The organism is Flavobacterium sp. T50_26 (genome assembly GCF_057652995.1).
The window spans coordinates 57,672-115,342 of record NZ_JBYFCC010000005.1; the positions used below are offsets into that span (position 1 = coordinate 57,672).

The window sequence follows — 57,671 nt, forward strand, 5'->3', positions numbered from 1 at the left end:
AGGTGTCTAGATTATGTTAATTATACCTATTAAAGACGGAGAAAATATCGACAGAGCGTTAAAACGCTACAAAAGAAAATTTGATAAAACTGGAACTGTTCGTCAGCTAAGAGCACGTCAGGCTTTTATTAAACCATCTGTTGTTAAAAGAGCACAAGTTCAAAAAGCTCAATACATTCAAACATTGCGAGACAGTGTAGAAATGTAATAGCATTTTTTATAAAAATAAACCGTTAGTTTGAGAAGTTTTGTAACTTTGAGGCTAACGGTTTTTTTATGCAATCCAATAAACAAGCTTTTCGTGATTATCTTCAAATGCAAAAGAATTATTCTTTGCATACCGTAAAGGCTTATTTAAATGATATGGCAGAATTTGAATCATTCAATAAAATTCATTTTGAACAAGATTCTATTGACAAAGTACTTTATACACAAATTAGAAGTTGGATTGTTTCTTTAGTAGACAATAATATTTCTGCTTCATCTGTAAACCGAAAAATTTCTTCCTTAAAAAGTTACTATAAATTTTTGTTGCGAATCAAGCAAATCGAACAAAGTCCATTATTAAAACACAAAGCTTTAAAAACACCAAAAAAAATTCAAATTCCTTTTTCGGAAAAAGAAGTAGATTTGGTTTTAAATCAAATTGTTTATCCGGATGGATTTGAAGGAATTCGTGATAAGTTGATTATTGATTTGTTTTATACAACAGGAATAAGAAGAACTGAATTAATTAATCTAAATTTAAACGGAATAGATTTTTACAATTCAACGTTAAAAGTGTTAGGCAAGAGAAATAAAGAAAGAATTATTCCATTGTTGCCAATCATTACCAATCAATTGCAGAATTATATTCTTCAACGCAATCAGCTTCAAGAAATTAAAGATTCAGACAAATTATTTTTAACACAAAAAGGTGTTAAATTGAATGATACACTTGTGTATCGATTAATAAATATGTACTTTAGTAATGTCTCCGAGAAGGTAAAAAGAAGCCCTCATATTTTGCGGCACACGTTTGCAACGCACTTATTAAATAACGGAGCAGATTTGAATTCGGTTAAAGAATTATTAGGGCATTCGAGTTTGGCCTCAACTCAGGTTTATACACATAGTAGTTTAGCAGAGTTAAAAAAAGTATATGGAAATGCACATCCTCGAAACCAAAAATAATTCTTTACGTTTGTTTAACCTTAAAAATTAGATTATGAAGGTAAATGTTAATGCTGTAAACTTTAATATTGACGGAAAGTTAGTAGATTTCATTCAAGTTCGAATGGATAAATTGGAAAAATATTATGACAAAGTAGTTGTTGCTGATGTTTTTTTAAAGGTAGAATCTACCAGTGAGAAAGAAAATAAAATTGTTGAGATCAAAATTCATGTTCCCGGAGACGATTTTATGGTAAAAAAACAATGTAAAACGTTTGAAGAAGCAGTTGATTCTTCTACAGAAGCATTAGAACGTTTGCTTTTAAAAAGGAAAGAAAAAATCAGAACACACATATAGTATAATTTTTTTTAAAAAATGTTTTGATTGACAAATAAATTCTATACATTTGCAGTCCGTTAGAAATAGCGGACTTTTTTTATTGAGTAACGCCGGTGTAGCTCAGCTGGCTAGAGCAGCTGATTTGTAATCAGCAGGTCGTGGGTTCGAGTCCCTCCATCGGCTCAATTAAAAGATTGATAATGAAATGTTTTGTAAGAATAAGATTCTAAAGCATTTACGTTCATTTAAAAGTTTAAAAATTTTGAGGGGAGATACTCAAGCGGCCAACGAGGGCGGACTGTAAATCCGCTGATTACATCTTCGCAGGTTCGAATCCTGCTCTCCCCACAAATTTTAAATTGAAAAGATTAATTTCTTGCCGGTGTAGCTCAGGGGTAGAGTGCTTCCTTGGTAAGGAAGAGGTCACGGGTTCAATTCCCGTCATTGGCTCAAATTTGTAAGAATTAAACACTATTATATAACTAAGATTAAAAATTAATTAAAATGGCAAAAGAAAATTTTAATCGTTCCAAACCACACTTAAATATAGGTACAATTGGACACGTGGATCACGGTAAAACTACTTTGACAGCTGCTATTACAAAAGTATTGTCTGAGAAAGGTTTCTGTCAAGCAAAATCGTTTGATCAAATTGATAACGCTCCTGAGGAGAAAGAAAGAGGTATTACTATTAATACTTCACACGTAGAGTATGAAACAGCTAACCGTCACTACGCACACGTTGACTGTCCAGGTCACGCGGATTACGTTAAGAACATGGTTACTGGTGCTGCTCAAATGGACGGTGCTATCTTAGTAGTTGCTGCTACAGATGGTCCAATGCCACAAACACGTGAGCACATCCTTTTAGGTCGTCAGGTAGGTATTCCAAGAATCGTTGTATTCATGAACAAAGTGGATATGGTTGATGATGCTGAGCTTTTAGAGCTAGTTGAAATGGAAATCAGAGACTTATTATCTTTCTATGATTATGATGGAGACAATGGTCCGGTTATCCAAGGATCTGCTTTAGGTGGATTAAATGGAGATGCAGCATGGGTTGACAAAATCATGGAATTAATGGATGCTGTTGATGCTTGGATCGAAGAGCCAGTGCGTGATAATGCAAAACCATTCTTGATGCCTGTTGAAGATGTATTTACAATTACTGGTCGTGGAACTGTTGCTACAGGTCGTATCGAAACAGGAGTTGCAAACACTGGAGATCCGGTTGAAATCATCGGTATGGGTGCAGACAAATTGACTTCTACAGTAACTGGAGTTGAAATGTTCCGTAAAATCCTTGATAGAGGTGAAGCTGGAGATAACGTAGGTCTTTTATTGAGAGGTATTGACAAAGCTGATATCCGTAGAGGTATGGTAATTTGTAAGCCAGGTTCAGTAAAACCACACGCTAAATTTAAAGCTGAGGTTTATATTTTGAAAAAAGAAGAAGGTGGTCGTCACACACCATTCCACAACAACTACCGTCCACAGTTCTATGTAAGAACAACTGACGTAACTGGTACTATTTCTTTACCAGCTGGAGTTGAAATGGTAATGCCAGGTGATAACTTAACTATTGATGTAACGTTGTTGAGTCCAATCGCTCTTAACCTAGGTTTACGTTTTGCTATCCGTGAAGGTGGTAGAACAGTAGGTGCTGGTCAGGTTACTGAAATCGTTGAGTAATTCTTAAATATATAAAGCCAGTTCATATTCTTCGGAGTATGACTGGCTTTTAACAAACGGGTGTAGTTCAAGGGTAGAATAGCGGTCTCCAAAACCGTTGATGGGAGTTCGAATCTCTCCATCCGTGCAAAAATCAATTATAATGACAAAAGTTGTTAACTATATAACAGATGCTTTTCAAGAACTTAAAACTAATGTAACTTGGTTACCTTGGTCAGAAGTACAACGTTTAACCATAATTGTAGCAGTTTTTACAATCGTATTTTCTTTAGCTACTTGGGGTGTTGATGAAGTTTTCAGAAAAGCAATATCAGGATTTTTTAATTTGATAAAAGGATAATATCTGTTATGGCTGATAGTAGTTTGAAAAAGTGGTATGTAGTTAGAGCTGTAAGTGGCCAAGAGAATAAGGTTAAAACTTACATCGAAAACGAAATTAATCGTCTTCAATTGGCAGATCATATTGCTCAGGTTTTAGTTCCTACCGAAAAAGTAGTGCAAGTAAGAGATGGCAAAAAAATAGCAAAGGATAAGGTATATTTTCCCGGCTATGTAATGATTGAAGCTAACTTGATTGGTGAAATTCCACACATTATTAAATCTATTACAGGAGTAATTGGTTTTTTAGGTGAAGTAAAAGGTGGAGATCCTGTGCCTTTACGTTTATCTGAGGTAAACAGAATGTTAGGAAAAGTAGATGAATTAGCTGTTACTGCCGATACTCAAAACATACCGTTCAATATTGGTGAAACAATCAAAGTTATTGACGGTCCTTTCAACGGATTCAATGGAACTGTTGAAAAAATTAATGAAGACAAGCGTAAACTTGAAGTAATGGTGAAAATTTTCGGAAGAAAAACACCTTTAGAATTAGGGTTTATGCAAGTAGAAAAAGTATAATTTGTTACATTATTATAAACCGCATCTTGCTTCCAACTGAGATGTGCTAAATTTTTTTAAAAACAATGGCTAAAGAAGTTAGTAAAGTAGTTAAACTACAAGTAAAGGGAGGTGCCGCGAATCCTTCGCCACCGGTCGGACCTGCTTTGGGAGCTGCTGGGGTTAACATCATGGAGTTCTGTAAGCAATTTAATGCGAGAACTCAAGATAAACCCGGCAAAGTTTTACCAGTACAAATTACTGTGTATAAAGACAAATCGTTTGATTTTGTTGTAAAAACTCCACCCGCTGCTATCCAATTATTGGATGCAACAAAGCTAAAGTCAGGTTCAGGTCAACCAAATCGTAAAAAAGTAGCAAGCGTTACTTGGGATCAAATTAGAACAATTGCCGAAGACAAAATGGTAGATTTAAATGCATTTACTATCGAGTCTGCTATGAGTATGATAGCAGGAACAGCTCGTTCTATGGGTATAACAGTATCAGGAGTAGCTCCTTTTTAATTAAAAGAAAGACATGGCAAAATTGACAAAAAAGCAAAAAGAGGCTGCAGCAAAAATTGAAAAAAGCAAATTATATTCTTTAAAAGATGCTTCTGCATTATTAAAAGATGTTGCTTCTGCAAAATTTGATGAGTCTGTTGATATCGCAGTAAAATTAGGAGTTGATCCAAGAAAAGCGAATCAAATGGTAAGAGGTGTGGTAGCATTACCACACGGAACTGGTAAAGATGTTAGAGTTTTAGCACTTGTTACCCCAGATAAAGAAGCGGAAGCTAAAGCTGCTGGTGCAGACCACGTAGGTTTAGACGATTATCTACAAAAAATTAAAGATGGTTGGACAGATGTTGATGTTATCATCACAATGCCTGCTGTTATGGGTAAATTAGGTCCATTAGGTCGTATATTAGGACCTAGAGGTTTAATGCCTAACCCAAAAACAGGTACGGTAACTATGGATGTTGCAAAAGCTGTTCAAGAAGTGAAAGCTGGTAAAATCGACTTTAAAGTAGACAAAACTGGTATCGTTCATGCCGGAATTGGAAGAATTTCTTTCAATGCAGACATGATTGTAGATAATGCTCACGAAATTATTCAAACATTAATCAAAATGAAACCAACTGCAGCTAAAGGTACTTACATCAAGTCTATTCACTTGTCAAGTACTATGAGTCCTGCAATTGCTTTAGATCCTAAAGCAGTTTAATTGGTAGTTAAACAATTATATTATGACTAGAGAAGAAAAATCAAGAGTTATTGAAGATTTAACTGCACAGTTGGCTGATAGTAATGTTGTCTACATTGCAGATATTTCTAACCTTAATGCTGAAACTACTTCAAATCTTAGAAGAGCTTGTTTCAAAGCCGGAATTCAATTAAATGTTGTAAAAAACACTTTGTTGGAAAAAGCAATGGAAGCTTCTGCTAACGATTATGGAGATTTACCTTCAATATTAAAAGGAAATACTTCAATAATGATTGCTGAGAACGGAAACGCTCCTGCAAAAATCATTAAAGAATTCCGTAAAAAATCTGATAAACCTCTTTTAAAAGGAGCATATATTCATCAAGCAGTATTTATTGGTGACAACCAATTAGACGCACTTGTAGCTCTTAAATCAAAAGAAGAAGTTATTGGAGAAATCATCGGTCTTCTACAATCTCCTGCTAAAAATGTTGTATCCGCTCTTAAATCAGGTGGTGGCAAAATTGCAGGAATTGTTAAAACCTTATCGGAAAGATAAGAACCCCGCGAGAACGCACTTAATAAATTATATTTTACAAACTATTTAAATCGATAGAAAAAATGGCAGATTTGAAACAATTCGCAGAACAATTAGTTAACTTAACAGTTAAAGAGGTTAACGAATTAGCAACAATTTTAAAAGATGAGTATGGAATTGAGCCTGCAGCTGCTGCTGTAGTTGCTGGTCCAGCTGCTGGTGGTGGAGACGCTGCTGTAGTAGAAGAACAAACTGAGTTTACAGTAGTATTAAAAGACGCTGGTGCTTCTAAATTAGCTGTAGTTAAAGCTGTTAAAGAATTAACAGGTTTAGGTCTTAAAGAAGCAAAAGATTTAGTTGATGCTGCTCCTTCAAATGTAAAAGAAGGTGTTTCTAAAGATGAGGCTGAAGGTCTTAAAAAATCTTTAGAAGAAGCTGGAGCTGTAGTAGAGCTTAAATAAGCTAACTTAGGTTTTAAGAACTAGGTTTAGGTCTTGGATTAACCTCCAACGACCTAAACCCTTTTTCGTATAATAAAATTAAAACAAGTTTTATTATCATATTAGTTTAATATACGAAAAAATTTTTGATCGATACGAAGAAAAAAATGTAAATGAATTATACCATTTATTTTTAGAGATGTATCGGTTTTAAAAAAGAAAGTATAAGTTAAACAGTGTAATTACACAAAAAATTACTTTTTTTTAATCAAAATTTTGTCCATTGATGATAACAAATCAGACTGAAAGATTGAATTTTGCCTCAACTAAAAATATACCACAATATCCTGATTTTTTGGATATTCAGGTAAAATCTTTTAAGGATTTCTTCCAATTGGAAACGAAATCCGACGAAAGAGGCAACGAAGGTCTATACAACACCTTCATGGAAAATTTTCCAATCACCGATACAAGAAACAATTTCGTACTTGAATTTTTAGATTATTTTGTAGATCCTCCTCGTTATTCTATTTCAGAATGTATCGAAAGAGGTTTAACCTACAGTGTGCCGTTAAAAGCTAGGCTAAAACTTTATTGTACAGATCCTGAACATGAAGACTTTGAAACAATAGTACAAGATGTATATTTAGGTACTATTCCTTATATGACGCCTAGCGGTACTTTTGTAATCAATGGTGCTGAAAGAGTTGTTGTATCGCAGTTACACCGTTCACCTGGTGTTTTCTTTGGACAGTCATTCCATGCCAATGGAACCAAATTATATTCTGCCCGGGTAATTCCTTTTAAAGGATCTTGGATAGAGTTTGCTACCGATATCAACAACGTAATGTATGCGTATATCGATAGAAAGAAAAAATTACCTGTAACCACTTTATTCCGTGCAATCGGTTTTGAAAGAGATAAAGATATTCTTGAAATCTTTGACCTTGCTGAGGAAATTAAAGTATCAAAAACAGGATTAAAAAAATACATCGGACGTAAATTAGCTGCTCGTGTGTTAAACACTTGGCACGAAGATTTCGTTGATGAAGATACAGGAGAAGTAGTTTCTATCGAAAGAAACGAAATCATCTTAGATCGTGATACCATTATCGATAAAGATAATGTGGAAGAAATCATCGATTCTAATGTGAAATCTATTTTGTTACATAAGGAGGATAATAATCAAGCTGATTATGCTATTATCCACAACACGTTACAAAAAGATCCAACCAACTCAGAAAAAGAAGCCGTTGAGCACATCTACCGTCAGTTGCGTAATGCAGAACCGCCTGATGAAGAAACCGCTCGTGGTATCATAGATAAATTATTCTTTTCTGATCAACGTTATAACTTAGGTGAAGTTGGTCGTTACAGAATGAACAAAAAATTAGGTTTGGATATCCCAATGGAAAAACAAGTGTTGACCAAAGAGGATATTATTACTATCGTAAAATATTTGATTGAATTAATCAACTCTAAAGCAGAGATTGATGATATTGATCACTTATCAAACCGTCGTGTTAGAACAGTTGGCGAACAACTTTCTGCACAATTTGGTGTAGGTCTTGCCCGTATGGCTAGAACTATCCGCGAAAGAATGAACGTTAGAGATAACGAGGTGTTTACACCAATCGATTTGATTAATGCTAAAACATTATCATCGGTTATCAACTCTTTCTTCGGAACCAACCAGTTATCTCAATTTATGGATCAAACAAATCCATTGGCTGAGATTACACACAAAAGAAGATTGTCTGCCCTAGGACCAGGTGGTCTTTCGAGAGAGAGAGCCGGATTCGAGGTGCGTGACGTTCACTATACACATTATGGCCGTCTTTGTCCGATTGAAACGCCTGAGGGACCAAACATTGGTTTGATTTCTTCACTTGGTGTTTATGCTAAAGTAAACGGAATGGGATTCATCGAAACACCTTATCGTAAAGTGACGAATGGTGTGGTTGATTTAAAATCTGAACCAATTTACTTAAGTGCAGAAGAAGAAGAAGGCAAAATGATTGCTCAGGCAAACATTGAAATGGATGCTAATGGAAAAATTACTGCCGATAAAGTTATTGCTCGTGAAGAAGGCGATTTCCCGGTAGTTGAACCAAATGTTGTTCATTACACAGACGTTGCTCCAAACCAAATTGCATCGATTTCCGCTTCGTTAATTCCTTTCTTGGAACACGATGATGCGAACCGTGCGTTGATGGGATCAAACATGATGCGTCAGGCCGTACCATTATTACGTCCTGAAGCTCCAATTGTTGGAACCGGTTTAGAAAGACAAGTTGCTTCAGATTCAAGAGTATTAATCAATGCAGAAGGAAATGGAGTAGTAGAGTATGTTGATTCTGAGAAAATTACCATTAAGTATGATCGTACAGATGCAGAACGAATGGTAAGTTTTGACTCAGATGACAAAACATATCAATTAATTAAGTTTCAAAAAACAAATCAAAGTACATGTATTAACCTAAAACCAATCGTAAGAAAAGGAGATAGAGTTACTAAAGGTCAAGTGCTTTGTGAAGGATATGCAACACAAAACGGAGAATTAGCTATCGGTAGAAACCTTAAAGTTGCATTTATGCCATGGAAAGGATACAATTTCGAGGATGCAATTGTAATCTCTGAAAAAGTTGTTCGTGATGATATTTTTACTTCTATCCATATCGATGATTATTCATTGGAAGTTCGTGACACCAAATTAGGTAACGAAGAATTAACCAATGATATTCCAAACGTTTCAGAAGAAGCGACAAAAGATTTGGATGAAAACGGTATGATTAGAATTGGTGCCGAAGTTAAACCTGGCGACATTCTGATCGGAAAGATTACTCCAAAAGGAGAATCAGATCCAACACCTGAAGAAAAATTATTACGTGCCATCTTTGGTGACAAAGCCGGTGATGTAAAAGATGCTTCGTTAAAAGCTTCTCCATCATTACACGGTGTTGTTCTTGACAAAAAATTATTTGCAAGAGCCGTTAAAGATAAGCGTAAGCGTACAAAAGATAAAGATGATTTGGCTTCATTAGAAATGGAGTTCGAAGTAAAATTCAACGAATTAAAAGATAAATTAGTTGATAAATTATTCAACATCGTAAACGGAAAAACATCGCAAGGTGTAATGAACGATTTAGGAGAAGAAGTTTTGCCAAAAGGTAAAAAATATACTCAAAAAATGTTGAATGCTGTTGAAGATTTTGCTCATTTAACAAAAGGTCAATGGGTAGCCGATGACGAAACCAATGTGTTAGTTAACGATTTGATTCACAATTATAAAATCAAATTAAACGATTTACAAGGTGCGTTAAGAAGAGAGAAGTTTACAATTACTGTTGGAGATGAATTACCAGCCGGAATTTTAAAATTAGCTAAAGTTTACATCGCTAAGAAACGTAAATTAAAAGTGGGTGATAAAATGGCAGGTCGTCACGGAAATAAAGGTATTGTTGCTCGTATCGTGAGAGACGAAGACATGCCATTCTTAGAAGACGGAACGCCAGTTGACATCGTATTAAATCCTCTTGGTGTACCATCTCGTATGAACATCGGTCAGATTTATGAAACTGTTTTAGGATGGGCTGGAAAGAATTTGGGAAGAAAGTATGCAACGCCAATTTTTGATGGTGCTACAATCGATCAAATTAATGAATTAACAGACGAAGCAGGAATTCCAAGATTTGGTCATACCTATTTATATGATGGAGGAACCGGAGAACGTTTCCACCAAGCAGCAACAGTTGGAGTAATCTATATGTTGAAATTAGGTCACATGATCGATGATAAGATGCACGCACGTTCTATCGGACCATACTCGCTTATTACGCAACAACCATTGGGTGGTAAAGCTCAATTTGGAGGTCAGCGTTTTGGAGAGATGGAGGTTTGGGCTCTTGAAGCATACGGAGCTTCCAGCACTTTAAGAGAAATATTGACGGTAAAATCAGATGACGTAATCGGTAGAGCAAAAACTTACGAAGCAATCGTTAAGGGCGAGCCAATGCCGGAGCCGGGATTACCAGAATCATTCAACGTTTTAATGCACGAATTGAAAGGTCTTGGTTTAGACATCCGATTAGAAGAATAGTACAAGTTGTCAGTAGGCAGTTGTTAGTGTTCAGTTTGATACTGCTTACTAAAAACTGACCACTGACCACTTTTTTAAATTAGTTTTCAGGATTTATACCCGTAAACCGTTCCGATTTTTTATAGAAACAAATGTTTTTATAATTAGCACTTCAAGAAAGGCTTGAAGTTTAGAGAAGTAATTCGAGGTAGTGTTTATGATCAGAAGTTAGTTTTGACATAAATTAAAATCAATTTTTTAATTGCAAATAAATCAATAGTAAAAACTATGATGAATAATAGAAATAATAATAAAGACAAAAATCCAGTAAAGAGGTTTAATAAAATTACTATCGGATTGGCTTCACCGGAATCTATTTTGGCTGAATCAAGAGGAGAAGTTCTTAAACCTGAAACAATCAATTATAGAACCCACAAACCAGAACGTGATGGTCTTTTCTGCGAAAGAATTTTCGGCCCTGTAAAAGATTATGAATGTGCTTGTGGAAAATATAAAAGAATTCGCTACAAAGGAATCGTATGTGACCGTTGTGGTGTGGAAGTTACTGAGAAAAAAGTACGTCGTGATAGAGTAGGACACATCAATTTGGTTGTGCCAATCGCTCACATTTGGTATTTCCGTTCGCTTCCAAACAAAATTGGATACATTTTAGGTTTACCTTCTAAGAAATTAGATATGATTATCTACTACGAAAGATACGTAGTAATTCAAGCCGGTATTGCCCAAAATGCAGAAGGAGAATCATTATCAAGATTAGACTTTTTAACTGAAGAAGAGTATTTGAATATTTTAGATACACTTCCGATGGAAAACCAATATTTAGATGATAATGATCCTAATAAATTCATCGCCAAAATGGGTGCTGAATGTATTATGGATTTATTAGCTCGTACAAATCTTGACGAATTATCTTATGATTTACGTCACGCAGCGAATAATGAAACATCTAAACAAAGAAAAACTGAGGCGTTAAAACGTCTTCAAGTTGTTGAATCTTTCCGTGAAGCAAATCTAAACAGAGAAAATCGTCCGGAATGGATGATTTTAAAAGTAATTCCGGTTATTCCACCAGAATTACGTCCGTTGGTGCCACTAGATGGTGGTCGTTTTGCAACATCAGATTTAAATGATTTGTATCGTCGTGTAATTATTCGTAATAATCGTTTAAAAAGATTAATGGAGATCAAAGCTCCTGAAGTAATCTTACGTAACGAAAAACGTATGTTGCAAGAAGCGGTTGACTCATTATTTGATAATACACGTAAAGCTTCTGCTGTTAAAACAGAATCAAACAGACCATTAAAATCGCTTTCAGATTCATTGAAAGGTAAACAAGGTCGTTTCCGTCAAAACTTATTAGGAAAACGTGTGGATTATTCTGCTCGTTCTGTAATTGTCGTTGGACCGGAATTGAAATTGTTCGAATGTGGTTTGCCCAAAGATATGGCTGCAGAATTGTATAAACCATTCGTTATTCGAAAATTAATCGAAAGAGGAATCGTTAAAACAGTTAAGTCCGCTAAGAAAATTATCGACAAAAAAGAACCGGTTGTATGGGATATCCTTGAAAATGTAATCAAAGGTCATCCGGTATTACTAAACCGTGCTCCTACGTTACACCGTTTAGGTATTCAAGCATTCCAACCAAAATTAATCGAAGGAAAAGCAATTCAGTTACACCCATTAGTGTGTACGGCTTTTAACGCGGATTTTGATGGTGACCAGATGGCAGTTCACTTGCCTCTTGGACCGGAAGCTATTTTGGAATCTCAACTATTAATGTTGGCTTCTCATAATATCTTGAATCCTGCAAACGGAGCTCCAATTACCGTTCCTTCTCAGGATATGGTCTTGGGTCTATATTATATGACCAAAGAACGTTTGTCTACGCCGGAACACAAAATTTTAGGTGAAGGTTTAACTTTCTATTCTGCCGAAGAAGTAAATATTGCTTTAAACGAAGGAAGATTAGAGCTAAATGCTCGCGTAAGAATTAGAGCGAAAGATTTCAATGAAAATGGTGAATTAGTATTCAAATTAATTCAAACAACTGCCGGTAGAGTATTATTTAATGAAGTAGTACCGGAAGCTGCAGGATATATTAACGAAGTTTTAACCAAAAAATCTTTAAGAGATATTATTGGTAGAATTTTATCGGTAACGAATGTGCCAACAACCGCTGCTTTCTTGGATAACATGAAAGATATGGGGTACAAATTTGCATTCCGTGGAGGGTTATCATTCAGTTTAGGTGATATTATTATTCCTCACCAAAAACAAGAATTGATTGCCGATGCAAGAGAAGAAGTAGATGCAATTACCATGAACTATAACATGGGATTAATTACCAACAACGAAAGATACAATCAAGTTATTGACGTTTGGACCTCTAAAAATGCTTTGTTAACAGAATTAGCAATGAAAAATATCCGTGAAGACCAACAAGGTTTCAACTCGGTATATATGATGCTTGACTCTGGAGCAAGGGGTTCTAAAGAACAAATTCGTCAGTTAACCGGTATGCGTGGTTTGATGGCTAAGCCTAAAAAATCAACTGCTGGTGGTGGTGAAATTATCGAAAACCCGATTCTTTCTAACTTTAAAGAAGGTCTTTCAATTTTAGAATACTTTATTTCTACGCACGGTGCTCGTAAAGGTCTTGCCGATACGGCTTTGAAAACGGCCGATGCCGGATACTTAACAAGAAGATTACATGACGTTTCTCAAGATGTTATCGTAAATACAGAAGATTGTGGTACGTTAAGAGGAATTGAAGTGTCTGCGTTGAAAAAGAATGAAGAAATCGTTGAAACATTAGGCGAAAGAATTTTAGGTCGTGTTGCACTTCAAGATGTAATCAACCCATTGAATTTAGAAGTATTGGTTGAAGGCGGTCAAGAAATTACCGAAGCAATCATGAAAGCTATCGAAGCTTCTCCTTTAGAAAGAGTAGAAGTAAGATCACCATTAACTTGTGAAGCAGCTAAAGGAATCTGTGCAAAATGTTACGGAAGAAACTTAGCAACGGGTCGAATGACTCAAAAAGGTGAAGCAGTTGGTGTAATTGCTGCACAATCGATTGGTGAACCAGGTACACAGTTAACACTTAGAACGTTCCACGTTGGAGGGGTTGCTGGTGGTATGTCTGAGGAATCAAGCATTGTAACGCGTTTCAAAGGTAGATTAGAATTAGACGATTTAAAAACTGTAAAAGGTGAAGATGCTGATGGAAATGCAATTGACATTGTAATTTCTCGTTCAACAGAATTAAAATTAGTTGACGAAAATACAGGAATCGTTTTAAATACACATAATATTCCTTATGGTTCTACCATTTTTGTAAAAGATGGTCAAACTGTAGATAAGGGAACAACAATCTGTAAATGGGATCCATATAACGGAGTTATTATTTCTGAATTTACCGGAAAAATTGCTTATGAAGATTTAGAACAAGGACAATCGTTCCAAGTTGAAATCGATGAGCAAACCGGTTTCCAAGAAAAAGTAATTTCTGAAGGAAGAAACAAAAAATTAATTCCAACTTTATTAATTTATGGTAAAGACGGCGAATTAATTCGTTCATACAATTTACCGGTTGGAGCTCACTTAATGGTAGACGATGGCGAGAAAATTAAAGCAGGTAAAATTTTAGTAAAAATCCCAAGACGTTCGTCAAAAACTGGCGATATCACAGGAGGTCTTCCTAGAATTACCGAACTTTTAGAAGCTCGTAATCCATCAAACCCAGCAGTAGTATCAGAAATTGATGGTGTTGTTTCGTTTGGAAAAATCAAAAGAGGTAACCGTGAAATCATCATCGAATCTAAATTTGGTGAGATTAAAAAATACTTAGTAAAATTATCTAACCAAATTTTGGTTCAAGAAAATGACTTCGTAAAAGCGGGTATGTCTTTATCAGATGGTGCAATTACGCCGGAAGATATCTTAAGAATCCAAGGGCCTTCAGCTGTTCAACAGTATTTGGTTAATGAAATTCAAGAGGTTTACCGTTTACAAGGTGTAAAAATCAATGATAAGCACTTTGAGGTAGTTATCCGTCAAATGATGCGTAAAGTAAGAGTAGAAGATCCGGGAGATACATTATTCTTAGAAGAACAATTAGCTCATACAAAAGATTTCATTATCGAAAATGATAAATTATTCGGTATGAAAGTGGTAGAAGATGCTGGTGATTCTCAGAACTTAAAAGCAGGTCAGATGATAACACCGAGAGAATTGCGTGATGAAAACTCATTGTTAAAACGTGAAGATAAAAACCTTGTAGTGGCTCGTGATGTAATTACAGCTACTGCAACGCCGGTTCTTCAAGGTATTACAAGAGCTTCTCTTCAAACAAAATCGTTTATTTCTGCGGCATCGTTCCAAGAAACAACGAAAGTGTTAAACGAAGCTGCTGTTGCAGGAAAAGTTGATACGTTAGAAGGCTTGAAAGAAAACGTTATTGTAGGACACAGAATCCCTGCCGGAACCGGTATGAGAGAATATGACAACAACATCGTTGGATCAAAAGAAGATTATAACGAATTAATGGCTGCAAAAGAAGAATATAATTATTAATAACATGAGCGATAACAATCAACAACCAGGACAAATCAATATTGAATTGGATGAAAAAATAGCGGAGGGAATTTATTCCAACTTGGCAATTATAAATCATTCAGCATCAGAATTTGTATTGGATTTTGTAACACTAATGCCGGGAGTTCCCAAAGCAAAAGTGAAATCGAGAATTATCCTAACGCCTCAACATGCAAAACGCTTGTTAAAAGCAATAGGAGAAAATATTCATCGATTTGAAGTGGCTCATGGAGAAATAAAAGACTCCGACCAACCACAAGTTCCCTTGAGCTTTGGTCCTACAGGTCAAGCATAATAAGCTTATTAAGAACAAAAACCTCCGAGAAATCGGAGGTTTTTTTGTTTAAATAAATCCAAAAAAGTTAAACCTACGTATATCACCCGTATTTGTTTTTCAATGTATAAAATTACGTTCTGTCAAAAATTTTGTTTTTTTGTAAAAAAAATACCCATTTATAGGTATTTTTTAGCATAGTATTTTATCTTAATTTCGCTACGAAAATTAATTTTCCTTCCCCAAATCTTTAAAAGGCAAATTATATCGATTTAATACTACAAGAGTGCATTTCAACGATTATTTTAACATATCATCGTTAAATATTTAATAGTGAGTAGTAGTGGTGTAATTTTGACAAATAAATTAAGATTTCCAATAAATCAGGACAAGAACAATTGTATAATATTAATTTACAATTAATTAACATTTGTTTAGAATGACTCTAAAATGTGTTTTTCTTGTTTTTATTAAGAATTTAGTAACAATAATTTATTAAAAAATGTTAAATAAACCTACATTTCTCATTTGGACAATAAATGATGTAAACTAACCAAACAAATACCACAAAAGTTATATTGTTTTTAGTATTACTGCTAAGTTAAACTTAGCTGCACAACATTGTTATAATTTTAAATACAGAAATATAAAAATTTTAATACAAGCCCTAAAATATGAAAATGGTAAATAAATTTAATTCGATTCAAAAGTTTTGCTTTTCTTACAAAGCAATTCTAGTCTGTGTTTTCTTGTTTTCTTCACTTGGAGAAGTCTTTGGGCAAAATGGACAGTATGTTATAAGTGGTGGTTTAGGAGGTGCTACAGTAGTTTTGGGTGGACCAACGAATTGGCAATCATCCCCATTTATTTCAGGCAGAAGAGATACACGTGTACAATATCTTTATGAAGCTGACGATTTATTTTCGGCTGGAGATGCTGGTTATAGAACAATAACTTCATTAGCGTTTAAAGTTGATGGCTTTAGTAATCTGTCAACATTACCCAATTTTGAAATGAAAAACATTACTATCAAAATGGGTCACACTATTGCTACTTATGACGGAATTAGTAATTCTGGTCCCAAACCTGTTTGGGGAATCACTATGCCTCCTCAAGGAGAATGTACTTGGGACGGGTCAAGTGTTGAGGAATATTTGACAATTGTTAAAAATCCATTTAACTTGGTAATTAATGAAGAAGGTTGGGTTGAATTAGAACTTGATAATCATTTTGTTTGGGATGGTGTTAATAGTGTAGTTGTAGAAATTTGTAAGTCAGATGATCAAATTAATAGTGCTAGATATTTTTTTGAAGGAATAATTCGAACTCCTGCGAGTAGTCCATCTTCGGTGCAGCCGTACACATTAACACGTAGTTTATACTCGCATGCAAATGGTGGAAGTCTTCATACAGCGGGTTGTGAAATGGAATTCCCTGGGGCGACATTATATAATACTGTAAATTCAGCTTTGAGTTTTTCTCTAAGAAAATCAAGACCAAATATCAGATTTACCTTTCAATGTGCAGGTGCTCCTGAAGGTGGTGATGCAGTTATTTTGGCTGAGAATTATTGTTTAGGCGGAGATGTAACATTACGGGTAGTTAATGATGAAAAGTCATCCGGGCTAAACTATCAATGGGCATCTTCTCCAACAGATTTCGGTTTTGTAGATATACCAGGTGAAACGCAAGCCACATTAGTGGTTGAACGTGCAGAAGTTGATATGTGGTATCAAAGAACAGTTGGATGTAGTGATGATTTGCCTGCTGGATTGCGTTATTCTGCACCTATAAAAGTAAAAGGTATAAATACTTGGGATGGAACGTTTTGGAGTTTTGGAACAGAGCCAACAGTAAATGATCCTGTTAAAATTTCTGGCGATTTTGATACCGCCGTAGATGGAAGCTCAGTACTTGAAGCGTGTAGTTTACAAGTTCTTTCTGGAACATTTACAGTTAAATCGGGAGATATTATTTCACTAAAAGAAAAACTATTTGTTCACGATGATGCTACCGTTATTTTTGAAAATAATGCTAGTTTAATTCAAGAAAATGATGCTGCTATTAACCAAGGAAAAATTAAATATAAAAGAGACACTCAGTTAGTTCGTTTGTTAGATTACACATATTGGTCTTCGCCTGTAAGCGGAATGACTCCTAGTCAATTTTCTTCTAACACTCCAACAAACCGTATTTTTCACTGGAATCATTTAACACAAGGTTGGGCAGGTGGTGCAGCTGTTGTAAATAGTCCCATGATTCCTGGAAAAGGATATATAATTCGTGCTCCAAATGGTTACCCTACTACTGGTGGCAACGTTTTTACTGGTGTTTTTGAAGGGGTTCCTAACAATGGAAATGTTTCTGTTGAAGTACAAGGTAATTTAATGGCTCCTAGTACCAATTGGAATTTGATAGGAAATCCTTATCCGGCTGCCATTGATATTGAAAAGTTTTTAACGGCTAATAGTAGTGTTTTAGATGGTACAATTCGTTTATGGACACATAATACTGCACCAAGTGCAATTCCATCTTATCCCGGTTTTACTACTCAAGCATTAAATTATAGTTCAGACGATTATGCTATTTATAATTTTACAGGCTCAGTAGGCACAAGTAATGCCTTAAATACAGGTGTTAACAATTCAACTCCGGAGCGATTTATAGGAGCTGGACAAAGCTTTATGGTAGAGGGTATCGCCTCAGGTACTGCTTCGTTTAATAACCTAATGCGAAAAGATGTTTCCGGTTATGACAATTCTCAATTTTTTAGAAATTCAACAAATACACAAGCACCGGCAAACGAAAAAAATCGACTTTGGATGGAAGTTGTTCATCAAGACGGAAAGTTTAAAAAAGCAATGGTAGGTTATGTCGAGGGAGCAACGAATGGAGTTGACTGGGGTTACGATTCAAAAATAAAGCTCACTGGGGAACTTTTGTTTTACAGTTTAGTAGAAGATCAAAAACTAGCTATTCAAGGTAAATCGTCACCTTTCAATCAAAATGATGTAGTTCCTTTAGGTTTGTCAACAACACTTTCTGGTGAGTTCATTTTAAACTTGTATCAATTTGATACTTTGTTTGAAAACCAAGAAGTTTATTTACTTGATAAGTACACCAATACCTTTCACAATATAAAAGAAGAAATGTATCTGTTTTCAAGTAGTGCAGGAACTTTTGATGATCGTTTTGAACTTCGATTTACCAACGAAACACTTAGTTTGAACCCGAATTTAAATACAAAAAACAATCTCTTGTGTTATGCAAAAGAAACAGCTATAATGATAAAATCAAATGATATTCAAATAGATGCTGTCGCAGTTTATGATAGTGCAGGTCGTTTGTTATTTGATCAAAATAAAGTAAACACATCCGAAATAACGATTACAGAGATAGCCAAGAATAATCAATTATTGTTGATTCAGGTTGTAACGGATGAAGGAATAAAGTCAATTCACAAAATAATATTTTAAATATAAAAGTAAACGATTCAATTTTTAGCTATGACAAAAAAATACAAATTCTTAAATCAATCAACCAATATTGATAAATTGATACACATGAAAAAGCATATTACTATTACTTTCATGCTAATTCTTTTCTTTTCCTCATTTAACAGCATAAAGGCTCAAGAGACTTTTACACTAGGTGATGGTACAGAGTCATATAATACGTTAGGAGTTTCTCCAATTGCTACGATAAACCGTAACAACAGATCACAGTATATGTATTATGCAGAAGAATTATATAACGCCGGATTTAATATTTCCGGAAATGTAGTTTCATTAGCAATTAATGTTACTGAACTTGGTTTGCCATCAAGTTTGAAACCCGAAAATATTAAAATTAAAATGGGGATGACTACTTCATTTGAAATGGGACCAAACCTAGTTAACAATTTACCTGTTTATTATGAATCATCAGTTGAAAATATAACTCAATTAGGTTGGCACACTTTTGTGTTAGATACTCCATTTGCATGGGATGGTTTTAGAAATATTATTGTTGAGATTTGTAGAAATAATGAAAATTTTGGAACAAGCTTTTCAGTAGAATGCAAGAATTTTCCTTTTGGAGATGTTGTTACAGCTGCAAACTTTACCAATGATGAAACTGCCAATGGTTGCAGTCTTTCAAATGAGAATCTTTTACCTGCATTATTTGCTCTAAGAAGACCTAATATGCAATTTACAATTACTAATCCTTGTGAAACAACTCCATCAGGAGGGCAAACAATAGTAACTGCTGGGCCTTATTGTAATGGTGAAACGTTTACACTTTCAGTTCAAAATGGATCAATCGAATCTGGTTTGTCATACCAATGGCAATCTTCACCAAATGATAACGGACCATGGTCTGATATTCCTGGTGCTACAGATGCCTTCTTGGAAACTTCTCAATCAATAGCAACCTATTACAGAAGAGCAACAACTTGTGATATAGCTTCTTCAACCGTATTTGATTTTCCTCTACTTGTTGGCGGAGAAGGATGTTATTGTACTTCATTAGTCGTAAATGAAAATGCAATTGGTATAACGAGTGTTTCCTTAGAAGGAACAACCAATTCGTCTTCAAGCACACCTGCTTATACAAATTTTACAGGATTGCAAATTGAAGTAGAACGTGAAACTATGGTTTCTCTTTCAGTAAATGTAAATACTATGGGCGGAACAAACTATACGATGGCATGGATCGACTGGAATCAGAATAGTGAATTTGAAGCTAGTGAATCATTTGAATTGGGTTCTGTAACAGGAGGAACTAATGTGAATTCTGGAATAGTAGCTACCTTCGAAGTTCCTGCAGATGCAGCGTTAGGCTCTGCTATCATGAGAGTTAGGACTAAACAATCAAGTTCCTCAGATTATCCATCACCATGCGATTCTATCGAAAATGGTGAAGCAGAAGATTATACTATAGTGGTTACTGAAAATTTAAGCATTGGTGATTTTTCACCGTTAAAAGGAAATGTTATTATAGCTACTAATTCAAATGGTATTCATTTTAAAGGTTCTGAAGAGTCAATTCAAAAAATTGAAATTTACGATTTGAGTGGAAGAGTAGTAATGAGTAAAAATGTTGCCGATGAAATTGAATTTTCTGTAACAGATTTTAATCAAACACAACAACTTTGGATTGTAAAGGTTAGCTTGACAAACGGACAACAAATCGCAAAAAAAATAATTTATTAAAAAAAAATATACCTACTAATAGTTTACTTAAATAATATTACGATGAAATTTAAATTTATTTCTAAAATAGCTTTTTTGATATTGACCTTTCTTGTTACAATAACAAGTTCGGCTCAATGTAATGAACCTTCTGGCATAATAGTCAATAATATTGATGCTGTTTCAGCTACACTTACTTGGACCGCATCAAGTTCTGCACCAGGAATTGGTTATAGTTTTGAAGTTAGAACATCTGGAGCTCCAGGTAGTGGTGTACTTGGTTTAGTAGATAGTGGTTCTTCGTTAGATGATGTTTTAACCTCACAAATCACCGGTTTGTTATCCGATACGATGTATTCTGTGTATATGCGTTACCAATGTAGTGCTGCTCCAGATGTGTTTAGTAGTTGGACAGCTGCAACAGTTTTTTCAACAACTGCTTTAGCGGCTCCAATAGCAGGTGTGCAATCTGGACTTTCTGATACTTTTTTTACAGCTCGTTGGATTGCTGTGCCTGGTGCTACAGGATATAGATTGGATGTGAGTACAGAAAGTGATTTTTCAATTTTGTTACCTGCTTATTCTAATTTATTTGTATCATCGGGCTTAACAACCAAGTTGGTTTCTGGTTTAGATCCTTCTACAGAATATTATTACAGAGTGAGAGCCGAAGGAAATAGTGGAAGCGGACAAGTTACCAGTGATAATTCTAATGTGATTATGGTTACAACTCTAGACGAACCCTCATTTATTGCAGTTTGGTCTGAGGGTGCGTGGTTAAATGATATTTTCCCAACAGCAGATCATGATGTGTTTTTAGATGATGATTTTGTTTCAGATGAAAATAATGAATATATGTTCGAAGTAAAAAGTTTAACCCTAAATGAAGGATATACATATACAATAAAGCCAAATTTTTATCTTTTTGTTTATGAAAATGTTGTCAATAACAGTACGCCTGATTCTTTTGTAGTAGAAAATAATGCAAGTTTGTATTTTGCAGATGATTTTGCTCCTGCAAATGAAGGTGAAATTACAGTCAAAAGAAATAGTTCAAATATTTTTAGATTAGATTACACTATGTGGTCTTCTCCTCTTACGGGTTCACAAACTTTAAAAGATTTCTCTTCTCAAACGGCGGATAATCGTTTTTATGATTACAATACAACAAACAACAACTTTTCTGTAAAAGACCCGTTTTCAACAACGTTTACTGCCGGTAAAGGTTACTTAATTAGAGCACCAAATAATTTTGTTTCTAATAATGGAACAAATTTACCTCAATCATGGACAGGTAGTTTTGTAGGAGTACCAACAAATGGAGAGATATCGGTTGCATTAAGCACGGCAGACCAAGGTTATAATATGGTAGGAAATCCTTACCCAACAGTAATCAGTGCAGATGTATTTTTAGAAGAAAATTTAAGTAATGTTGATGGAACTATTTATTTTTGGAGAAGATTAAATAATCCTACAGGTGCAGGAGATTTAGGCTCTTTTTATGCTTCATATACCGAGTTTGGCGGAGTTGGATCTGATACAAGTGATGCACCAAATAGTTTTATCCAAATAGGACAAGGATTTTTAGTAAAAGCATTATCTTCTGAATTGGTTTTTAATGCAAGTATGAGAGTTCCAGATAATTTTGAAAATCAATTTTTTAGATCATCAAATTTGAATGAAAGCGAAAAGCACCGTATGTGGTTAAGCTTAACAAATGAAAGTGGTGTTTTTAGTAGAATGTTAGTGGGATATGCAGAAGGTGCAACTGATGATAAAGATCGTTTAGATGGTAGTTATATCAATGATTCTGATGTAGCACTAACTTCGTTAATCAACAATGAAGAATATTCAATTCAGGCTAAAGCATTGCCGTTTAAGGTAGAAGACACAATTCCACTTGGTTTTAAAGTTGTAGTTGCTGGAGAATATACCATTTCATTAAGCAAAATGGATGGTTTGTTTGAAGCAGGTCAACTAGTTTATTTAGAAGATACCTTTACATCAACTATTCACAATTTAAGTGCTTCAGATTATATATTCTCTGCAGAGTCAGGTGATTTTAAAAATCGATTTGTATTGCGTTTCACAAATGAAGTATTGAGCATAGATCAGCCTTTGGATGTAAATGCAGTTGCTGTTTTTGTAAGAGATAATACAATCAATATAAACACAGGTAATGTTCAAATGCAATCAGTAATTGTCTTTGATGTTCAAGGAAGAAAGTTGTTATCTCAAGAACAAGTTAATTCATCTGAATTAAACATTAATTCTTTAACTAAGAGTAACAACGTCTTAATTCTTCAAATTAAAGATGAAAATAATAATACAGTAGTGAAAAAATTAGTTTTCTAGTTTTTGCATGAACAAATTGTAAAATCTAAATCATTACATAAATATAATTTAGAAAAAATCAATTTTAATTAATAGAGTTAGAAGCCTCCAGTACAGGAGGCTTTTTTTTATTAGATTTATCCCCATTTCACCTAAAATTTTGAATTAAAAACAATACATTTGAAAAAATTTTTTTTGAAGATGAGTAAAACAAAAAGCGAAGAATGGTTATTCGAAATTTCTCCAAAAAAAGCAGCTTTTGAAATCAATTTTAAAGAGTTGTGGCACTACAGAGATCTTTTGATGTTGTTTGTAAAAAGAGACATTGTAACTTTTTATAAACAAACTGTTTTGGGGCCATTATGGTTTATCATCCAACCTTTGCTAACCTCAGTCATACAATTCATAATTTTTAGTAAAATTGCAGATATACCTTCCGATGGAGTGCCCTATTTTTTATTTGTACTTGCAGGTAATATTTTGTGGTTTTATTTTTCAGATTGTTTAAAAGCTGTTTCAGAAACTTTTACCACTAATCAAAATATTTTTGGAAAAGTATATTTTCCCAGAATAATAATGCCTCTAAAAGTTATTGTTTCAAATTTGGTAAAATTTAGTATTCAATTTGTTTTCTTTATCATTGTTTTGATTTATTACATATATCAAGGTTATGATATAAATCCATCTTTATTAGTGTTAATTACTCCAGTTTTACTATTTATGATTGCTATTTTAGCAATAGGAACTGGTATGCTCATATCTTCATTAACTGTTAAATACAGAGATTTAAATTTTGTAGTTACATTCGGTATCTCACTCTTTATGTATATAACGCCAATCGTTTATCCAACGACGTTAGTTTTAGAAAAAATTAATCCAAAATATCATATATTAGTTTATTTAAATCCATTGACGGGTATTTTAGATTTTTTTAAATATGCTTTTTTAGGATCTGGTTCAATTGATTTGATTTATTTGCTCTATTCTTTAGTATTCGGATTGGTTGTTCTTTTTTTAGGCGTTTTGGTATTTAATAGAACAGAAAAGAGTTTTATTGATGTAATTTAATTTTGAGAATGAATTTAAATGAGTGATATAATATTAAAAGTCGAAAATCTTTCAAAACAATACCGGCTTGGAAAAATAGGAACCGGAACGCTAAGTCACGACCTAAATCGATGGTGGCACACAGTTAGAGGTAAAGAAGATCCCTATTTAAAAGTGGGCGAGGTTAACGATAGAAGTTCCAAAGGAAACAATCAATATGTTTGGGCATTAAAAGACATTAATTTTGAAGTTCAAAAAGGTGACGTTTTAGGAATTATTGGAAAGAATGGTGCAGGAAAATCAACCTTATTAAAAATTCTGTCACGAGTAACTTCTCCAACAGTTGGAAGTGTTAAAACAAAAGGCAGAATTGCAAGTTTGTTAGAAGTAGGAACAGGTTTTCATCCGGAAATGACAGGAAGAGAAAATATATTTCTAAATGGTGCCATTTTAGGAATGACCAAAAAGGAAATAGCATCCAAATTAGATGAAATTATTGAGTTTTCAGGTTGTGAAAGATATATAGATACTCCTGTAAAAAGATATAGTAGCGGAATGACAGTTCGGTTGGCTTTTGCAGTAGCAGCTCACCTTGAACCAGAAATATTAGTTGTTGATGAAGTTTTGGCTGTTGGTGATGCCGAGTTTCAAAAGAAAGCTATCGGTAAAATGCAAGATATTTCCAAAACAGACGGAAGAACCGTATTGTTTGTTAGTCATAATATGGCAGCTGTTAAAAGTCTATGTACAAAAGGAATTGTTTTAGAAAATGGCGGGATAACTTTTAGCGGATCAAGCGATGAATCCATTAATTATTATTTAGAAAATTCATATAAAAAAAGCGAAATAAAATTAAGTGATAGAATAGACAGAAAAGGAAATAGAAAACTAACAGTTAAAGAAATTTATGTAAAAAACAAAGACGGAGTAATTGTTGGTGAAATGCACAGTGGAGAGTATTATAAAATCATTTTTGAGTTTGAAAAGGAAAAGGAAATAGATCCAAAACAATTAACAATTGTTCTTCAATTTAAAAATGAAAATGATGAATTGGTTACAACAATTGCTACTGATGAATTGGGAACTAAGTTTCTTGAAATAAAAAATGAAGGTACTCTTGAAGTAGAAATTCCTCGATTACAGTTCAGAGAGGGAAGATATTCTCTACAGTATATGATTAGTGAAAAATTATCATTTAACACGCCGCATCAAACAATTGATTATTTACAAGATGCTTTTACCTTGACTGTTATTCGTGGTGATTATTGGAGTTCAGGGGTGCTAAACAGACCTAAGGGATTTATTCAAGAAGCAACTATTTCAATCGTAAATGAAAAATAATAATTTGACTTTTTTCATCCAAGCCAGAATGAAATCATCCAGACTTCCTGGAAAAGTTTTATTAAATTTTGATGAACAAGATTCTATTTTATCAATAATTGTTTCAAAATTAAAATTAAATTTCCCCCAAATTCCAATTGTGCTATGCACATCAAATGTAGAAGAAGACGATTTGATTGAAGCGTTTTGTAGCCAAAACCAAATTCAGTGCTTTCGCGGAAGTGAAACAAATGTGTTAAATAGGTTCATAAAAGCGGCTCAAAATTATGAGTCAGAAACTATTATTAGAATTTGTGCAGATAATCCTTTTCTTGATGTGATTTTTTTAAAAGAATTAATCGATTTTTATCAGAATAATCTAAATGCAGATTATTGGAGCTTTAAAAATAGAGAAGGAACGCCGGTTATTAAAACACACTTTGGACTTTTTGCAGAAATAACAACAATTGAGGCTTTAAAAAAAGTGGAAGCTACAACAAATGATAATTTATATTTGGAACACGTTACAAATTTTATCTACACCAATTCTAACTTTAAATGCCTATTTAAAACCTTACCAAATTATTTAATAAATAGAGAAGATTTACGATTTACTATAGATGATAAAGAAGATTTTATAAATTTACAAAAAGTATATTCAATTTATAAACAAAACTCTTTTTCAATTGAAGAGACAATTCAGTTTTTAGATAGTAACAATGACTATCTGGAGAAAATGAAAATTAATATAAAAAAGTATTCCAAATGACCTATATTATTGGTGAAATAGGACAAAATCATAATGGCTCTGTTGATTTGGCAAAATTAATCATCGAACTAATTTCAAGAGAAATTAAAGACGATGTGTTTGGCAATATTCTAAAAGGTATGGACGCCGTGAAACTTACCAAAAGAGATTTGAAACAAGAATTGTCACAATCTCAAATGGATAAAATATATGATTCTCCTCATTCTTTTGGAAAGACCTATGGTGAACATCGCCAAAAACTTGAGCTCACAGACGAGGAGCATTTTGAGGTATATAAATATGCAAAATCAAAAGGGTTAGATTTTGTAGAAACCCTTTGTGCAATTGGTTGTTTGTCTTTGTTGAATTATTTTAGTCCTGATAAATTAAAAGTTGCCAGTCGAGATTTAACAAATTTACCTTTGCTAGCAGCTTTGGCAGAAACAAAAATTCCTATAATTGTTTCAACCGGAATGGCCGGAAAAAAAGAGTTAGATGACGCCATTGAAACAATCACAAGGTATCATTCAAACATATCAATTCTACATTGTGTTTCTCAATATCCAACAGAGCCAAAAAACGTAAATCTTAATACTATAACTTATCTTTTAAAAAACTATAAGGATTTTGTGATAGGTTATTCAGACCATACAATCGGAATTTCAACACCGGTGGCAGCAGTTGCTATGGGTGCCAAAGTCATCGAAAAGCACATTACACTCGACAGAAGAATGAAAGGCACGGATCAAGCTGGTTCGTTAGGTCCTGATGGCGTTCATAGAATGGTGCGTGATATTAGAATTTTAGATCAATCTATGGGAGTAGAAGATATTTTTATTGTGAAAGATACCGAAACAGCAAAAATAAAATTAGAACGTTCTATCGCAACTAAGCGAAATATGCAAGTTGGTGAAATTATCACAGAAAACGACATACATATGCTTTCTCCGGGTGATGGATTTAAATGGTCGGAAAAAAATGAAATTTTAGGAAGAAAATTGATTAGTTCAGTTTCGGAAAACGAAGTTATTTACAAACATTATTTAGATTAAAATGGGAATAGAAATCAAAACAATTGCCTCTACTAATGAATTAGATAAGCGAAACAATTTTCTTGAGTTATATAAAAATGCACCTATTCCGGATAATGAAAAATTATCTAATACAGGCTTGTTTGTTAAGCGTCAAGATTTAACAAAGCAATTGTTTTTAAATGATTTGTACACCAAAATAGTAAACACGCACGGTGTGATTATGGAATTTGGAGTGAGATGGGGACAAAATCTCGTTACTTTAAATAATTTGAGAGGAATACATGAACCCTATAATTACAGTAGAAAAATTATAGGTTTTGATACTTTTCAAGGCTTTGCAGAGGTGGATAAAAAAGATGGTGATCACAGTATTATAAAAAAAGGTGCTTTTTCTGTAACTGAAAATTATGAAGAATACCTAGCTGCTGTTTTAGAATATCATGAAAGTGAATGCCCTTTAGCACATATTAAAAAAAATACGCTTGTTAAAGGAAATGCACCGGTTGTTCTACAGAAATACTTAGATGAACATCCGGAAACAATTATTGCTTTTGCTTATTTTGATTTTGATGTGTATGAACCTACTAAAAAATGCTTAGAAATTATTAAGCCGTACTTAACAAAAGGAGCAATTATTGGTTTTGATGAATTAAATGACCCACAATTTCCCGGTGAAACAGTTGCATTAAGAGAAGTTTTTGGAACTGAAAATATTTCGATTCAACGAAGTAAATACAGCGGAATTCAATCTTTTATGATTTATCAATGAAATTACCAAAACTAATACTAACAGACATTGATGGCGTTTGGACGGATGGCGGAATGTTCTACGACCAAACAGGAAATGAATGGAAAAAATTCAATACTTCTGATAGTGCCGGCGTTTTGTTTTGTAAAAAATTGAATATTCCTGTTGGAATTATAACTGGAGAAACAACAGAAATTGTTAAGCGAAGAGCAGAAAAACTTAAAATAGATTACCTTTTTCAAGGGATAACAACCAAACTTCCGGTTGCCATATCGCTTTGTGAAAAATTAAATATTTCCTTGGATGAAGTTGCCTACATTGGTGATGATTTAGGTGATATTGCATTACTAAAAGCAGTAGGAATAAGTGCTGCTCCAAACAATGCACCAACCTACATAAAAGAAATCGTAAAATTTAGTACTCAAAAAAATGGGGGAGATGGAGCTTTTAGAGAATTTGTAGAAACAATTATCGGACAAGAAAGACTAAAGAATATTTTGCAAGACTTTGAATGAAAAACAGAGAGGATATAAAAAACTACATACTGAGCATTGAACAACAATTTCCTGTTGATTCATGGAAAGTCAATCATCTTGCAATTTGGCCAATTCTCAGAATAAAGTTGTTTTTCTATTTAATTAATGTTGTTGAAGCCGGAAATAAAGTTCAAATTAAAAAAGTAAAAAAACTATCAATTCCTCAAAAACTTAAAGCAAAGCTAAAAAAACTGGATTCCGTTGTTCACTATTTTTTTTGGCTTAGAAAGTTGCCTTCAAAAAAATATTTGTTTGTTGGAGCAGACGCTCATCGGGTAAATTTTAAATCAAAGCGATTTAATCGTTATTTCGACATATTAATTGATAAATATCGAATTGAAAAAGATTCACTATATTTTGAATATGGTCCCGATACTAAAAATCAATTTAATTCTAACTTAATTTATACTTTCAATAAAGCTTTGAAAGGATATCTATTATTAAAAAAAAGCTCTCCAATTAAAACACAATTTTCAGGAAATCAATTTGATGATTTTTTGAATTTCCTTAATCAAGAAAGTTTTAATCAGAATTTCTTACGAACTCACACTAAATTATATTTCGAAAAATGGGCATCTGAAACTTTTTTCCCTAAGGTAAATTTTTTTACAAAAACGCTTGAAAAAATAAAACCTACTCAAATTATGATTTTATGTTACTATATAGAAGATAATTTTGCATTAATTGTAGCAGCAAATCAATTGGGAATAAAGACAATCGAAATGCAGCATGGTCCACAAACAGACATTCATTTAAGTTATGGAAGTTGGACCAAAATTCCATCAGAAGGTTATTCCATGATACCAAACGTTTTTTGGAGTTGGGATGAATACAGTGAAAAGGTGTTGAATAAATGGATTAAAAACAACACCAATTATTCGGTGATCAATATCGGAAATCCTTGGGTTGATTATTGGAAAACGGCAAATTCTGATTATGAATATAAAGATTATATTTTCTACAGTCTTCAACCTAATCCAATTACAATTGAACAATTATTTCCCGAACCAATTTTAAATTTTATAAAAAACCAACCTTATCAATGGTTTATTCGATTGCATCCAAGACAAATGCATGATCTTCAAAACATTAAAAACTACTTAAAAAACCATAATGTTTTACATTTAGTAAATATTGAACAAGCAACAAATGATGCGTTGCCACAACTGCTAATTAAATCGGCCATTCATATTACTCATTCATCCGGTTCAGCTTTGGAAGCTTCATTTTTAAATGTTTTTACTGTTTTGATAAATGAAATTGGTCATTTGTCTTTTCCGGAATTAATTTCTTCACAAAAGGCTGTATATTTGAATCCTGATGATTCTGATTTTCAACAAAAATTGACCATTATAATCCAACAGAAAAAGAATATACCAAGAGATATAAATTTAACTTCTTTTCAAGAAAATTTATTTACATAAGAATGAGCTTCTTTAATCAAATTTTATTAAAAATTAAAAATCGTTTAGATAAAGTAAACACATTAAGTTCTGGAGTAAAAATTCCAAATAAAGCTATTGTTGTAGGTTCTAATTTAAAAGGAAAGATTGAACTTTCTGATGATAGTATTGTAGCGTCTAGTAATTTAAAAGGTAAAATTCATATCGGAGTTAACACTAAAATTACAGACAGTATTTTGAAAGGGGAAATTTTAATTGGCGATAATAACAAAATTCAAGGAGCAACACTTTTGGGAAAAATTAAAACCGGTAATTTCACATCATTATGGGGACCCAACTTAGACATTTATTCTGATCAAGAAGCAGGGGTTGAAATTGGAAATTTTTGTTCCATTGCCCGTAACGTAAGTTTTCAAACCTTTAATCACAATTTTAAAAAACCAACTAGCTACTTTATTGGACAAAATTTTTTTAATGAAAAATGGGAAAACGAAAAAGTTTATAAAGGAGATATTGTTTTAGAGAATGATGTTTGGATTGGTGCTCACTCTGTCATTTTAGGTGGAATAACAATTCAAAATGGGGCAGTAGTAGCAGCTAATAGTGTTGTAACAAAAGATGTTCCTCCCTTTGCAATTGTAGCAGGAAGTCCAGCAAAAATTATAGGTTACCGATTTGAACCACATATGATTAGTACACTTCAAGAGTTAGCCTGGTGGAATTGGTCTTCTGATAAAATTAAAAAAAACAAATCGTTTTTTGAAAATGAATTGACAGAAACTGTATTAAATACTATTATTCATGAATAATGCATTGATTTCAATAATTATTCCAACCTACAACAGAGCACATTTAATTAGTGATACGTTACAAAGTGTTTTATCACAGACTTATGCAAACTGGGAATGTTTAGTTATTGATGATGGTTCTACCGATGAAACAGAAAAAGTGGTTGCTGAATTTTGCAAAAAAGACCAACGATTCAAATTTTATAAAAGACCTGATTCCATGTTAAAAGGAGCAAATTCATGCAGAAACTATGGTTTTGAATTAAGTTCTGGAGAATTCGTCAATTGGTTTGATAGTGATGATATGATGTTGGAAGATTTTTTAGAAAAAAAGATGTATGCATTTACTCCAGACATTCAATTTGTAATAGCTTCGGGTTATTATTGGAATCCTACTGATGATTCCAAAACTATTTTACAAATGGAACAAACAAATAATTTGTATGCCGATTTTGCAATGTGGAAGTTAAAAATTTTGACTCCATCTGTTTTGTTTAGAAAAAGCTTCTTACTAAATAAAGAGTTATTTAATACGGAAATGAAAAGAGGGCAAGAAGCAGAATATTTCACCCGATTATTTTTTGATTGTGTTGCATCCGATTACAAAATAATTCCTGAATTCGGATTTCTTTACCGACAACATGAGGATACAAAATCATCTAAAAATGAACTTTATAATAAAGGTTACAAAGAATCATTGTTCTTTTTTTTATTTGAAAATTTTAAAAGAAGCGAGCAAATAAAATCAACTGAATTATTAGATTTTTTTTATGATAAACTTATAAAATTAACCATTTCAAGTAACGAAAATAATCACAAAGAAGTAACTTTATCAATCATTAATGAGTTTTTTCCAAAATTATTGAAATACGATAAGTTAAAAGCAACAGAATTAATTTTATTGGGACGATTGATGTATTATTTTAAAAAATCGCCACAAGTACTACGAAATAGATGGCTAAAATTCAGATTTAATTGGAATGAATGATTTATTATCCATCATAATACCAACGTATAATCGAGCAAATTTAATTAGTAAAACACTCGAGAGTATTCAAAATCAATCCTATAAAAATTTTGAATGTTTAGTTATTGATGATGGTTCTACAGATGAAACAGAAATAGTTCTTCAAAATTTTATCAAGTCAGACCCCCGTTTTCAATTTCACAAAAGACCTTCCAGTAGAAAAAAAGGACCAAATGCCTGCAGAAATTATGGTTTTGAAAATGCCAATGGAAAGTTCATTTATTTTTTTGATAGCGATGATTTTTTGAAACCTCATGCCTTAGAAACCTACCTCAGTAATTTTACAAGTGAAACAGATGGTGTTCTCGCTCAAGTAGAGAGAGTAAATCGCCAAACCGGAATTTTGCAAGACATAAATACAATTGAATCCAACAATTTAATTGAAGATTATTTTACTTATAAAGTTTGTTATTTTGTGTGCGGAATACTTTGGAAGAAAAGCTTTTTAGAGCAACAAGATGAACTTTTTGATGAAACTATTGGTAATCATGACGAATGGGATTTTAACTTAAGAATGATTTATGCTCATCCCAAAATTGTCAAAGTCAAACAAGCCTTAGTGGTCTATTATCAACATGATGAGTCATTTAAAAATGAAGTTAGAAAAGGAAATGATAAAGCAATAAAATCATCTTTTGAAGCAAGATTTAAGCACTTAGATTTACTTATAAATCAAAATCCAAAGAATAAAAATAAATATACTAATCATATTGCAGATTATTATATAAAAACAGTTAGAAATAAACTTCTTTTTGAGCAATCTAATTGGTTTCAATACTATAAGAAAGCGGTTTTTTTGAAGTTTAAAACAAACTCATTTTTGTCTATTGTTAAATTGACTATTGGGGTTATTTCTTTAAAATTATTAGGAAAAGGATATTCTTTTTTTGAATAAACGTTCACTTTTTTAGTAAAAATGTTAAAAGATAGATTTTCATTTGCAATAAAAAGCTATTTTTACACTTAGCTACTATGAATTTATTGGTGTAATGATAAAAAATAAAAAGATTTTAGTAATTGTTACTGTATTTCCATCTACTACAGAGACGTTCATTTTAAATCAAATTACAGATTTAATAGATAGAGGAAATGATATTACTATTTTCACATATAATAAATCAACTGATCAAATTATTCATAAGCTTTTTACAGATTATAATCTTGAAAGTAAGACCATTACCCATTTTAAAAATCAAAAAAGTAAAGGGGAGGTTTTTAAAGAGGGATTTTATTTTTTTAAAAAGTATAGAAAAAATATAGATTTTAAAAAGATATTCTCATTGTTAAATCCACTTGAATTTAGGGTAAATCTAAGAAAACTAAAAATCTACTATGATTTACCTATTTTATTGTTCAAAGAAAGTTTTGACATCGTCCACTGCCATTTTGGATTTAACGGAAAAAAAATGGCAGATGCCTACAAGATTGGAGTTTGTAGTTATCCAAAAGCAATTTTGTCTTTTCATGGGTCTGATTTAACACCTTCCAAAGTTGAACTTTATAAGAATCTGTATAAAGATGTTTTTAACTATTTCAATGCTTTCACAATAAATTCACTCTATTTACAAGATATTTTGGTAAGAGTAAATCCTGATTTAAAGAATTATTTTTTAATCCCGGAAGGTTTTAAAGTGCAAAATTTAGAATCTTATTTACAAATTGAAAAAAAAGATAGTACTACTTTTGATATTGTTTTTTGTGGTAGATTAATCAACTGGAAAGGTCCGGATAGAGCAATCCGAATGGTAAAAAAAATGATCAATTTAGGTTATTCTAACATTCGTTTGCACATCATAGGAAATGGTGAAATGTTGTCTGATTTACAAATGCTCGCAAGTGAATTTGAAATAGACAAGAATGTTATTTTTCACGGTTCTTTAACTCAGCAAAATGTATTTAAAATCATGGCCAGTTCGTCGGTGTTTCTATTACCAGGAATTGCTGAAAAAAACACTCAACGTTCTGAAGCACAAGGATTGGTTTTGCAAGAAGCTCAATATTTTAAATTGCCAGTAATCACATCAAATGTTGGTGGAATAAAATATGGTATGATACCAAATGAAACCGGGTTTTTAATTGAAAGTGAAAACGAAACAGAATTTGTTGAAAAACTGATTTTACTTTATAAAAATGCTGATTTGAGATTGGAAATGGGAGAAAAAGGGCATCAATTTGTGATGAAAGAATTTGAAAGTAAAGTTGTTGGAGAAAAATTGACTAAGGTTTTTTCTTCTTTTTAGGTAAATTTATTCTCTAAAATGAATCTTTTTTAAGTTGATATTTTTGTTAAATTGTCTCAAGAATATTCTCAGTTTTGTTTTTTCAAAATTCTTGAAGAATTCAAATAGAATAAAGAAAAAATCTGTAATTTTATACTCAAACAATTTAGACATGAATTTCTTGTATTAAACTGATTTTAAGAGTTTTAAGTGTGATATTCTTTTTTCTTGCCAAATTTTTCTGTTTTTGTAATCCCTTTGTCGAACTAAAATTGAATTATTTATTTTAGTTTGATTTCTATTTTTAATTTATTTATTATTATATGTGTGGTTTTCTCGTTGATTTTAATGCTCCATCGGTACTTTTAAAACAAGATTTTATTAGCCTACTTTCTAAATCTAATCATCGAGGACCAAACGACCAAGGCTATTGGAGCAACGAAAGTAACATACAAATGGGGTTTAATCGTTTATCTATTTTAGAACTAACAGAAGCTGGTCATCAACCCATGGATAGTTTTAATAAACGATACACACTCGTTTTTAATGGTGAAATCTATAATCATCTTGAACTACGCAAACAATTAGATTTTCAAAAGTTTAGAGGTTCAAGCGATACAGAAACCATAACAGCTTGTTTAGAAGAATGGGGTATCAACAAAACTATACGTTCTTTAGACGGTATGTTTGCCTTGGTGCTATATGATCACTTAACGTCAGAATTGCACTTGGTGAGAGATTTTGCAGGAATTAAACCACTGTTTTATGGAAAGAAAGGGCGACAAGTTGTGGCCGCTAGTCAATATGATCAAGTTCACCTTCATCCAAGTTTTGTAAATGAAGATGTGAATCCAGAGGTTTTAAAATTGTATTTGCAGCAACATTTTGTTCCTGCACCTTTTGGATTATATGAAAATACATATCAGGTATTTCCTGGTGAGCATATCATTTTTTTTCCAGATGGTTCGTCAAAAAATGAGATGTATTGGGAGTTTCCTGGTTTAGGAAGTGATTTAATTACGAATGAAAAAGAGGCTATGCAGTTAATCGAAGAAACTCTTACTTCATGTGTGCAAAATCAATTACTATCAGATGTTCAGGTTGGAGCTTTTTTGTCAGGAGGTGTAGATTCTCCTTTAATTTGTGCAAAAGCTCTATCTTTTTATCCCGGTCTTCGCATGTTTTCAATAGGGTCTGATAGTAAAATTCATGATGAATCAGCTCGTGCAACTTCTTTTGCAAAAGCTATGAATAGCTCACATTCATTATGGAAGTTAACAGCAAATGAAGTACTTCCTTTTTGGAATGAAGTGATGCTTTCGCTTCACGAACCAATGGCAGATTTTAGTATTGTACCTACTTTTTTAGTGTCAAAATTAGCTCGCAAAGAGGTAACCGTTGCATTAAGTGGTGATGGTGGTGATGAGCTGTTTTTTGGTTATGAACGTTTTTGGAGCGTAGGAAAAAATGCAAACTATCAACAATGGCCACCGCTTTTTAAAAAAGCACTATATGGCACAAATAAATACCTATTAAAAACCAAAAAAATAAATAGCAATTTATTAGCTAGTAGTCAAGCTAATTCGCATGAAAATCTACATTCAAGATTTAACAAACATTTGTTGCAGCAAATTGCACCGGATTTAAAAAGTACTTCTTTGCCATCAGAATGGAAAGTGTATTCCTATCCAAACACAAAGGACGAAAGAGAGTTATTGCACGCAATGCAAAAAGCAGAGTTTTATGGTATGATGCAAAAAACCTTGCGAAAAGTAGATTTAGCAAGTATGCAAAACAGTTTGGAAGTACGAGTGCCTTTTTTACAAAAAAAGATGATAGAAACTAGTTTGAGAATTGATCCTTTTTTAAACGGTGGTCAAGGAAAACAAAAGCAATTGCTCAAAAAAATACTGAGTCAACATTTTCCATCAATTCCTGAAGAAACGCAGAAGAAAGGATTTTCCATACCTTTAACCCAATGGATTAGAGAAGACTTAAAGTCAGAGTTCTGTCAAACCTTGTTAGAAAATGATTTATCCAATTGGGGATTTGAAAAAAAGGCAGTTGAGCTATTACTACAAGACCATTTAAAAGGAAAATTGGATGCAAAATGGCCTTTATTTACTTTATACAGTTTAGTAAAATGTTAAGTGTTATTATACCTATTCATAACGGAGAGAAGTATATTCCCGATTTAGTCAGTCATTTAAAGGAAGTGACCTATAAAAATTTTGAAGCTATTTTTATAGATAATAATTCAACAGATAAATCGGTTTTAGTATTGCAAGAGGCTTTAAAAGATGTGCCTTTTTCATCTAAAATTCTTTCTGAAGAAAAGCAAGGTGCAGGTTCTGCCAGAAATACTGGAATTAAAAATGCTAATGGTACTTATCTAGCTTTTTTAGATTGTGATGACAAGATACATTTATCAAAATGGGAAGAAGATATTTCAATTTTTGAAAGTCATAATGTGGATTTTGTATTTTGTAGAACTCAAAAAAATTATGATGACGGAAGAGTTGTTTATAATCCCATTAAAGGTTTTATTGAAGGAGTAAATAACCCACCAGGTTTAGGATACATTTGGTTGAAACATTATTTTTATCTCCAAGGAACTGGTGCTATCATGATAAAAAAAGAAATAGTGGAGCAATTAGGTGGTTTTCATTCAATTAAAACAGGAGAAGATGCATTTTTGTTTATAAGGTTAGGTTTAAAATATACAGGCTATTTTTATAATAAGATTTATTTTTTTTATACAAGGCATTCAAAATCAACTACATCTAATACCAATGCAATCCAAGATGGCACATTATGGTCTTATTTTAATCTTAGAAAAAATTTATATAATGATGCTGTTGTAAAAAATGATTTAGAAGCTTTTAAAACTGTTCGCAAACAATTAAATTATGACGCTCTACTTTTACATCGTTCAGGAAACAGTTTAAATGAAATTTTAAATGATAAACTTTTAAAAGACTTTAAAGTAGATTTTTTGCTTTTCAATCCTATTAGTTTGTTTTTCAATCGATTATTTACCAAAAATAAATATAATCCTTTCTTACAGGTATGGAAAAGAATAAACTAAAAATCCTATTCACAATTCCTAATTTTGATACTGCCGGTAGCGGAAAGGCTCTTCTTAATTTGGCATTAGGACTCAATAAAAATAAATTTGAAGCACATATTTTGTGTTTAAATGAAAAAGGAGAATTTTTTCAAACAGTTAAAAAATCTGGCATTCCAGTACATGTTTTTGATTATTTGCCAAAAGAAAGACCGTTATGGAAGTTGTTCTTTTCATGTTTTGAGGTAGCAAAAAAAATTAAGAAAATTAACCCTGATGTTGTACATAGTTTTCATTATAATGCTAATTATACAGAAGCCATTTCAGTAAGAATGGCAGGTGTACCATGGGTGTTTACAAAGAAAAACATGAATTGGGGAGGAGCTTCAAAAAATAGTTGGAATTTGCGTTCGTTTTTAGCAAATAAGATAGCTGTTCAAAATACTTCCATGCAAACAGAATTTTACCCCAAAAGTTCAAAAACAGTTCTTATTCCTCGTGGTGTATCATTTGAAAAGTTTAAACCTGAAAAACCTTTAACTGAAATAGGAACTTTAACAGATATATCAACCAAAAAAAGAATTATAATTTGTGTTGCTAATTTAGTTCCTGTAAAAAATATAGAAGTTCTTCTATCCGCTTTTGATAGTTTGTCTTCTGATTTTTCAAATTGGGAAGTTTGGATAGCTGGAGATGACAAAAATGAATATGGTTTATTTCTAAAGGAGTTTGTTCGCGAAAAATGTTTAGAAAATCAAATTAAATTTATTGGTAAAATTGGTGATGTTAGACCTTTTTTAAATCAAGCTGAAATTTTTGTTTTACCAAGCAAGAAAGAAGGATCTCCAGTTGCATTTCTTGAGGCAATGGCAAATGGAAAAGTGGTTTTAGGTTCAAATATTCCCGGAATTAGTGACCAATTGTCGGAATTCAAAGAGTTTCTTTTCGAGTCTGGAAATTCGGTGGAACTGAGCACTAAATTGAAAAACTTAATGTCTCTTAGCCCAGAACAACTTGAAGAAATAGGACAAAAATTTAGTCAATATGTTCAAAAAAATTATGATATCTCAATAGAAATACAAAGACATGAAGAATTATACTTATCACTTTTTAAAAAATAAATAAATGAAAGAGATAAAAACCCCTATAATCCCTTTTAAAACTAATTTTGTAGGAGAAAAAAATGAAATTGATTACAAAGCCATTTGTGTTTTTGCCGCTACAGGTTTTTTTCTTGACACTGATTCTTATTATGTTGGTCAGAAAGCTTTACGACCTTCAACAAAATATACCATAACTTCTGATAATCAAACTGTTTTAACTGAAGAAAAATATTTTGAATGGCATTATAGTCCCAAAGAAAGACCTTTTGAACAAGTTGTAATAGAGTTTGCTGCTCTTTTTGAAACAATTATAAATGAACAAGTTCAGGATAAAAAAGTTATTTTACCTCTCTCCGGAGGATTAGACAGTAGAACACAAGCAGCAGCGTTACATTATTTAAAAAAAGATGTTCAAACGTATAGTTATGAATTTGAAAATGGATTAAATGAAACTTATTTTGCTCAAAAAATAGCTAAAGTATGTAATTTTCCATTTGAAAAATGGATAATTCCTAAAGGTTATTTGTGGAAAGATATTGAGAAAATTGCAACCATAAATCAGTGCTACACAGAGTTTACTCATCCACGTCAAGCGGCTGTTTTAGATAAATTTTCAAAAATGGGTGATATTTTTTGTCTGGGTCATTGGGGCGATGTTCTTTTTGATGATATGAAAGTGGATAATCACCTTGAATTTGATGCACAAGTTGATTTAATGTTTAAAAAAGTGTTAAAAAAAGGAGGTTTAAATTTAGGAAAAAAACTGTGGGAATCATGGAGTTTAGAAGGAGATTTTGAAGCCTATCTAAAAGACAGAATACGGATTTTATTAAATAAAATAAACATTCCAGATAATGCAAATGCACAAATTAGAGCTTTCAAAAGTTTGTATTGGGCTCCGCGATGGACAAGCGTAAATCTTGCTTTTTTTGAATCTGAAAAACCCATTGCATTACCTTATTTTGACAACCGAATGTGTGAATTTATTTGTTCGGTTCCAGAACAATATTTAGCAGGAAGACAAATTCAAATTGCGTATCTAAAAATGCGTAATCCCGCTTTAGCAAAAATAGCTTGGCAGGACCACAGACCTTTTAATTTATACAATTATCGATGGAACAAATCTCCGTGGAATTTACCCTATCGTTTATATAAAAAAATAGATAGAGAGTTTATTACCAAAAACAAAGTGGTTAATAATTATGAAAATCAATTTAAAGGTAGTGATAATGACAGTAATTTAAAGTTTTGGCTTTTTCAAAATAAAGATTTTCAAAATTTTATAGATCCAGTTATAGTACAAAATGTTTATAAACAATTTAAAGAGAAGAATGAATTAAAATATTCTCATCCTCTGAGTACCCTGTTGACATTGTCTTTGTTTTCTAAAATCAAAAATTAAAATAAATATACTAAATTTGGAAAGTGATAACTAAACAAAACAAACTTCAAATAGGATTAGTACTTCCAAATATACCTGCTTATTCTGAAACTTTTTTTAATTCAAAAATAAAAGGTCTTCAGGAAAATGGGTTCGAGGTTATTATATTTTCAAAAGGCAAATTAAAGAGTAAGCATTCGTCTTGCAAAACTGTATTTGCCCCCGATTTTTCAATAAAATTAACTCTTATATCAGAGTTATTTAAAATTTTTAAAAACTGTTTATTCAACTTAAAACCAGTTTTAAAACTATATAAATTGAACAAAAAAGATCAATTTTCATCGAAAAGTGCATATAAAAATGTATTGATAAATAGTTATATTTTACCCTATAAATTAGATTGGTTACACTTTGGTTTTGGTACAATGGCCTTGCAGAGCGAAAACGTGGCAGAAGCAATTGGAGCAAAAATGGCAGTAAGTTTTCGCGGATTTGATTTTTACGTTTATCCTATAAAATTTCAAAATTGTTATAAGCAGCTTTTTTCTAAAAAAGTTAAGTATCATCTGCTTTCTAATGCCATGAAAGAAGAGTTAATTAAGCATGGTATTTTGCCAGAAATGATTCATAAAATAGCACCGGCCATAGATTGTGAATTCTTTAAAAATCAAACCAATTATCAAGAGAGTTCTCAAATACAATTTATAACAGTTAGTCGTTTGCATTGGATAAAAGGATTAGAATATACCTTAGAAGCATTTTCAATCTTAAAAAATAATAATATTCTTTTTCATTACACAATTGTGGGCGATGGTGCAGAAAAAGAAAAGCTTATGTTTATGGTGCAACAATTAGGACTTACAGAATGTGTAAGTTTTATTGGTAACATTTCTCACGATGAGGTGAAAAGTAATTTAGAAAAAAGTAGTTATTACCTTCAATATAGTTTGCAAGAGGGTTTTTGTAATGCAGTTTTAGAAGCACAATCCATGGGACTTTTGTGCATTGTGAGTGACGCTGATGGATTGAAAGAAAATGTTTTAAACAATCAAACTGGTTGGGTTGTTTCCAAAAGAAATCCGTCTTTATTAGCTCAAAAAATAACAGAAGTAATTAATTTAAATGAAAATGAAAAATTAAAAATTAAAGAAAATGCAATGCTAAGAGTGAAAAAAGAGTTTAATTTAGCCAATCAAAATAAATCATTTAAATCATTTTATTTAGATTAATTTTTTAAATGCTATTACAATAGAAATGATAATATGATTTTTAATTTTCTAAAATATACTCAACCAATTTGGTATTTTAATCTGAGGTCTTCAACAGATTTTGGTTATTTTCCAACAGAAGAACAATTGATTAACGCAGGTTACAAACTAAAAAAAGACACTCGATTTATATCAAAGGAAAGTGAACAACGTGACATAGCTTGGGCAGCATTCCAGTCTGGGTTTATCAACAAAAATGATGAATCAGGTATGAATGTTTGGAGTAAAATCGATCTGCCAATTGAGGATGAATATTTATTTCTTAAAAAAAATAGTCACAAAGCCTGGGTAATTTATGTTCTTTTAATTAGGATAATAACATTCCATAATCCTATTAAAGAAATAGTGGCTTTTTTAAAACATAAAAATGTTAAACGCCAAGATTATTCTAAACAAGTTTTTGAATATCCTGATTATGATAGCTTTCAAAGCAATTTGATAATTTCAAATCCATTAGTTTCTGTTGTAATTCCAACATTAAATCGATATCAATATTTAAAAGATGTTTTTAAAGATTTAGAAAATCAGAGTTATAAAAATTTTGAAGTAATTGTTGTAGATCAAACAGATAATTTTAATGAAGAATTTTATAAAGGTTGGAATTTTGATTTGAAATATTGGTTTCAGCCGGAAAAAGCTTTGTGGAAAGCACGAAACGAAGCCATAAAATCGGCAAAAGGCGATTTAATTTTATTATATGATGATGACTCTTTAGTAGAGCAAAACTGGATTGAAGAACATTTAAAATGTTTAGATTATTTTAATGCAGATTTATCTTCCGGAGTTTCAATTAGTGTAGTTGGTGCAGAAGTTCCCAAAAATTACAGTTATTTTAAGTGGAGTGAACAATTGGATACAGGAAATGTTTTAATTAAAAAAGAAATATTTTATAAGATAGGTTTTTTTGATTTACAGTTTGAAAAACAACGAATGGGTGATGGCGAATATGGATTGCGTTGTTATTTGAATGGATACAAAAACATATCAAACTATAAAGCAAAACGAATTCATTTAAAAGTGAGTGAAGGTGGCCTAAGACAGATGGGAAGCTGGGATGCTTGGCGACCAAAAAAAATATTTGGACCACGACCAGTGCCAAGTGTTTTATATTTATCAAGAAAGTATTTTGGTAATGCAAATTCAATATACATGGTTATACCAGCCGTATTTCCCTCATTAATTCCTTATAGATATAAAGGAAACAGAATTTTGAAATTTATTTCATTATTTTTTATTCCACTTCTTTTGCCTTTGGTTGTGGCACAGGTTTTACTTTCATGGAAAGCATCAGGAGAGAAGTTAAAAATTGGATTTTTAAGATAATTTAGAAATACTAATGATTATGAAAGTTATTCACGTTTTTATTAGTTCTTATACATCTCACTTAAATCAAATTTTATACTCATTAGTTGATTATACTTCAAATAATAAGCAAAAGCTCTCTATTATTTATGATAAAGAAGTTAAACACAATTGTGTTAGAATTGAAAACAATGGAATCACCTATTTGTTAGACTATTCTGATGATTATCTTTTTATAGACAACCCCTCTAATTATGATTTTTATTTCAAAAGATCTTTGCAGGAAAAGTCAGTAGGAAATACTATTAAACCTTTAAATTTTCAAGTAAATATCGCAACTAATCCTTTGAAACTTTTTGCTCTTTTGCCAAAGGATATTAATTTTATAAAGAATAATAAAGTTGAAATAGCTAGAATGTTTGATTTTTTTGGCTTACTGAATATGGGGCATTATGCTATGATTTACAATGATATTATAAAGTTTAGAGAAGTAAAAACAGATGGAAAAATAATATTCTATACACGATTATGGGATCCAGATAACAACAATAATGCAGAAGAAAAAGAAAGAAGGAAGATTCAAAATGATTTCAGAATTGAAGCATGCAATAGTATAAAATCTAATTTTAAAAACTCAACTGTAGGAATTTTTGATTCAAAATTAGCACGAGAAATTTGCCCAAAATTGATATTTCCCAATAAAATAATTTCAAAAAGACAGTATTTTAAAGAATTGTCAACTTCGTCTATATGCATTGCAGATGATGGATTAAAAGATACACCAGGCTGGAAAATAGGGGAGTATGCATTATTTGGAAAGAGTATAATTTCTACACCTTTAAATGTTGTCATCGAAGGATTTAATGAAAATGAGAATTACTTGAAATTATCTAGTCGCAAATCATTTCTTGAAATACCAGAAAAAATTGAGCAACTTCTTGTAAACGATTTTCACTTAAAAATGTCTAAAAACAATATAAGTTGGAGCGAAAAGTTTATAAATCCTATCAACTATATAAAAAGAATACTTGAAGAATAAAAAACATAAAATCATTTTCCAAAAAAGAAATCTTTTTCAAATAGTAATGATGTGTTAAAAATCAATTATATAGGATTCTAGTATAAAATCATTACTTTTCCGGTCGAAATCAAAAATGACACTTTTAGTGAAAAAATAAAAAACTAATGAAAATTGAATTTCTTAAAAAATTAGACACATCTATTTATATATTAATAATTGGATTTATAGTACTTCTAAAATTCATTTCTTATGTCGTATATCCTTATGTTGGCGGAGACGGTGTTTGGGCTATGAGTCAAGCATTTTCTTATTATAACGGCTTAACAGATAGTAGTATTTTTGCTCATGAGTATCTGGGAAACATTTTTACTATTCATTTACTCGATTTTTTTTATTCAATTTGGTTTAAATTATTTGGTGTAACCACATTCTCATTCATTTCTCTGGAATTTTGTATAATAATTCTAATAATAGCATTGTGGGCTTATTATGCCTATAAAGTAGAAAAACTTAGAAATTTGTTTTATTTATTAATTTTAGGATACATAGTTTCTAATTATACATATGTATTTAGACCTGAAAATTTTTGTATATTGATAATTTCAATTGCAATTGCCTTACAATTATTAGATTTAAATAAAAATTTAAAAATATTTCTATTTGCTCTTTTGTGCGTCTTTTGCGGTCTAATTCATCATATTGGAGGTTTATTTTTCTTGATTCTAATGTTGTATTATTTTTTTGGCAAGGAAAAGAAATACCTAGATTTTTTGAAATTTTGTTTTTTTGGTATTGTAATATCATTAATTTTAACAAAAGGAGAAATTTTTAATTATTTATTACTGCCCACAAAGTATAAATCGGAAGTAAATAATCATCTTTCAGGAATTCATTTTAATTTGTTTTTTAAATTTCTGGTATATTCCGGACCAATTATAGCCCTTGTTCTTTATTTGTATAGAAAATTGTTTACTAAAATTGATTTTCTTTTCATATTTTCAGTGATTATTTTATTGTGCTTTTTCGGACGAAGTTATTACATGCCGTACCTATATACCTTGCTATTATTTTTGGCAGTTTTCAATTATAAATCCACCAACAACCTAGCCTTTTCAAAACATAATACTTTTTCTATTATTTTAACGACTTCATCTATTTTCTATTCGTTTTTTATTCTTTTTTTCATTCCGTTTTTGTTGATTTTTTGTACACCCAAAACAAGTTCAACTTGGAAAGAAGTTGCAAAAACGATGAAAGAGGAAAAAACATATTGGAAAGAAAATAATAAATATTTCGTTCCAACTGAATTGTCATTAGATGTTTACGATAATAAACAATCAAGATTGCTATATAATTTTATGTCGCAAAATGATGGAATACAAGATGTTTCTAACAAAGTTTTCTATATTACTAATAAAGATCAATTAAAATGGATAACAAAAAATTTTGAAACCACCTCAAAAAAATGTAAAGTTGTAGATTTAGTTGAAGAAACTGAAGGACATATTGTGGTTTCGAGTATTTATAAATTCAAAATAAAAAGACAATACAATATTGGACTTTGGAAAGTTGAATTTATTGATTAATTCAATTAGTTGAATAGTTAGAAAAACGAGCTTAAAATAGTATTAAAAAATAAGTTGAAAAAAATTACTTTTATAACATCAGAATTTCCACCTTTACCCGGAGGTATCGGTAACCATGCCTATTTTTTATCTAAATATCTTCAAAATGCTGGTTATAGTATAACTGTATTAACAGATTTTAGAGAACCAAATGCAGATAATGAGTTTGATAAAAATCAAATTTTTAAGGTAGAAAGAATTCAACGAAATGCATTTACTTATATAAGTAGAATTGTAAAAGCTTTTAAATTATCCTATGATTCAGAAATTATAATTGTATCAGGAAAGTTTTCTTTATGGTTGGGAGCATTGTTAAAATTAATCTTTTTGTCAAAAAAAGTAATTACTGTAATCCATGGTTCAGAATTAAAAGCAGGTGGTAAAGTTTCTAAATTGCTGACTCAATTGAGTTTAAAAAAAATGGATAAGTTAGTTGCTGTTTCACAATTTACAAAATCTTTAATTTTACAGATAAATCCAAAATTAACTATTGAAGTAATTAATAACGGAATAGAAATCGAAGAATTAGAATTTGAACAATTGCCCGAGTTAAATTTTGAAAGTAGAATAAATTTAATAACTGTTGGTAATTTAACCTACAGAAAAGGTCAACAAAATATTATTAAAGCTTTACCATTTATTAAAACTAAATTTCCCTCAATTCATTATCATTGCGTTGGCATTACCACCGAATTAGAAAGTTTTACTAGTTTGGCAAATAAATTAAACGTTTTGGAAGACATTACATTTCATGGAGTATTAACAAATGAGAAAAAGAATAGTCTATTAAAAAAATGTTCAATTTTTTGTATGTTAAGTAGTGTTTTAAAAAACGGGGATGTAGAAGGATTTGGAATTGCGGTTTTAGAAGCAAATGCTTTAGGATTACCGGCAATTGGTTCAAATGATTCTGGTATTAAAGATGCTATTGAAAATTATTCCAGTGGTATACTAATAAATCCAACCGATGAAGCTGCGTTTGCAAAAGCGATTCATGAGATTATTTCTAATTATAACGATTATAGTAGTAATGCAAAAAAATGGGCAAAAAAGTTTCAATGGGATGTAATTAGTAAAGAATATGAAAAAGTTATAAACTCATGAAGAGAAATAAATTGGTAATAATCTCTCACACAGAGCATTATCTTAAAGATGGTGAATATGTAGGGTGGGGGTCAACTATTAACGAAGTAAACTATTTAGCCGATTATTGGAATGAAGTAGTTCATGTAGCTTGTTTACACAAAACCAAAGCACCAAACAGTTCGCTTCCTTACACAAAAAATAATATAAAGTTTTCACCTATTCCAAATTATGGAGGAGATAGTTTTTTAAGTAAAGTAAAAATCATTTCAAAAGCACCAAGAATTTTATATACTATTTATAAAAATTCCAAAGGAGCTTCAGAAATTCAGTTAAGGTTACCAACTTCAATGGGGCTTTATTTATTACCTTTTTTTAAATTTTTTATGCCACGAAAATTTACTTTTTGGGTAAAATATGCTGGTGATTGGGGACAAAAAAATCCTCCATTAGCCAATAAAATTCAACGCTATTGGTTAAAAAAAAATTGGTCTGATTGTAAAGTTACAATTAATGGTTTTTGGCCAAATCAACCCAAACATTGCTATTCGTTTGAAAATCCTTGTCTAACGCAGAGTGATATAACTGCGGGAAGAATAATTGCTCAAAACAAGAATTTTTCTAAACCCTTTACCTTTTGTTTTGTTGGAAGATTTGAAGATGTAAAAGGAGTTTCTATACTTTTAGAGGCGTTAAAAAAAATCCCAACAGAAATGATAAATAAAATTCATCTCATTGGTGATGGTCAAAAAATGAATAAATATATGATAGAAGCTCAGGAACTAGGCAACAAAGTTATATTTCATGGGTTTTTAGAGAATAAAGAGTTACATCAGTTTGTATCCAGTTCTCACTTTTTACTCCTTCCAAGCAAAGCAGAAGGATTTCCAAAAGTGGTTGCAGAAGCAGCTTGTTACGGAACTATTTCTATTGTTTCAAATGTTGGGAGTATTAGTCACTATATTGACAAAAACAATGGCTTTTTATGGGATATAAATGACAAATCTGTAAGTTTTGATGATGTGTTTACTAAAGCAATTTATACAACCCCAAATGAATTAAAACAAATATCTATTAATGTGATTAATTTAGCTGAATTATTTACTTTTGATAACTATCTAAATAAATTAAAAATAAATATGTTAAAATAGAGAATTTTAATAAAAGAATGACTTCACAAGATACACCTATATTATTAAAACCTGCTAAGCATAATTTCTATTTACTTAAGGATAGATATCATTTTATATTGATTTGTTTGATGATTTTTTCCTATTTCTATAATCTTCCGGTAATTGGTTATAGCGTTTCAGGAGATAATGAACTAAGGTTATATGATATTTTAGGTATATATGTGTTGTTTATTTTTGTAATGAATTATTCATTTTATAGCCATGTCATCAAAAAAACACCAGTCTTTAAATGGTTTTATTGGTTTGTTTTATGGTGCTCAATCACAATTTTAATCACTTTTTTGTTTAGTATTTTTAAAGATAGACTTTTAAGATTTTTACAATCGGTTTTATATTTATATCATTTATGGGTATTTTTTGTAACTGCAGTCTTATTCTATGTAATGTCTTTTAATCGTAAAAACTTGATTCATTTTGTTTATCTATTACTTTTTTGTTCGTTATGTTCTGGTGTAATTATAATTTTACAAAATTTGGGTTTTATACCTTTTCTTTGGAATAGATCTTATGAAGTTTCTTATGCTGGATTCTTGTCAGGAACGTTAGGTCCAAATAAGATTGTTTCAGGAATGTATTCTATGATTATGGCAATCTTTTCTGTAGGTTTACTTTTTAATAAAAAACATTCCGTTAGTAAAATTTTGCTTATCGCCGTAATCATCGTTAACCTTTACGTGTTATTGTTATCCGGTTCAAGAACTAGTTATGTTGGATTAATTGTATTTATTGTTTTCTTTTCTTTTTATAAAACGTCTGGATTTTTATTTTTCGCCATATTTTTTGGTTCTAGTTTTATGTTTCTTCTCAATGTTAACGAGGGAATAAATGAAAAAGTTATGGAGGTTATTGAAGGAAGAGTTGTGAATAAAATTCAAAGTGAAGAAGATTTGGAAAATGCAAACGTTGAAACTTTATATGAAGATCTTGGCTCAGGAAGAAGTACATTGTCTTTAAAATACATCGACTATTTAGGTAATAATCCTGAAATTATTCCCTTTGGACAAGGTTTTAATAATCGATTATTAAAAGGATTTTCTGCTCATAACATGTATTTAAACCTAATAAAAGAGCTTGGCTTGGTTGGTTTCGTTATGTTCTATGGATGGTTAATTCATTTTCTTCTAATTTCCTTTAACAAGAATAGCGGATATTCATTAGCTTTAAAGGGATTAGTGCTCTCTATGCTTGTTACTTTATTTTTTGGGGAGCATTTGTATATTTACAGACCATTATTTGCTATTTTGGGGTTATTTTTAATAGTTACAACAGCTTTAATTTCATTTCTCCATAAAAACGAATTTAATCAACAACAATGAAAAATAATGTTGCAATAGTAATACCTTTTTACAATTCATCTAATTTAATTTTGGAAGTTGTTAAAAACATTCCGGACTTTATTAGATATGTAATAATTGTAGATGATTGTGGGAAAGAGGAAATTCCGAAAGAACATATTTTAAAGCTTAGCAACCCATTGACAGAATATGTTTTTTTAAAAAATGATATAAACTTAGGGGTAGGTGGAGCAACTAAAACGGGCTTTGGTAAGGCTATTGAGTTAAATGTAGATTTGGTTGTAAAAATAGATTCCGATAATCAAATGGATTTAAATTATCTGCCTTTAATGATCGAATCAATCATTAATAATCAAGCAGATTATGTAAAAGGAAATCGGTTCAGAGATTTAAATGCTCTAAAAAAAATGCCTTTTGTTCGCAGAATGGGCAACTTAGTGCTTTCATTTTTAATTAAAATTGCTACTGGTTATTGGAATGTTTTTGACCCAACAAATGGTTATTTTGTCATAAAATCTTCCTTTTTAAAACAATTGGATTTAAGTAAATTATCCAATCGATATTTTTTTGAAACATCATTAATTGCAGAACTATTTTATCTAAAAGCAAGAATAAAAGATATAGCTATGCCCGCAATTTATGCAGATGAAAAATCAAGTATGAAGGTTTGGAAAATGCCAATAATATTTTCTTGGAATCTATTGAAATTATTTATAAAAAGAATCATTAAACAATATTTTTTATATGATTTCAACATAGGGTCTGTTTATCTTTTTTTTGGCTTTCCTTTGTTTTTTTTCGGAATAGTGTATGGTTTTTATAATTGGGTGTATTATTCAAGTCTTAATATTTTAGCCCCCACCGGAACCATAATGTTGGTAACACTTTCAATAATATTGGGTTTCCAACTACTTTTACAGGCTATACAATACGACATAATTCAATCTCCAAAAGTAAATCAAGAATGACAGTAAAAAGGTGGCTATTGGTTATTATTCTAAACTTGACCATTGCATTTGGTTTTTTTTGGGAACAAAGAAATGCTGGAGTAGATGAAATTTCTTCTGATTTAGCTAACATTATTCCAGTTTGTCAAAAAATTGACAATCCGGAATTGTTTAAAAATGATTTATATTTAAGTGAATTAGATGATGTTCGTTACTATACTCCTTTTTTTGTGCAAACTTTGCGAGCAATAAAACATAGCTTAAATGTGGATTATATCCAAGCTCTCAATGTTTTGTCATTTTTTACACATCTTTTTTATGGGATTTTTTGGTTTTTACTTTTCTATAAATTAAAAAATGACTTTTGGTTAGCTCTTCTATTTTCCCTTTTTATTAGAGGTGTTCTCTGGCCTCCGGGTGGAGAATTGTTGGGTATTTCAAATCTTTGGACAATAATGCCAAGAACTCTTCATATGGCTTTTTTACCAATTCCTTTTTTGCTTTATGTTTCTCTAAAAAAATATAATCTCTTTTTTGCTTTTTTTGCTTTGGGTCTAATTTTTAATTTTCACCCTGTAACAGGTCTTGGCACTGTTATTTTAGGTTTTGTAGCATTTATAGCCCAAACATATTTTGATAAAAAACTTTTTTCTAAGGAGTTTTTCAAAAGTTTAGTTATTGCATTTTGTGCATGTTTACTAGGAATGCTGCCCTATTTGTTGACCTATTTTGGAAAAGTTGAAAATGATGTTGTACTTGATGAAGTGATTTTTCAAAAGGCTTTACGAGCCAGAATTTCGAGTAAATTTTTTGATCCTATTTTCTTTTTAAAATTCTGGCACGGTCAGTTGTTATATTTTTTTGTTGCTTGTTTTGCACTCTATTATTTCTTTGATAGTTCAATAAAAAAAAGAAATTTTAAAATTTTGTTTTGGATGGCTTTGAGCGTATTTGTTCTCTCCAATCTATCAGTTTATGTAGAACAAGTAGTAAATGAATGGTTCGGAAAAAGCTTGAGAATGTCGTTCCAATTGATTCGCTTTCAAAAACTAATTTTAGTAGTTTTTCAATTAAGTTTATTCTTTTTAGTAGTTGAATTGTTTCAGCGATTTAAATGGAACCAGAAAATTAAAACAGGTTTTTTTGTTGCTTATCTGTGTATATTAGTTCTATCTTCTTCAAAAATTCTTTCTGGAGTTCCACTTGTTTCAGATGATTTGACTACTTCGATTTTGCCAAGAAGCTTTCATCTAAATAATAATTTCAAACCTGATTACGATTTAAATGAAATGATGAAATATATCAATCAAAACACAAATCAGGAAAGTGTTTTTTATGGACCCTATCTCATTAGAACAGGAGCAGAAAGAGCTGTGGTTTTAGATTCTAAAGGAGCAAGCATGTTAATAGAAGGAAATATTCAAAAATTGTCAGATTGGTACCTAATGCTACAAGAATTTAAAACACACAAAGAACCAAAAGATAAAGTCGATTTTTTAAGAAAAAATAAAGTTAATTATATTTTAGATAATACTGATTTTTGGATTAATTTGCCCGTGCAAAAGCAAATAGGAAAATATAAATTGTATCACATAAATTAATTCCTTTAAATAACTTTACATGCTCAAATATAAATTGTAAATGAATCCAAAGGCAATAAAAATTCTCTACATAGGAAACATATTATCCAAACACGGATTTTCTGCCACAACAATTGAAACACTTGGTCCTTTATTAGAACAAGAAGGTTTTGATGTTATTTATGCTTCCTCAAAAAAAAAGAAGCTGTTTAGATTTATAGACATGTTGTTTAAAACGATCGAAAACGCAAGAAAAATAAGGTATGTTTTGATAGATACTTATAGCACTCAAAATTTTTGGTATGCCTTTTTTGTTAGTCAGTTATGTAGAATTTTGAACCTTAAATTTATTCCAATTCTTCATGGAGGCAATCTTCCGGAGCGAGTTAAAAAATCAGTCTTTTTCTCAAAAATGATTTTTAATCATGCTTATTTTAATATTGCTCCATCTAATTATTTACTAAAAAACTTTGAGCAATTTAATTTTCCAAACCTGATCTTAATTCCAAACTCTATAGAAATTAAAAATTATTCTTTTAAACAAAGAAAAAACGAATCAACACCTAAATTATTGTGGGTTAGATCTATTGACGCGACATATAATCCGGAAATGGCACTCGAAGTTCAACATAATCTAAAAGCAAAATTTCCTGAGGCTAAATTGACTATGGTCGGGCCTTATAAAGGTATAAGCGAACAAAATTTTGATGTAATTATAAAAAAATACAATTCTGATGTTACAGTCACCGGAAAATTATCAAAACCAGATTGGCATAAACTTTCAGAAAATTTCAATATTTTTATAAATACAACGCATTTTGATAATACTCCCGTTAGTATTATAGAGGCTTTAGCACTCGGATTGCCCGTGGTTTCTACAAATGTTGGCGGAATTCCTTATTTAGTTAATCATAGAGAATCTGCTTTATTGGTAAACGATTCTGATAGTCAGGCAATGGTTAATGCTGTAAATGAATTATTAGAAAATCCAGAATTAGCTCAAAAATTAGCTAGTAATGGGCGTAGATTGGCAGAACAATTCGATTGGCAAATTGTTAAAAACCAATGGAAAGAAATTTTAAAATAGCTGATAAAATCCTCTTAAAATTGTTAAATTGCACACTCAATCTAACAACAAGAACATAGAATGAACGGTAAGAAGAAAATTCATTTTGAAGTTTCAGAGAGAAAAATTCTTCTCAGGATTTTTGACGTCCTATTTGTGTTGTTAATGCTCTATATAGTTGGAATAATTTTTAATTTCGATTATTTTTCAATCACTCCCTCCAATTTTTATTGGACAATAGTTTTAGGTGTTTATGTTCTATTAGTTGGATCTGTATTTGAAATGTATAATCTTCAAGTTGCTAGCAATCAATTTCAAGTTATCAGAAGTATTGTCTTAACCTCGTCAACAACAGTATTGTTTTATCTGTTGACACCTTTTTATACGCCAATTCTTCCTTCAAATCGTATTCAGATTTTATATTTTTTCTTAGCAATTTTTTTGGCATTATTCCTTTGGCGAATGTTTTATCAAAAATATTTAGCCTCACATCGCTTCGAGAAAAAAGTTATCTTGATTTCTGAAAAGGAAATGGCAGATGAGTTAATTTCCGGATTAAAAAATATTGATCCACATTATAATATTATTGCTTTTGTTAACACAGATCAATATTCTGATTTTAAAATAAAGAACAAATTTGTTTCCGTACTATCTGTAGAAAATCTTGAAAATTTTGTTTCGAGTAATTCAATTTCAGAAATTGTCATTGCAACGCAAAGAACAGAAGAAATAACTGTTGAACTGTACAACAAACTTTTATTACTCTTAGAGAATGGTTTTACAATTAGAGAATATACGCAAGTGTATGAAAATTTAACACAAAGAATTCCAGTTCAATTTGTAGCCAGAGATTTTTATAAATATTTTCCATTTAGCCGAAGTAATCAAAATCAGTTGTATTTACTTTTTGTGCGTTTTTTTGAAATCGTAATCGCTTTAGCAGGTATTACTGTTGGAATTGTTTTATTACCATTTATTTTGATAGGAAATGTCTTTGGTAATAAAGGTGGACTATTCTATACACAAATTCGAGTGGGTAAAAATGGTGAAGAATTTAGAATTCTCAAGTTGAGAACGATGATCAAAAATGCAGAATCTGCCGGAGCTGTTTTTGCAACTACAAATGATACCAGAATAACACCTTTTGGCAAGTTTCTCCGAAAAAGCAGAATTGATGAGTTTCCTCAATTTGTTAATATTCTTCTCGGACAAATGGCTGTAATCGGACCAAGACCTGAACGTCCTGTTTTTGTAAATGAAATTGCCGAAGTTATGCCTTTTTATCAAACGCGTCACGTTATCAAACCTGGGCTAACCGGTTGGGCTCAAGTGAATTATTCCTATGGCGATTCAATTGATGATAGTTTGATTAAACTTCAATATGATTTATATTACATCAAACACAGAAGTATCTTTCTGGATATTAATATCATGATTAAAACCATTAGTACTATTCTGTTTTATCGCGGACAGTAATTACGATTTCAGAAGCCGAATTCTTAATCGTAAAAGAATCAATACAACCAAAATCATAATCGGAAGCATTAAAAATAAATGAGCTTTGTTGAGTATGAATAGGAGGTAAGCCACAAAACAAAATAATATAAAGTAGAAAAATCGATTAAACCAAACTACATTTTTCTTTACAAAAGAAATTACTATTCCAATCAAAAAAGGATTAAACAATAACACATTATAATTCTGAGAAATTTCTCTGTGTAACGAAAAGAATCCCACCGTAGAAAGAAAAATTCCTAGTAGACCTATAATCACCAGAAAAGTTAGATAAACTTTATTTTTGTTGGAAATTAAAATCAGAACCAAAAATAAAATAAATGTATAAATCGAATTCCACCACGATTTTGAGTGCAATGATTTATCTTGTTCAAACAAAACAATTGAGTTTTGAGCAATGCGTTCGTTATTACTTTTTGATACTTCTAAACTTTTTAATAATTCTATTGGTAAAAAAAGTTGCTCGGCCGCTTTATCCGTTCGATAGCCAAACATGATATTGATTCCCAATTTTTGATAAAAAAGATTATCCATAAACGGATTCAACACATGACGATAGCTTTCGGTTGTGTTACCAACTTTCGCTATACTCGGTTTTTCTAATTGATTATTGATTTGATCCACCACCATTGTAGTGCAATTTTTATCAATAAATTTATAGATGTAAAATCGTTCATCGGAATAAAGCATTTTTTCTAAATTGTCAACTAATTGCTGCTTTTGAATTGGTGAAAGATTTAATTCTTGTTCATAAACGCTTCTGTTCTCCATTCTATAGGAATACATGAAACCTTCAAAAGAACCTTTACCAACATAATATTCTAAATCACCTTTTACAAATTTTAGATAAAAATTGGGTGTATCAAAATCAAACATACCAAAATTATACACCGCATCAACACCTCTTGAATTATCTTGAATTCGAATGGCAGTATGACCAAAAATGGAATGTAGTTCTTCACCACTTCCACACGTTAAAACACTAATTTTTGCTTCGGAAGACAATGGATAATTCTGTCCGAAACTCAAAAAACTGCAAAATAAAAGAAGGAGAAAATGTAATTTTATTTTCATTCAAATTATCTAAAAATTCCTAAATCAACTTTTATCGAAAAAATATTGGAATACAAGGCTGCACTCTGGTCGCCAATGTCTGTTAGAGCATAATCAACCTGAATTCCTTTGTATTTAAAACCTAATCCAATGTTGGGTTGAAAACCAATTTTTTCAGTATTATCAATCTGCATTACGTTTTGAAAATTTCCAACACCGGCTCTAAGGAAAACCAAATCGGTATAACCAAATTCAAATCCCAAAGCGGGGTCAATACTCACAAAATCGGTAGAAATAATATCGTTGGTTTTAAAAAACTGCATGTTTAAGTTAAACGCAGCTAAAATGGAATAATCATAGCGGTATTCAAATTTTCTGGAAATTCCGAGTTGAGCTTTTGGTAAGGTAATTTCGGTGCTTTCGGGCAAATCTTGATTTTCTCCGGGAATTGCATTGGAAATTTTTTCAAATTCTTCTTCGTCAATGTTCCAAATGTTATAAGTGGTTGTAATATCACGAACCATTAACCCAACTTTCCAATTATCGCGTTCAAACTGAATTCCCACATCAAGTCCAAATCCCCATGAATTGGCAAAATCGCCAATAATTCTCCTGATTACTTTTGCGTTAACACCATATTGCCATCCCGGAACTTGCAAACTTCGTGCATACGAAAACGTAGCTCCATAATCGGCGGTAGAAAATTTGCTTATTCGGTTGTAATCAATATTTCCTTCACTATCAATTAGTTGGGTTGTGTTTAAAATGTCATCCACACCAAATCGAATTAAGGAAATTCCCCACGCACTTCGGTCATCAATGGGCATCGCAAAAGCGGCATAGTCATATTGGGCAATGTTTGCAAAATAGCTGGCGTGCATCAAAGCTCCTTGACTGTCTTCTAAAAAAACCAATCCTGCCGGATTCCAATAGCCTGAATTCACGTCAGAAGTACTTGCCGTAACTGCATTAGACATTCCCAAAGCAGCAGCATCCACACCAATACTCATAAATTCGTTTGAGTATTTTCGGACAGCTTGACTGTTAGCCAATATAGGAATAAGAAGTAAAGCAAAAAATAAGTTTCTTTTCAAAGCAAAATTTTATTTTTCAAACTGAAATTTGCACAATTTTTTCCAAAAATAGGAATTTTTAGCCTGTTTCATTACAACATTTTACGAAATAAAAAACATTGAAATTGCGAGCCTAAAAATATCAATTAAAAAACGCACTTGTTTCTCACTTATTGTATTAAATTTGTTTTAAACCTTAAAAGATGAATATAAAAGCAAAAATCCCTAATTTTATAACGTTACTTAACTTGTTATCAGGCTGTATAGCAGTAGTTTTTGCTGCCCGAGATCAGTTTGAATTGGCTTTTTTCTTTGTATGTTTAGGTATATTTTTAGACTTTTTTGATGGTTTTTTTGCTCGTCTTTTCAAAGTGCAAAGTCCGTTAGGCGTGCAATTGGATTCGTTAGCAGATATGGTTACTAGCGGTCTTGTTCCCGGTTATGTAATGTTTAAAATGATTTTTAATTACCAAAATCAAGGTGTTTCTTCCTTAGATGAATATTTTCCAACAAACCATATTTTACCGTTAGTTGGTTTTTTTATCACTTTAGGCTCTTGTTATCGATTGGCAAAATTCAACATAGACACCAGACAAACCGATTCTTTTATTGGATTGCCAACACCTGCGAATGCACTTTTTATATTAAGTATTCCATTAATTATTGCTTCTACTGAAATAACTTTTCTCAAAGAAGCTCTAACAAATCCTTATATTTTAATGGCAATATCGATGCTGAGTGTTTATATGATGAATGCAGAAATTCCGTTGTTTTCTCTTAAAATGAAAAATTTCTCATGGCAAAACAGCAAATTTCAAATTATATTTTTGGTTTTAGCAGTTATTTTATTGATAACACTAAAAATTGTTGCATTGCCATTAATTATTTTGCTTTATGTTTTGATGTCGGTTATTCAAAATAAAATGACTTCTTAAACGTTTTGTTGTTCATAAAGTATGGCAAAGCAAATTAGACGAAAACCGATCACAAGGCGAAAACCATCCAAGAAAAAGACTTTTTTCTCTGGAAAAGTTATAGGTTTTAGTATTACATTTTTAATTTTATTATTTATAGGAATATCAGCGTATCATTATCGTGATGCATTGGCCTATTATTTTAGTTTTCGTTCCAAACATCAAATAGAAAATGACAATGCTACAAAAGTAGAAGAAGCCAGAATTTTTCAGGTTTTAAAACGTCATGAAAAGAAAGTTTTTGGTTTTGATGTTTCCGAATACCAAGGAAAAATAGCTTGGGAAGAAATTAAAACCATTGAAGACACATTTCAGTTGAAGTTTGTTTTCATCAGAGCTACCGCCGGAAATAACAAAGTAGATAGCCGATTTAAGCAGAATTGGAAAAATGCAAAAGAAAATGGTTTTGTGCGAGGAGCTTATCATTATTATAGACCAAACGAAAATTCTATTGAGCAAGCCACTAATTTTATTAAAACAGTAAAACTGCAAAAAGGTGATTTTCCACCGGTTTTGGATATTGAAAATTTACCAAAAACACAATCAATTGATAGTTTAAAGGTAGGATTGAAGCGATGGTTAACTAAAGTTGAAAATCATTACAACGTAAAACCCATCATTTATTCCGGCGAAAGTTATTATAAAGACTTTTTAGCCGATGAATTTGAAGGCTACACTTTTTGGATAGCCAATTATAATTTTTTTGTAGAAGATATTAAAGACCATTGGGCTTTCTGGCAATTTACAGAAAAAGCGACAGTTCCCGGAATTCAAGGTCCGGTTGATGTTAATATTTATAACGGAACGCCAAAGATGATGAATTATATGGTTTTGCATTAATTAAGAAAGTTGTGAATCCACTTCTTCTTTTAATTTGGGTAGATGATTTATTAAAATAGACCAAATATTTTCATCAGAAACATTGTCATAAATATGAATTACGTGATTGCGTAATCCAATAATTGATTTGCAATCAGTAATTTTTTCTAGATAAATTGATTCTTTTTTTACAATTCGATTTAATGCTTCGCCAATTATTTCTAGATTTCTTTCTACAGCTCTTTTTTTCATAGTATTTCTTTTATACTCTGAAAAGTCATAACCGGATTCAAAGAAAAAAGATTCAATTTCTTCAATAGCTAATTTGATGTCATAAAACCATTTTTCAATACGTTCATCCATAAATCAATTGTTTATTTTTTTCTATGGATCGAATCAGAACTGGGTTTTTTAAAGATTGTTCTTCCACTAAATCAATTTCTCGATTAAGTATTTTTTTTAAACTTTCTCTAAAACTCATATAATTTTGAAAATATAATTTTAAGTCAAAAGTTTTAAATTTTACCAAGAAATCAACATCGCTATTGTCGTTAAAGTTGGCTGTGTTTGCGGAACCAAAAAGATATAAAGTGTCTACTTTGTGTGTTTTACAAAGTTTAGCAATGGCTGATTTATGTTGATTTACAGAAAACATAGACCAAAGGTAAAAAATAAATAATAGTAATTGTGTAAGATTTAGAAAGTTTTA

At 31.4% G+C, this 57,671-nt stretch carries 49 protein-coding genes and 4 tRNA genes (1 of these 53 only partly in view); 48 read left to right on the top strand and 5 right to left on the bottom strand.

Features of this window, described 5'->3' with window-relative positions:
* Positions 1-13: 13 nt before the first annotated feature.
* The 46 genes from rpsU (at position 14) to AC23MC_RS04395 (ending at position 53,004) form a co-directional block, all read left to right on the top strand.
* Positions 14-208, top strand: coding sequence for a 30S ribosomal protein S21 (gene rpsU, locus AC23MC_RS04170; RefSeq protein ID WP_290859494.1), 195 nt, complete (start codon positions 14-16; stop codon positions 206-208).
* Positions 209-276: 68 nt separating this feature from the next.
* Positions 277-1,173 carry a tyrosine-type recombinase/integrase gene (locus AC23MC_RS04175; protein ID WP_487567167.1) on the top strand — a complete coding sequence of 299 codons (897 nt, stop codon included), beginning with the start codon at positions 277-279 and terminating at the stop codon, positions 1,171-1,173.
* Positions 1,174-1,207: 34 nt separating this feature from the next.
* Positions 1,208-1,510, top strand: a complete 303-nt coding sequence (gene hpf, locus AC23MC_RS04180) for a ribosome hibernation-promoting factor, HPF/YfiA family (protein WP_248435028.1) — start codon at positions 1,208-1,210, stop codon at positions 1,508-1,510.
* Between the two features lie 91 nt (positions 1,511-1,601).
* Positions 1,602-1,675 (top strand) — tRNA-Thr (locus tag AC23MC_RS04185).
* An 83-nt stretch (positions 1,676-1,758) separates the two neighbouring features.
* A tRNA-Tyr gene (locus AC23MC_RS04190) sits at positions 1,759-1,840 on the top strand.
* A gap of 30 nt (positions 1,841-1,870) precedes the next feature.
* A tRNA-Thr gene (locus tag AC23MC_RS04195) sits at positions 1,871-1,942 on the top strand.
* A 54-nt stretch (positions 1,943-1,996) separates the two neighbouring features.
* A complete protein-coding gene (gene tuf, locus AC23MC_RS04200) occupies positions 1,997-3,184 on the top strand; it encodes an elongation factor Tu (protein WP_487567168.1) in 1,188 nt (395 codons plus the stop codon).
* Positions 3,185-3,240: 56 nt separating this feature from the next.
* Positions 3,241-3,311 (top strand) — tRNA-Trp (locus tag AC23MC_RS04205).
* A 15-nt stretch (positions 3,312-3,326) separates the two neighbouring features.
* A complete protein-coding gene (gene secE, locus AC23MC_RS04210) occupies positions 3,327-3,524 on the top strand; it encodes a preprotein translocase subunit SecE (RefSeq protein WP_487567169.1) in 198 nt (65 codons plus the stop codon).
* 8 nt (positions 3,525-3,532) lie between these two features.
* Entirely contained in the window at positions 3,533-4,084 is a 552-nt protein-coding gene (gene nusG, locus AC23MC_RS04215; RefSeq protein WP_112086200.1) for a transcription termination/antitermination protein NusG, read from the top strand.
* Between the two features lie 65 nt (positions 4,085-4,149).
* The gene (rplK, locus tag AC23MC_RS04220; protein WP_129463946.1) at positions 4,150-4,587 is read left to right on the top strand and encodes a 50S ribosomal protein L11; all 438 of its coding nucleotides are present in this window, start codon (positions 4,150-4,152) and stop codon (positions 4,585-4,587) included.
* Between the two features lie 13 nt (positions 4,588-4,600).
* Complete coding sequence (gene rplA / locus AC23MC_RS04225) at positions 4,601-5,290, top strand: 50S ribosomal protein L1 (protein ID WP_487567170.1); 690 nt, start codon at positions 4,601-4,603, stop codon at positions 5,288-5,290.
* 22 nt (positions 5,291-5,312) lie between these two features.
* Positions 5,313-5,828 carry a 50S ribosomal protein L10 gene (rplJ, locus tag AC23MC_RS04230; RefSeq protein ID WP_487567171.1) on the top strand — a complete coding sequence of 172 codons (516 nt, stop codon included), beginning with the start codon at positions 5,313-5,315 and terminating at the stop codon, positions 5,826-5,828.
* A 62-nt stretch (positions 5,829-5,890) separates the two neighbouring features.
* The gene (rplL, locus tag AC23MC_RS04235) at positions 5,891-6,268 is read left to right on the top strand and encodes a 50S ribosomal protein L7/L12 (protein ID WP_487567172.1); all 378 of its coding nucleotides are present in this window, start codon (positions 5,891-5,893) and stop codon (positions 6,266-6,268) included.
* A gap of 265 nt (positions 6,269-6,533) precedes the next feature.
* Positions 6,534-10,346, top strand: coding sequence for a DNA-directed RNA polymerase subunit beta (gene rpoB / locus AC23MC_RS04240; protein WP_487567173.1), 3,813 nt, complete (start codon positions 6,534-6,536; stop codon positions 10,344-10,346).
* Between the two features lie 270 nt (positions 10,347-10,616).
* Entirely contained in the window at positions 10,617-14,924 is a 4,308-nt protein-coding gene (rpoC, locus tag AC23MC_RS04245; protein ID WP_487567263.1) for a DNA-directed RNA polymerase subunit beta', read from the top strand.
* 4 nt (positions 14,925-14,928) lie between these two features.
* Positions 14,929-15,240: a DUF3467 domain-containing protein gene (locus AC23MC_RS04250; protein WP_487567174.1), complete on the top strand. Its 312-nt coding sequence runs from the start codon at positions 14,929-14,931 to the stop codon at positions 15,238-15,240.
* Between the two features lie 659 nt (positions 15,241-15,899).
* Entirely contained in the window at positions 15,900-18,695 is a 2,796-nt protein-coding gene (locus AC23MC_RS04255) for a T9SS sorting signal type C domain-containing protein (protein WP_487570629.1), read from the top strand.
* Between the two features lie 30 nt (positions 18,696-18,725).
* Complete coding sequence (locus tag AC23MC_RS04260) at positions 18,726-20,414, top strand: GEVED domain-containing protein (RefSeq protein WP_487567176.1); 1,689 nt, start codon at positions 18,726-18,728, stop codon at positions 20,412-20,414.
* A gap of 42 nt (positions 20,415-20,456) precedes the next feature.
* Positions 20,457-22,748: a T9SS sorting signal type C domain-containing protein gene (locus AC23MC_RS04265; protein ID WP_487567177.1), complete on the top strand. Its 2,292-nt coding sequence runs from the start codon at positions 20,457-20,459 to the stop codon at positions 22,746-22,748.
* A 180-nt stretch (positions 22,749-22,928) separates the two neighbouring features.
* Complete coding sequence (locus AC23MC_RS04270; protein WP_487567178.1) at positions 22,929-23,795, top strand: ABC transporter permease; 867 nt, start codon at positions 22,929-22,931, stop codon at positions 23,793-23,795.
* Positions 23,796-23,813: 18 nt separating this feature from the next.
* On the top strand, positions 23,814-25,115 hold the full coding sequence (locus AC23MC_RS04275) for an ABC transporter ATP-binding protein (RefSeq protein WP_487567179.1): 1,302 nt from the start codon (positions 23,814-23,816) through the stop codon (positions 25,113-25,115).
* Positions 25,105-25,863, top strand: coding sequence for a cytidylyltransferase domain-containing protein (locus AC23MC_RS04280; RefSeq protein WP_487567180.1), 759 nt, complete (start codon positions 25,105-25,107; stop codon positions 25,861-25,863). The genes AC23MC_RS04275 and AC23MC_RS04280 overlap by 11 nt, the downstream gene beginning before the upstream one ends.
* The gene (locus AC23MC_RS04285) at positions 25,860-26,894 is read left to right on the top strand and encodes an N-acetylneuraminate synthase family protein (RefSeq protein ID WP_487567181.1); all 1,035 of its coding nucleotides are present in this window, start codon (positions 25,860-25,862) and stop codon (positions 26,892-26,894) included. The genes AC23MC_RS04280 and AC23MC_RS04285 overlap by 4 nt, the downstream gene beginning before the upstream one ends.
* 1 nt (position 26,895) lies before the next feature.
* Positions 26,896-27,645 carry a crotonobetainyl-CoA--carnitine CoA-transferase gene (locus tag AC23MC_RS04290; protein ID WP_291096190.1) on the top strand — a complete coding sequence of 250 codons (750 nt, stop codon included), beginning with the start codon at positions 26,896-26,898 and terminating at the stop codon, positions 27,643-27,645.
* Positions 27,642-28,139: a KdsC family phosphatase gene (locus AC23MC_RS04295; protein ID WP_487567182.1), complete on the top strand. Its 498-nt coding sequence runs from the start codon at positions 27,642-27,644 to the stop codon at positions 28,137-28,139. The genes AC23MC_RS04290 and AC23MC_RS04295 overlap by 4 nt, the downstream gene beginning before the upstream one ends.
* Entirely contained in the window at positions 28,136-29,584 is a 1,449-nt protein-coding gene (locus AC23MC_RS04300; protein WP_487567183.1) for a hypothetical protein, read from the top strand. Before AC23MC_RS04295 ends, AC23MC_RS04300 begins: the two co-directional genes overlap by 4 nt.
* 2 nt (positions 29,585-29,586) lie before the next feature.
* Positions 29,587-30,372: a CatB-related O-acetyltransferase gene (locus AC23MC_RS04305; RefSeq protein ID WP_487567184.1), complete on the top strand. Its 786-nt coding sequence runs from the start codon at positions 29,587-29,589 to the stop codon at positions 30,370-30,372.
* Positions 30,365-31,339 carry a glycosyltransferase family 2 protein gene (locus tag AC23MC_RS04310; protein WP_487567185.1) on the top strand — a complete coding sequence of 325 codons (975 nt, stop codon included), beginning with the start codon at positions 30,365-30,367 and terminating at the stop codon, positions 31,337-31,339. Before AC23MC_RS04305 ends, AC23MC_RS04310 begins: the two co-directional genes overlap by 8 nt.
* Positions 31,332-32,273: a glycosyltransferase family 2 protein gene (locus tag AC23MC_RS04315; RefSeq protein WP_487567186.1), complete on the top strand. Its 942-nt coding sequence runs from the start codon at positions 31,332-31,334 to the stop codon at positions 32,271-32,273. Before AC23MC_RS04310 ends, AC23MC_RS04315 begins: the two co-directional genes overlap by 8 nt.
* 94 nt (positions 32,274-32,367) lie before the next feature.
* Positions 32,368-33,618 carry a glycosyltransferase family 4 protein gene (locus AC23MC_RS04320; protein WP_487567187.1) on the top strand — a complete coding sequence of 417 codons (1,251 nt, stop codon included), beginning with the start codon at positions 32,368-32,370 and terminating at the stop codon, positions 33,616-33,618.
* A 302-nt stretch (positions 33,619-33,920) separates the two neighbouring features.
* On the top strand, positions 33,921-35,747 hold the full coding sequence (gene asnB / locus AC23MC_RS04325) for an asparagine synthase (glutamine-hydrolyzing) (protein WP_487567188.1): 1,827 nt from the start codon (positions 33,921-33,923) through the stop codon (positions 35,745-35,747).
* Positions 35,741-36,685, top strand: coding sequence for a glycosyltransferase family 2 protein (locus tag AC23MC_RS04330; protein WP_487567189.1), 945 nt, complete (start codon positions 35,741-35,743; stop codon positions 36,683-36,685). Before asnB ends, AC23MC_RS04330 begins: the two co-directional genes overlap by 7 nt.
* Positions 36,667-37,785 (top strand): glycosyltransferase, encoded by a 1,119-nt coding sequence (locus AC23MC_RS04335; RefSeq protein WP_487567190.1) that lies wholly within the window; start codon positions 36,667-36,669, stop codon positions 37,783-37,785. The genes AC23MC_RS04330 and AC23MC_RS04335 overlap by 19 nt, the downstream gene beginning before the upstream one ends.
* A gap of 4 nt (positions 37,786-37,789) precedes the next feature.
* On the top strand, positions 37,790-39,169 hold the full coding sequence (locus AC23MC_RS04340; protein ID WP_487567191.1) for an asparagine synthase-related protein: 1,380 nt from the start codon (positions 37,790-37,792) through the stop codon (positions 39,167-39,169).
* A gap of 23 nt (positions 39,170-39,192) precedes the next feature.
* Entirely contained in the window at positions 39,193-40,377 is a 1,185-nt protein-coding gene (locus tag AC23MC_RS04345) for a glycosyltransferase (RefSeq protein ID WP_487567192.1), read from the top strand.
* A 33-nt stretch (positions 40,378-40,410) separates the two neighbouring features.
* Positions 40,411-41,739: a glycosyltransferase family 2 protein gene (locus tag AC23MC_RS04350; protein ID WP_487567193.1), complete on the top strand. Its 1,329-nt coding sequence runs from the start codon at positions 40,411-40,413 to the stop codon at positions 41,737-41,739.
* A 19-nt stretch (positions 41,740-41,758) separates the two neighbouring features.
* Positions 41,759-42,757: a hypothetical protein gene (locus AC23MC_RS04355; protein WP_487567194.1), complete on the top strand. Its 999-nt coding sequence runs from the start codon at positions 41,759-41,761 to the stop codon at positions 42,755-42,757.
* Positions 42,758-42,903: 146 nt separating this feature from the next.
* Positions 42,904-44,325 (top strand): hypothetical protein, encoded by a 1,422-nt coding sequence (locus tag AC23MC_RS04360; protein WP_487567195.1) that lies wholly within the window; start codon positions 42,904-42,906, stop codon positions 44,323-44,325.
* Positions 44,326-44,379: 54 nt separating this feature from the next.
* Positions 44,380-45,468, top strand: a complete 1,089-nt coding sequence (locus AC23MC_RS04365) for a glycosyltransferase family 4 protein (RefSeq protein ID WP_487567196.1) — start codon at positions 44,380-44,382, stop codon at positions 45,466-45,468.
* Entirely contained in the window at positions 45,465-46,598 is a 1,134-nt protein-coding gene (locus tag AC23MC_RS04370; RefSeq protein ID WP_487567197.1) for a glycosyltransferase, read from the top strand. Before AC23MC_RS04365 ends, AC23MC_RS04370 begins: the two co-directional genes overlap by 4 nt.
* 17 nt (positions 46,599-46,615) lie before the next feature.
* Positions 46,616-47,956, top strand: coding sequence for an O-antigen ligase family protein (locus tag AC23MC_RS04375; RefSeq protein WP_487567198.1), 1,341 nt, complete (start codon positions 46,616-46,618; stop codon positions 47,954-47,956).
* The gene (locus tag AC23MC_RS04380; RefSeq protein WP_487567199.1) at positions 47,953-48,903 is read left to right on the top strand and encodes a glycosyltransferase family 2 protein; all 951 of its coding nucleotides are present in this window, start codon (positions 47,953-47,955) and stop codon (positions 48,901-48,903) included. The genes AC23MC_RS04375 and AC23MC_RS04380 overlap by 4 nt, the downstream gene beginning before the upstream one ends.
* Positions 48,900-50,483 carry a hypothetical protein gene (locus AC23MC_RS04385; protein ID WP_487570630.1) on the top strand — a complete coding sequence of 528 codons (1,584 nt, stop codon included), beginning with the start codon at positions 48,900-48,902 and terminating at the stop codon, positions 50,481-50,483. Before AC23MC_RS04380 ends, AC23MC_RS04385 begins: the two co-directional genes overlap by 4 nt.
* 40 nt (positions 50,484-50,523) lie before the next feature.
* Positions 50,524-51,549 (top strand): glycosyltransferase family 4 protein, encoded by a 1,026-nt coding sequence (locus AC23MC_RS04390; RefSeq protein WP_487567201.1) that lies wholly within the window; start codon positions 50,524-50,526, stop codon positions 51,547-51,549.
* Between the two features lie 60 nt (positions 51,550-51,609).
* Complete coding sequence (locus AC23MC_RS04395) at positions 51,610-53,004, top strand: exopolysaccharide biosynthesis polyprenyl glycosylphosphotransferase (protein WP_487567202.1); 1,395 nt, start codon at positions 51,610-51,612, stop codon at positions 53,002-53,004.
* Here AC23MC_RS04395 and AC23MC_RS04400 read toward each other — a convergent pair whose 3' ends face one another.
* Entirely contained in the window at positions 53,005-54,117 is a 1,113-nt protein-coding gene (locus tag AC23MC_RS04400; RefSeq protein WP_487567203.1) for a lipoprotein N-acyltransferase Lnb domain-containing protein, read from the bottom strand.
* 5 nt (positions 54,118-54,122) lie between these two features.
* The gene (locus AC23MC_RS04405) at positions 54,123-55,190 is read right to left on the bottom strand and encodes a putative type IX sorting system protein PorV2 (RefSeq protein ID WP_487567204.1); all 1,068 of its coding nucleotides are present in this window, start codon (positions 55,188-55,190) and stop codon (positions 54,123-54,125) included.
* 182 nt (positions 55,191-55,372) lie between these two features.
* Between AC23MC_RS04405 and AC23MC_RS04410 the strand changes: the two genes are divergently transcribed.
* Entirely contained in the window at positions 55,373-56,104 is a 732-nt protein-coding gene (locus AC23MC_RS04410) for a CDP-alcohol phosphatidyltransferase family protein (protein WP_487567205.1), read from the top strand.
* Positions 56,105-56,125: 21 nt separating this feature from the next.
* The gene (locus AC23MC_RS04415) at positions 56,126-56,983 is read left to right on the top strand and encodes a glycoside hydrolase family 25 protein (RefSeq protein WP_487567206.1); all 858 of its coding nucleotides are present in this window, start codon (positions 56,126-56,128) and stop codon (positions 56,981-56,983) included.
* Here AC23MC_RS04415 and AC23MC_RS04420 read toward each other — a convergent pair whose 3' ends face one another.
* The 3 genes in view from AC23MC_RS04420 to lptB are tightly spaced (at most 51 nt apart) and all read right to left on the bottom strand, a layout consistent with a single transcriptional unit that may run on beyond the window.
* The gene (locus tag AC23MC_RS04420; protein WP_487567207.1) at positions 56,984-57,325 is read right to left on the bottom strand and encodes a HepT-like ribonuclease domain-containing protein; all 342 of its coding nucleotides are present in this window, start codon (positions 57,323-57,325) and stop codon (positions 56,984-56,986) included. It lies immediately after the preceding gene.
* Positions 57,318-57,617, bottom strand: coding sequence for a nucleotidyltransferase family protein (locus tag AC23MC_RS04425; protein ID WP_487567208.1), 300 nt, complete (start codon positions 57,615-57,617; stop codon positions 57,318-57,320). The genes AC23MC_RS04420 and AC23MC_RS04425 overlap by 8 nt, the downstream gene beginning before the upstream one ends.
* A gap of 51 nt (positions 57,618-57,668) precedes the next feature.
* Positions 57,669-57,671, bottom strand: the 3' portion of a protein-coding gene (gene lptB, locus AC23MC_RS04430) for an LPS export ABC transporter ATP-binding protein (protein WP_487567209.1). The gene runs 738 nt beyond the window's last position; only the last 3 of its 741 coding nucleotides appear in the window; its start codon lies off the right edge, out of view; its stop codon occupies positions 57,669-57,671.

Bases quoted from the DNA above. Each gene is read 5' to 3' on its own strand.
- AC23MC_RS04385 (WP_487570630.1), top strand. From the start codon at position 48,900: ATGACAGTAAAAAGGTGGCTATTGGTTATTATTCTAAACTTGACCATT.
- rplJ (WP_487567171.1), top strand. From the start codon at position 5,313: ATGACTAGAGAAGAAAAATCAAGAGTTATTGAAGATTTAACTGCACAG.
- AC23MC_RS04330 (WP_487567189.1), top strand. From the start codon at position 35,741: ATGTTAAGTGTTATTATACCTATTCATAACGGAGAGAAGTATATTCCC.
- AC23MC_RS04340 (WP_487567191.1), top strand. From the start codon at position 37,790: ATGAAAGAGATAAAAACCCCTATAATCCCTTTTAAAACTAATTTTGTA.
- AC23MC_RS04410 (WP_487567205.1), top strand. From the start codon at position 55,373: ATGAATATAAAAGCAAAAATCCCTAATTTTATAACGTTACTTAACTTG.
- AC23MC_RS04375 (WP_487567198.1), top strand. From the start codon at position 46,616: ATGACTTCACAAGATACACCTATATTATTAAAACCTGCTAAGCATAAT.
- rplA (WP_487567170.1), top strand. From the start codon at position 4,601: ATGGCAAAATTGACAAAAAAGCAAAAAGAGGCTGCAGCAAAAATTGAA.
- AC23MC_RS04260 (WP_487567176.1), top strand. From the start codon at position 18,726: ATGACAAAAAAATACAAATTCTTAAATCAATCAACCAATATTGATAAA.
- AC23MC_RS04255 (WP_487570629.1), top strand. From the start codon at position 15,900: ATGGTAAATAAATTTAATTCGATTCAAAAGTTTTGCTTTTCTTACAAA.
- rpsU (WP_290859494.1), top strand. From the start codon at position 14: ATGTTAATTATACCTATTAAAGACGGAGAAAATATCGACAGAGCGTTA.
- AC23MC_RS04285 (WP_487567181.1), top strand. From the start codon at position 25,860: ATGACCTATATTATTGGTGAAATAGGACAAAATCATAATGGCTCTGTT.
- AC23MC_RS04320 (WP_487567187.1), top strand. From the start codon at position 32,368: ATGATAAAAAATAAAAAGATTTTAGTAATTGTTACTGTATTTCCATCT.
- AC23MC_RS04280 (WP_487567180.1), top strand. From the start codon at position 25,105: ATGAAAAATAATAATTTGACTTTTTTCATCCAAGCCAGAATGAAATCA.
- AC23MC_RS04370 (WP_487567197.1), top strand. From the start codon at position 45,465: ATGAAGAGAAATAAATTGGTAATAATCTCTCACACAGAGCATTATCTT.
- AC23MC_RS04400 (WP_487567203.1), bottom strand. From the start codon at position 54,117: ATGAAAATAAAATTACATTTTCTCCTTCTTTTATTTTGCAGTTTTTTG.
- AC23MC_RS04275 (WP_487567179.1), top strand. From the start codon at position 23,814: ATGAGTGATATAATATTAAAAGTCGAAAATCTTTCAAAACAATACCGG.
- AC23MC_RS04380 (WP_487567199.1), top strand. From the start codon at position 47,953: ATGAAAAATAATGTTGCAATAGTAATACCTTTTTACAATTCATCTAAT.
- AC23MC_RS04415 (WP_487567206.1), top strand. From the start codon at position 56,126: ATGGCAAAGCAAATTAGACGAAAACCGATCACAAGGCGAAAACCATCC.
- AC23MC_RS04355 (WP_487567194.1), top strand. From the start codon at position 41,759: ATGAAAGTTATTCACGTTTTTATTAGTTCTTATACATCTCACTTAAAT.
- AC23MC_RS04350 (WP_487567193.1), top strand. From the start codon at position 40,411: ATGATTTTTAATTTTCTAAAATATACTCAACCAATTTGGTATTTTAAT.
- AC23MC_RS04390 (WP_487567201.1), top strand. From the start codon at position 50,524: ATGAATCCAAAGGCAATAAAAATTCTCTACATAGGAAACATATTATCC.
- AC23MC_RS04300 (WP_487567183.1), top strand. From the start codon at position 28,136: ATGAAAAACAGAGAGGATATAAAAAACTACATACTGAGCATTGAACAA.
- hpf (WP_248435028.1), top strand. From the start codon at position 1,208: ATGAAGGTAAATGTTAATGCTGTAAACTTTAATATTGACGGAAAGTTA.
- AC23MC_RS04360 (WP_487567195.1), top strand. From the start codon at position 42,904: ATGAAAATTGAATTTCTTAAAAAATTAGACACATCTATTTATATATTA.
- rplL (WP_487567172.1), top strand. From the start codon at position 5,891: ATGGCAGATTTGAAACAATTCGCAGAACAATTAGTTAACTTAACAGTT.
- asnB (WP_487567188.1), top strand. From the start codon at position 33,921: ATGTGTGGTTTTCTCGTTGATTTTAATGCTCCATCGGTACTTTTAAAA.
- nusG (WP_112086200.1), top strand. From the start codon at position 3,533: ATGGCTGATAGTAGTTTGAAAAAGTGGTATGTAGTTAGAGCTGTAAGT.
- rpoC (WP_487567263.1), top strand. From the start codon at position 10,617: ATGAATAATAGAAATAATAATAAAGACAAAAATCCAGTAAAGAGGTTT.
- AC23MC_RS04335 (WP_487567190.1), top strand. From the start codon at position 36,667: ATGGAAAAGAATAAACTAAAAATCCTATTCACAATTCCTAATTTTGAT.
- AC23MC_RS04315 (WP_487567186.1), top strand. From the start codon at position 31,332: ATGAATGATTTATTATCCATCATAATACCAACGTATAATCGAGCAAAT.
- rpoB (WP_487567173.1), top strand. From the start codon at position 6,534: ATGATAACAAATCAGACTGAAAGATTGAATTTTGCCTCAACTAAAAAT.
- rplK (WP_129463946.1), top strand. From the start codon at position 4,150: ATGGCTAAAGAAGTTAGTAAAGTAGTTAAACTACAAGTAAAGGGAGGT.
- AC23MC_RS04305 (WP_487567184.1), top strand. From the start codon at position 29,587: ATGAGCTTCTTTAATCAAATTTTATTAAAAATTAAAAATCGTTTAGAT.
- AC23MC_RS04310 (WP_487567185.1), top strand. From the start codon at position 30,365: ATGAATAATGCATTGATTTCAATAATTATTCCAACCTACAACAGAGCA.
- secE (WP_487567169.1), top strand. From the start codon at position 3,327: ATGACAAAAGTTGTTAACTATATAACAGATGCTTTTCAAGAACTTAAA.
- AC23MC_RS04250 (WP_487567174.1), top strand. From the start codon at position 14,929: ATGAGCGATAACAATCAACAACCAGGACAAATCAATATTGAATTGGAT.
- AC23MC_RS04175 (WP_487567167.1), top strand. From the start codon at position 277: ATGCAATCCAATAAACAAGCTTTTCGTGATTATCTTCAAATGCAAAAG.
- AC23MC_RS04425 (WP_487567208.1), bottom strand. From the start codon at position 57,617: ATGTTTTCTGTAAATCAACATAAATCAGCCATTGCTAAACTTTGTAAA.
- AC23MC_RS04290 (WP_291096190.1), top strand. From the start codon at position 26,896: ATGGGAATAGAAATCAAAACAATTGCCTCTACTAATGAATTAGATAAG.
- AC23MC_RS04395 (WP_487567202.1), top strand. From the start codon at position 51,610: ATGAACGGTAAGAAGAAAATTCATTTTGAAGTTTCAGAGAGAAAAATT.
- AC23MC_RS04295 (WP_487567182.1), top strand. From the start codon at position 27,642: ATGAAATTACCAAAACTAATACTAACAGACATTGATGGCGTTTGGACG.
- AC23MC_RS04270 (WP_487567178.1), top strand. From the start codon at position 22,929: ATGAGTAAAACAAAAAGCGAAGAATGGTTATTCGAAATTTCTCCAAAA.
- tuf (WP_487567168.1), top strand. From the start codon at position 1,997: ATGGCAAAAGAAAATTTTAATCGTTCCAAACCACACTTAAATATAGGT.
- AC23MC_RS04420 (WP_487567207.1), bottom strand. From the start codon at position 57,325: ATGGATGAACGTATTGAAAAATGGTTTTATGACATCAAATTAGCTATT.
- AC23MC_RS04265 (WP_487567177.1), top strand. From the start codon at position 20,457: ATGAAATTTAAATTTATTTCTAAAATAGCTTTTTTGATATTGACCTTT.